This window comes from Arthrobacter sp. GW822-FHT05G07, assembly GCF_058799755.1.
This window is the reverse complement of sequence record NZ_JBXALT010000014.1, coordinates 1-55,749: the sequence shown is the minus strand read 5'-3', so window position 1 is coordinate 55,749 and position 55,749 is coordinate 1. Positions and strand designations below refer to the sequence as shown.

The following is a 55,749-nucleotide window of genomic DNA, read 5'->3' as shown; positions in this document are numbered from 1 at the left end:
CACTTGGCTGCGTTGGAGCGTGGATCGGATGCCGCCGCTTGGGAGTGTCCTTCGTGGCGTTCCTGGACGCGGTATCCCCTGGCGTCCTCTTTGCACAGGCTCTGGGCCGGTGGGGGAACTGGTTCAACAACGAGCTCTACGGGGATCCGACAACGCTTCCGTGGAAACTTCAGATTCACCGCATGGACCCCGCGACCGCTGCTGCAGCAACGGATCCCTCCGGAGCGCCCATCGTGCTGGGGTACTTTCAACCAACGTTCCTCTATGAGTCGCTGTGGTGCCTGTTGGTCGGTTTGGTCATCTTGGCCGTTGATTCGCGCAAGAGGCTCGGTGCCGGAAGCGTGTTCGCTCTGTACGTGGCAGGCTACTCGGCAGGACGTTTCGCCTTCGAACTGATGCGTTCCGATTACGCCAACCTGATCCTGGGCCTGCGGGTGAACACCTGGGTCGCGGGCCTGCTGGTCCTGGCCGGCGCGGCAGCCTTCGCAAAGTTGTATCGGAGGGACCGATCAACGGCCAAACCCGGTGCTCACCGAACAGCCGGACCCGGCGGCGCAACGGGCTCCCGGAACCCGTTAGGTTCGGGGCCACCGGAGTCCCGCACCTAAAGCAGGGCACTGGCCGGAACGCCACCGGCCGAGCTATGTGGCTCTGTTTCGTTGTTTGTTCAGGGATTTCTCTCAGGTGGCTCTTATCCCTCCGGTGGGACACTCGGTCCTAACGGGAAGGAGAAGTCATGGACAGGGCAGTGAATTCACGGGTCCGGGCGCTGGGTGCGGTGCGGCGGTGGACAGTGACGGCCATGGTAGTGGCAGGACTGGCGACCGCCGGTATCGGAGCCGGGCTAAGTTCCGTGCAGACCTCCTCCGCGGCCGATGCGGTGAGGGGTCAACAAAGCCCGCCTGCACCCGTTGCACCGGCGGACCCTGGAGGGTCGTTCGGGAGCGTCCCACCGGCACGGAACGCTCCGGCCGGTACCCTCCCGCATACCACCACCAGGGCCTCCTAGCCATGGAATCGGTCCAGGCCACCTGGTTCCGCGCCCTCGGCACGACGGCCGGGGTCCATGCGACGGAGCCCGGAATCCTTGACGAAGCAGTGGACACGGCACAGCAGTGGCTTGAGCGGCTGGATCGGGCCGCCTCGCGGTTCCGCGTCGATTCGGAGCTTCAGGCGATCAACACCTGCTCGGCCCGTGAACCGGTAACAGTTTCCCTGAGCCCGCTGCTCGGTGAGGTCCTTGACGCTGCCCTTCTCACGGCGGCCCTGACCGGCGGGCTGGTGGATCCCACCATCGGGGCTGCCCTGCTCCATGCCGGTTACAACGATGATCTGGCCGTGGTCCAGAACCGGACCGGATGGACGATGGTTGGTGAGCCTGAACCGGCACCGGGCTGGCGACAGATCAGCTACACCCCCGAAACGAAGGTACTGGCCATTCCCGCCGGCACACTGCTGGACTTTGGATCCAGCGCCAAGGCCTATGCCGCCGACCGTATTGCGGGCCTGCTGGCAGGGACCCTGCCCGGTGGTTTCCTAATCGATTTGGGCGGGGATATTGCCGTAGCCGGCAGCGCCCCGGCGGGCGGCTGGCAGGTCGGGATCGAGGATGAAGGACGCCGAATCGGCCAGGTCATTACGCTCTTTAACCAGGCACTGGCGACCTCATCGACCCGACACAGGGCGTGGGCCAGCGGGTTCGGAACCGCGCACCACATCATCGACCCGCAGACAGGGGCTCCGGCGGAGCGGATCTGGGCCCAAGTGACCTGCCTGGGTGCGACCGCACTGGAAGCAAACGCAGCGTCCACCGCGGCGGTCATCATGGGTCTGGAAGCTCCGGCGGAGCGGATCTGGGCCCAAGTGACCTGCCTGGGTGCGACCGCACTGGAAGCAAACGCAGCGTCCACCGCGGCGGTCATCATGGGTCTGGAAGCTCCGACGTGGCTGCGCGCACACGGCATAGACGCCCGTTTGCACGGCATGGACGGCTCGACCGTGATCACCGGGAACTGGCCCTCGGACCATCATGTTTCCGGGGCCCGCTGATGCCTGCGCTCAGCGAAGCCTTCTGGTTCCTTTCCCGAGCCAGCGGGATCACCGCCTCAGTCTTGGTGACGGCGACCTTCATCCTCGGAGTGATGACTTCAGGCCGGCGCCGCCCTGAAGGTATCGGCAGCACCGTCGTGACCGGCGTTCACCGCAATCTGGCCTTGGGGCTGCCGCTCTTTCTGCTACTCCATGTCATCACCGCAGTGGCCGACGGCTACGTCGATATCGGATGGGCCGCAGTCCTCTTGCCCTTTACCGCCGGGTACGAGCGGGCGTGGATCGGGCTCGGCACCATCGCATTCGACCTTCTGTTGACCGTGACCCTGACCTCTGTGCTGCGCCATCGCCTACCGGAACGGTGGTGGAAGCCGGTCCATGCCCTGACCTATGTGCTGTGGCCGGCTGCGATCGTGCACGGCCTCATGATGGGCACCGGGAGCGCCTGGATCCTGGGAGCCGTGGGCCTGACATGCCTGGTCGCCGGGACGGCGGCCATCGCCTACCGGCTGATCAGCCGACAGCCCGACGAAACCCGCCGCAGCGCCATTGGGAGGCAACCATGGCGGTGAACCTGCGGACACTGGAAGCTGCCGGCCTGACAGGGCGCGGCGGTGCCGCGGTCAGCACGGCACTCAAAATCGATGCCGCACGGCAGAACAAGGCCGGACTGATCGTTAATGCCTGCGACGGGGAAATCGGTGCCCTGAAAGACGCACATGTTATCCGGCACCATCTGGCATGGGTCCGGTACGGGGCCGCTTTGACCGGCCTGAGGCGCGTGACCTACGCAGCCCACGCCGGAACAGAGACCGAGGAGCGCCTGCGGGCCGCCGGTATCCCCGTGCTGCCGGTACCGGCCCGGTATGTCGCCTCCGAGGCCAGCGCGCTGGTGTCGCTGCATCACGGTGGCCGCGCCCGCCCGATGACCAAACGCCAGCGCCTGATCGAGGGCGGACGCACCCCGGAAGGGAAAAGAACCCGACCCATGTTGGTCCTGAACGCCGAAACCGTGCTGCGGGTCGCCCAGATCGAGGTTTTCGGCCCCGCATGGTTCCGTTCCTTCGGCACACCGGCCGAGCCCGGCCCGCGACTGGTCGCCATCAACGGCGCGGTCCGTGCGCCAGGGGTCTACGAAACCGGAACCGGCCCGTCCCTCAGCCAGATCCTCGCGTTGGCCGGAGGCCCGCTCCCCGGCGTTCTTGCCATGAACATCGGCGGGCTCAGCGGCGCCTGGATCGACGCATCCCGGATCGACTCCCTGCACTACAGCACCACCTCCCTGGCCACAGCCGGCACCATCCCCGGGCCCGGGGTCATGCACCTGCTCGACCGCTCCCCTTGCCCGCTTGCCACCGTCGCGGACATGCTCGACTACGCTGCCGGGGAATCCGCCGGACAATGTGGGCCCTGCATGTTCGGACTCCCCGCAGCAGCCCAAGGCTTCGCTGAACTGGCCGCAGGCACCGGAGGACCGGGCGCTACAGCTGCCCTGCGGCAACAGCTGGGATTACTCACCGGCAGAGGGGCCTGCCACTTCCCTGACGGAATCGCCGCGTTCACCAGCTCCGCACTGGAGGTCTTCAACGATCACCTGAGCGCCCACACGGCAGGCTACTGCCCCGGCCAGAAGATTCGGGGCCGGCGATGATGATTCGTTTCCGCACCCCGGCTGTCCCGGAGCACCCGGTTCTGGCCGTAGACCGGGCCGCCTGCACCGGGCATGGCGTGTGCGCGACCTTGCTCCCGGAACACGTCACGCTCGATGGCTGGGGTTACCCGATCATGCACGGACCCGTCCACCCGGTCCACGCGGAACTGGCCTTGCGGTATTGCCCTGCACGGGCACTGTATTGGCGGAACAGGGACGCCTGAGGATCCTGACGCCGGCCCCGGAAGGCACCAGCCGTCAGGTCGTCGACCTTGCTCAGGGCGGCACAAGCCGCTGCCACACCGGCTGGTCTCCCGGCGTCCGTCGTACTCTATTTTCCCGCCCCGGAGACATCCGTGGCGGAGCGGCGCCGGCGCAGATGCCATAAAAGAAGGCCCGCAAGAACGATCACCGCCGTGACCAGCGCTGTTCCTTGACCGGCCAGCCGGGCAATGCTCTGGTAGGAGTTACCGGCCAGGAACCCCAGCATGACGGCACCGGCTCCCCAGACGAGCCCGCCAGCTGCATTGAAGGTCAGGAATCGCAGGTAGGGCATGCGCGCCATCCCGGCCAAGGCGGGCATCACGGCGCGAAAGAATGCCGTGAAGCGGCCAATGAACACTGCCGTCCCGCCCCTGCGCCGCAGCAGATCCTGGGCTTTGGTCACCTGCCGTTGCTTGCGGGCAACCATCCGAAGGCGCATGATTCCCGGGCCACAGAACCGTCCTACCTCGTAACCGACAGTATCGCCGGTGATTGCCGCAGCGACGACCAGAAAGATCACCAGGCTCAACGGAAGCCGCCCGTGGCTTGCCAGGACCCCGCCGAGAATAGCTGCTGTTTCCCCCGGGATCACGAAGCCCAGGAAGAAGGCGTCCTCGGCGAAGACCAGAGCGAAAATCAACAGCGCCGCCAGCACCGGGCTGATGTTCAGAATGCTGTCGACAAACTGGGACACCGCATGCCCCTTTCTCGTGATTTCCCCGGCTTGGTTCACACCCCGGGAAGGGTCTGATCTTCCCATTACATGGCTGCCCTGCTGCCGGTACACCCCGTTGCCCGCCGGCACCACCATTGTGAAGGTCCCCTATAGAGCTTTCCATCGCCAAGACGCTTCGCAGGCGGGACCCGATGCGCTACTGCCCTCGTGGACACAGCCGTGCACTACGGCCAGGTACAGCCGCGCCCGTCCGCTTCCGGGTTTGCTGGGGCTGTGTTCAGGCTCGGGGCTGTACGGGGTCGAGCGTGGCGGTAAGACTCTGCTCGTGGCTGTCCCGGATGAGGGTTACGATAACGGAGGCGCCGGCGGGTTGTTCGTGCAATGCCGCGGTAAGTTCGGCGGTGTCCTGGACCGGGTGGTTGTTGATTCCTGTGATGACGTCGTCCTTTCGGATGCCTGCTTTTTCTGCTGCGGAGCCGGTGGTGACGTCGGTGACCGCGGCACCACGGGAGAACCCGGAGCTCTTGGCCGCGGCGTCTGTGGTGGCTTTAATGCCGAGCTGACCATGGGTTGCCGTTCCGGAGGCGATGATCTCCTGGGCGATCCTCTTGGCAGCATTGATCGGGATGGCAAAGCCGATTCCGACGTTGCCTGCCTGGGTGCCGGTCTTGCCGGTGGAAGGGGATGCGATGGCGACGTTCACGCCGATGACCTCGCCCCGGGCGTTGACCAGGGCCCCGCCGGAGTTGCCCGGGTTGATGGCCGCGTCGGTTTGGATTACTTCCAGGGCGGGGTTGCCGGACGCTTGTGAGGGGCTTTTTGTGGAGTTTCCCGGGCCGGTTTGAGCGGGAGGCGGTGCCGCGTTGATGGTTCTGTTCAGGGCTGCGACGATTCCTTTCGTCACTGTCCCGGACAGGCCCAGCGGCGTTCCGATCGCGATGGCGGTGTCGCCGACATTGATTTGTGACGAGTCCGCCAAGACTGCCGGGGCCAGGGAGGACGCTTCGATGCGGATCACGGCGAGATCCGCGAGCGGGTCGGCGCCTACCAGTGTCCCGGTGTAGACGTGATTGTCGTTGCTGCGTACTTGGATGGCCGGGGTGCTTGTCGCGCCGTCCAGGCTGATCACATGCGCGTTCGTGAGAATGTCGCCCTTGGTGTCGAGGACGATCCCTGACCCGATGCCGCGGGTGGTCCCTGAGCTGACGGCGAGGGTGACGACGCTCGGTGTGGCTTTCCGGGCTGCCGTGGCGACGGTACCGCTGGTGCCGGTGTTGTTCACCACTACCCGTGATGTTCCCGGCGAGGCGGACACCCCGGCCGGGGCCGGGCCGTCCAACAGGGCGTCCGCGCCGGCTGCGACCGTGCCGCCGACGAGGGCGGCAATGACCAGGGAGGCGGCGAAGATGGGTGCGCCGCAACGCCGGTTCCTGCCGGCGGATCCGGGGGCCGGGGTAGTGGGTGGCCGAACGTTTGTGACCGGTGCCGGTGGCAGGGAAGGATCGGCGTGGGCGGCGTCATCCCACGGGATGGATCCTGGACCTGGGTACGCCCACGGGTCCTGGCCGTCGGGCCCTGGCTGAGCCGGATGAGACCCACGCCAACGTGGGCCAGCGGAATCTGGGGTGTGTGTCATCAAGTCCGTCCCTGTGAGCTGTGATGGGAGATTCTGCAATGGGAAGCGGGGTGCGACCCCGCCCAGTGAAGCCGGGCGGGGCCGGAATGGGCCACGGGCGTTGCCTCAGATTTTGGGCTGTTCATCCTCCGGAGGCCTGGCGCGGTTCATCAGGTGTTCCAGCAGTGCCGCTTCGGGCCGGTCGGGGTTTCGGGAGATACAGGCCTCCAGCTGTTTCCGGCTCCATTCGGTCCCGGCCGTGGTGTCGGCCAGGAGTTCATCGATAAGTTCGCGGGCCTGCTCCCGCAGTGTCTTTGCCGGGGCCCCGGGGTGGAGGAGGGAACCGGGGCTGGCCCGGCCCCGGTTCCCTCGCCCAAATCGTTCGGTTTCATCATTTCCCTGGCCTGGGGCTTTACTTGGTGCCTGGGGAGCTGGTGTCCGGTGTTTCGGCGGTCTCGGTTTCGGTAGTGTTTTCGGCACCCTTCTGGCCGTTCTCCTGCGCTTCGGCCGTTTCTGTGGCAAGGACGGTGGCGTTGCCGGCGTCGATCTTTACCTCATGCACGGCACCGGTGCTGTCTTTGACCGTCACTTCGTAGACCAGGGATCCGTTTTCGTCGCCGAGGTGGGAAGCGGTGGCAGTGGAGCCGGGCAGGGACGCCGCGGCGGCCGTTTCAGCGGCCTTTGCATCGATGGTTGCCAGGGCGGTCAGGTTCGCGGACTCTTGGGCGTCGGATTGCTCCCCTGCCGTTTCGGGGACGGTGATGGAGCCTTTGAGCTGTGGTTCCTGCTGGCCGCCGTCGGAGGTCTCACCATCGGCCGTGCTGCCGGTGGCCGGTGAGGTGACCGGAGGCGGTGGTGTGGTGCTGGCGTTGGCTGCTGAAAGCCCGACGACAGCGGTGCCGCCAACCAGTGCCAAGCCGGCAAGTGCGCCGATGAGGGTCTTGCGTTTGCGTGAGGTGTTGTCCATGACCGTGCCTTTCGAAGAGTATGTGTCAACGCCGCCCGGGTCCGGGTGGTTTCTTCGGCGCCTATAGCCAGTGTCGACCCCGGGCCCTTAGAGGACGCTGAGTAGTCCTGAGAGTTCCCGGCAGCACGAAAAATGCGGTGCAACAGAGAAGGAAGCGCGGCCGGTGCGGTAGGAGCGGCCGTGACGACAAGGCCCTACCGGCTCAGCGGGGGTCTGGTGCGTCACCGGCCCGCCATGCAGCCGCCGGTTGTTGTTCCGGCCGGGCCGGTCTTGTTTTGGTGAACCGGGTCTGTCCGTTATCGGCCGGTGCCGGACGGGGGGTCAAAGGACAAAGGCGAAGACGAGGCCGAGAATGGCGAGTGCTTCGGTCAGGGCAAGTCCGAGGAAGGCGATGGGTTGAAGGACTTTCTGTGCTTCGGGCTGGCGGGCCACGCCGTTGATATAGGCGGCGAACACGAGCCCGACGCCGATGCCGCCGCCGATGGCGGATAGGCCGTAGCCGACGAGGTTGAGGCTGCCTTTCATGGTTCTTCCTTTCAGTGCACGTTTCCGGAGGTGGGTTTAGCGGTTAGGGTGGCGGGCCGGGCCTTGTGTTCCCGGCCGGGTCCGTGCGCTGGTTTATACCGGGGTTGCCGGGTGGTGTGGTTGCGGCCCGGGAGGGTGTCCGGGGGTTCAGGGTCAGTCTGTTTTTTCTCCGGTGCCTTGGGCTTTGGTGGCTGTTCCTTGGACTGGGGCGTAGCCGCTGGCGGCGGCTTCGATGCTGATGTTCACTTCGTTGGTGGAGCTGCGGTAGAGGCTGTATTTGTTTTCCGGGTAGTGTCCGGGGCCGGTGCCGTTGTCGAAGTAGATGGTGGCGGCTTGCCCGGGGGTGAGGGTGAGGCCGTCAAGTTTCTGGTAGTAGGACTCCGTGGCGCCGGTGGTGGTGTCTTTCATGGTGTAGTAGACCTCCAGCCCGGTCATGGGGGTGGTGGTGGTGTTGGTGAGCGTGAATTGGAGCCGGTCTGCAACGGCTGCTTTGGTGCCGGGATCGATGTTGTTTTCGGCCATGGCGTCCGTGATGTTTAGCCCTGTTTTGGTTCCCGTGGCGGTGATGGGATTGGTGTCCACGGGCAGGACCGTGGGTGCGGAGCTGGTGGCCGAGGGCGCGGCTCCGGGCTGTGCCGGGCCGGTGAGGGTGGCCTGCATGATCAGGACAGCGGCCACCAGTACCGCGACGAAAGCTCCCAGGCTGAGGAGTGTTTTTTTCATGGTCAGGTGACCTTTCTGAGTAGGTTGGTCCGGGTGGCTGCGAGGAAGGATGTTGTCACTGCGGTGATGAAGCCGGCCATGAGCCAGAGGGTGTTGTTGAATGTCCCGTCCCAGATGACGTTGAAGGGCTGCCCGTTGTATTTGTCTTTGATGCCGAGCCAGGCGAAGAGCGGGCGTTCGAATTGTTTGGTCATGGAGGTTTGCTCAATGAGGTCCCGGGCTGTTTCGTATCTGCCGAAATTGGCCATGATGGCCTGTTCATGGGCCTTATCGACCTGCAGACTGGCGAACAGGCCCCCTGGGATTTGGTTGTCCGGGTCCATGGTGTCCCCGATCTGGGGGATCACGAGCACCACGACGAGCCAGATGACCAGTGCCAGGATCAGGCCGGAGGCAGGGGTCCGGGTCATCGCTGCGACGGCGAAGGCCAGCAACGACCACATGGTCAGGTACACGGCGGTATGGGCCGCAGCGACCCCAAGCCTGAGGAAGTCATCGTCTCGCAGGGGTGCGTTGGCCAGCAGCAGCAGGGCGGCCGTGATCACGGCGAAGAGGGCTGCGGTCACTGCTGTCCAGAGGATACCGACGGCCAGGATCTTGCCTCCGGTGAAGGTGTAGCGGCCCAGCGGACGGCTGAAGATCAGCTGCAGGGTCCCGTTGCCTTTTTCCTTCGCCACGAGCCCGTAGCCGAGGATCACGGCGAACAGGCTGCCGACGATCTCCAGATATTCCATGCCGCCCCGGAGCATTTGCAGGGGTGCCAGCTGCGGGGGCGCGGATCCGGCTGTCCCGCCGCTGCTGCGAAGCGCGGCCACGTAGTTGTTGTAGTCATCGATCTTGATCCGGAAGTCCGCTGCTGCGACCAGAACCGAGAGCAAGACAACGGCGGCGAGGAATACGATCAGGGACACGAGGGTGCGGCTTCGGGTGAGGTCTTTGAGTTCCTTCCCGCACAGAATCAGGGATTTAGGCATGGAGTTCGCTCCTGACCCGTTGCCGGTTCGTGGTTAGCAGCACCACACACGCCGCGGCGAGGACGATCGCGAGGATCAGCACCGGAGATGTTACGGATCCTGACGCCCCTTGGTCTTGAAGGATGATCGCGGCGGCGTGCTTGAACTGTTCACCCAATGCCAGTGGGGCGGTGAAGCCGCTGGTGACTGCGAAGAAGCCAGTAGGGGTGACAGCCGGCGCCGGGACCGGGTTCAACAGCGAGACCGGCAGCGCTGCGGTCCCGGCCAGAGGCAGGATGAAGATCACGATGCTCCAAAGCACGATAGGCCCCAGCAGCGCTGAGGTGGTGGAGGATGCGTGCAGACCGCTGAGCATCCCCAGAATGACGAACGGCATCAGGAAAAGCCATGCCAGGGCGTAAAGGCCCACGAGCCGAAGGGATCCATCCCAGCTCGGCACGGCGCCGGTGATGACGGCGAGGCCGGTGAAAGTGAGGACCGCGGCTGCCGCCAACAGGAGGGCGAACAACGCCGCGATACCGGTGAGTTTGGCTCCCAAGTAGGTGGCCGGGCGGATGTTGCGTGAGAGCACCAGATCGGCGGTGCGGGCCCGCCGGTCCCGGGTGGTGGACTGGACGCCGGTGATGATGGCCAGCAGTGCCCCGATAAGCATGATGTAGATGACGTTGTTCCGTGCGTAGTAGAGGGCCGGGAGCCCGTCGAAGGGGTTGTGCGCGGTGGTCAGACCCTGGGCGGCGACCTCCCGGTAGACCTCGCTCACGGTGGCCTTGGCGCTGGAGCCGATGAAGGCCGACGCTGCGGTCATGCCCAGGAACACCGCCAGGACGCCGCGGGGCAGCCGCTCACGTGAGGTTGCGGTGATTTCCTGGCGGAGCGTCACCGCCCAGATGCTCACGGCCGGGCTCCGGCTTCGATGCGCAAATAGATATCTTCCAGCGATTCCTGGTCCGGGAAGGCCTCCAGGGTCGCGGCCACGGAGTTGTGGTAGATCAGGCTGCCCGCGCTGAGGATGCCGATGCTGGTGCAGGTTTTGGTCACTTCGGCCAGCAGGTGGGTGTTCATGAAAATCGTGATCCCGAATTCCCGGTTCAGGGTGATGATGATCTCCCGCAGCTTCGCCACGCCTTGCGGATCAAGACCTGAGGTGGGTTCGTCCAGGAACAGAACCGAGGGGGTGTGCAGGATGGCTTGGGCGATCCCGGCGCGTTGCCGCATTCCCTTGGAAAATGTTCCCAGCCGTTCCCGTTCGTGCCCGGTGAACTCCACGGCCTCCAGCGCCGCTGCCACCATCTGCCGCGGCCGGTCAACACCTGAGAGCCCGGCGAAGAAGAGCAGGTTCTCCTCCAGGGTGAGGTTTCCGTAGAACTGCACGTTTTCGGGCAGGTACCCGATGTTCCGGCGGACCTGGGCTGCTTCTTTGTCGATGTCATATCCACAGATCCGCCCCGAACCCGAGGACGGCGGGAGGAGCGTTGTCAGGATGTTCACCGTCGTGGTTTTGCCGGCTCCGTTATGGCCCAGGAGACCGAAAATCTCGCCCTCGGGGACACGGAGAGTCAAGGGGTTCAGTGCGGTGTCCCTGCCGTACTTCTTGGTCAGCTGCGTGGTTTCGATTGCCATGTCCATGAAGCAACGGTAGGACCGGGCCCCTAAGAGCACCCTGAGAGAACGGCACGGCCAGGGCTCAGGGTGCTCCGGAGTCAAAGCGGCCCAAGGTGTGGGGGGCCGCCGCGAGATGTTCGCGCTCATCATCGATCAACCGTTCCTCACGGTGCAGTTCCTGCGGGAAGCCCTGCGGTATGACCGGATCGGCAGGGCCGGGAGCTATGCTTGCCGGCCCAGGGACCCCCTGCCGGGCCGGTACCGGCCCGGGCGCGGACACCGGGGCCGCGTACGGGGCCCGGTGATGGGGGTGTTCGGCCCCGGCGGCAGCCCCGATTCCAAGGGCCGAGATAATGGCCAGGGTCAACGCGGCGGTCAGAGCTGCACGGAACTTCTTCATACCCCCACCCTTTCGTAGCCTTGCTGAGAAAGGGCTGTGCTTGAGTTGTTCGAACGCTCCGGGTTGACCGATCCTAGGATCATGAACCAGGAAACCTCCGCACCCGCAGCATCCGGGGACACGACGCCCCGGAAACGGTGGGGTATCCGTAAACGCGCCACTGCGACGGCGATGGCCGTTGTTGCGGCGGCCCTGGCGGTGGGGGGCATTATTTTGCTCGTGTTGCTGCAAACTTCGTTGATTGCGGCCACGGAGAGCGCGGCTCGGCAGAAAGCCCAGGATGTGATCACCCAGATCGCTGATCAGGATGTCTCCGAAGCCGCCCAGTATATTGCCTCAACTGCCCATTCGGGCCAGATCGTTCAGATCCTGGACCCGGCCGGGAACGTCTTGGCCGCGTCCGTCCCGGCGGCAACGAAAAAACCGTTGACGGATCTGCGGCCCGGCGCCGGGCAAACCCTGACACGGGACGTCTCCAGCCTGCAAAGCATCGGTGATGAAGATGAATTTCTGATCATCGCCAGCGGCACGCAGGCCGGCACCGGAACCTATACCGTGCTGGTGGCGGCCACCGTGCAGGTTCAGGCGGACACCGTCGCGACGGTGGGGTGGTTCGTGCTTGGAGCCACCCCGGTGCTGCTGGCCGTTGTCGGTGCCGCCGTGTGGATGTTGGTGGGCCGGTCGCTGCGTCAGGTCGAGCGGATCCGCAGCCAGGTCGCGGCGATCAACGCCCAACGCCTGGACGGGCGCGTGGACGTGCCACTGACCGGGGACGAGATCCATGCCTTGGCGATGACGATGAACGAAATGCTTGAACGGCTCGAAGCCTCCGACCGTGAGCAGCGACGGTTCGTCTCCGATGCCAGCCACGAACTGCGCAGCCCCCTGGCGACGCTGGGCGCAGGGGTGGAAATCGCTGCCGCCGACCCCTCCGGGGAGACCTGGAACGGCATGAAGGATGTTCTGGCCGGGGAAACAGCCCGGATGCGTTACCTGGTTGAGGATCTGTTGACCCTGGCTAAAACCAATGACGGGACGTTCACGGTGAAGCCCACCGATGTTGACCTCGATGACGTGATGGACCAGGAGATCAGGAGGCTCCGTTCCACCAGCGGGCACCGGATTACCGCTCATGTGAGCCCTGCCCGGGTGAGCGGTGACGCCAGACGCCTGGGCCAGGTGGTACGCAACGTGCTGGATAACGCCGACCGCCACGCACGTTCCTGCATCACCATCGGGCTCACTGCCGGACCCGCCGGGCCCGTGCTCACCATCGACAATGACGGCCCGCCGATCCCCTTGCCGGAGCGGGAACGGGTCTTTGAGCGTTTTGTCCGGCTCGATGAAAGCCGCTCCAGGGAAAGCGGCGGCAGCGGACTGGGGCTGGCCATTGCCGCAGGAATCATGGCATCACATCACGGCACGGTCCGGGCCACCGAAACACCCGAGGGGAACTGCCGCTTCGAACTCAGATGGCCCCCGCAGCCGACGCTTCCGGACCCGAAACCACACACGCGTCCTGAAGCCCGATAGCCGCCGGAGAACACGGGTGCAGCAGCCCTTGAGCCGGGGTCTGGAAGCGGAACAGGAGAGAACCCAGGATAGGGTGTGCCTGTTCGGGAGCGTTCAGGTCCCCGACACGTTTGCTGTCCTGCCGGGCTGGTCTGCGCTGATCAGATACCCCATGCCCCGGACCGTGGTCAGGGTCTGCACACCGAAAGGCCCGTCAATCTTGCGTCGCAAATACCCTATGTAGACTTCCACGACGTTGTCGCCGCCCTCAAACGCGGGGTCCCAGACGTTGTCCAGAATTTCGGATTTCGACACCACCTGGTCGTGCCGGCGCATCAGGTACTGCAACAGCCCGTATTCCCGTGGGGTGAGCCCGATCAGTTCGCTGCCGCGCCGGACACTGCGGCTGACCGGGTCCAGGGTCAATGTTCCGAGTGTGAGCACCACCGGCCGTTCCGGGGCGCCGCGGCGCATGAGCGCCCGGATCCGGGCGACCAGGACGAGGAAGCTGAAGGGCTTGGTCAGGTAATCATCTGCGCCCAGATCGAAAGCGTCGGTCTGGTCGTATTCACCGTCTTTAGCCGTCAGCATCAGCACCGGGGTCCAGATCTTCCGTTCCCGGATTTCCTTGAGGACGTCATAGCCGTTTTTCAGCGGGAGCATCAGGTCCAGCAGGATCACGTCATAGGGGTTCTCGGTAGCTGCCCACAGCCCACTGACCCCGTCATGGGTGACATCGACGACGAAACCTTCGTTGGTCAGCCCGCGGCGGATGGTCTCAGCCAGCATCTTTTCGTCCTCTACCAGCAGGATTCGCATCTCTGGCTCCTTTCCCTGTTGCAAGGAAGTATCACGGACTCCACCTGAGCCAAACCTGAGGACCAGCCGGGAACGGTTCTCTCAGCATCTTCTCAGGACAGGGCCGTCATGGTGGAAGCAACACCCCTGTACACGTCTAAGAGTCTGGATCATGCCGTGGGCATTACTGCTTCCCCCCATCCGGGGACCTCCCTGGGACTACGGTCCTGGTGGTGGATCCCCGCAGGCATCGTTATTTACGCGGCCGCCATCGCCGCGGGGCTGACGGCCAAATCGTTCGGCCCCTTCACCCCGGAGCTCGGGCTCGACATCGCCTTGAGCCACGGCCGCAACGCGGCCCTGGTCGGGTTGAGCGAACTCATTAACTATGGGATCAGCCCGCCGGGCGCGATCATCCTGCTTTTGATGGTGTGTTCCTGGCTTTTGTGGGGCAAAGGCAGGCCCGTGCAGGCCATGGCGTTCGGGTCGGTCGTTGCCGTCGGATGGCTGAGTTCGACCGTGGGCAAAATCCTCGTCTCCCGCTCCCGGCCACCGGCCGAGGCTGTGACCGCCCTTGTTCCGGAAGCACGGCTCGACAGCTTTCCCTCCGGTCACACCGCCTTTGCCACGGCCCTGGCCCTGGCCTTTGTGATTGTCGTGGCACGCACCCGGGCCCAGAGGATCACCGCTATTGCCCTGGGCGCCGCTGGTGTGGTCCTGGTCGCTTTCTCCCGCCTCTACCTCGGGGTCCATTACCTCAGCGACGTGGCAGGGTCCGTGGCTGTGAGCACCGCAGCGATCCTGGCGTGGCTGCCTCTGTGGCACAATCTGATAGCACCGCGCCTTACCCGGACCGGGCTGATAAGGTCTCTGGAGCGCGGCCGGCCCCAGGATCCATAACCGGCGCTCCGGAGAGGAAAGCCCGTGACAACGCATCTGGAGAACCCGGAGGCAGTACCGCGACCGACGAGTCTTTGGCGCAGGGTCGTGGGAAACGCTGCCGCCGCGCCGGCCAGCATCGTGTGTGTGTTGCTCTTCTGGAGCGCAGGGGCAACGGTTGCCGGGTTCGGGGATGGGTCCCGGGTTCCGCTGGCCGCAACGGCCCGTTTCTTCCCGGACCACTGGTGGGTGTTGTTCAGCTCGGCCTTCTGGGCCCGGAACCTTGCAGGTTACCTGCTGGGCACCGTGCTGCTGCTGACGGTGGGGGTCCTGGTCGAACGACGCATCGGCAGCCGGCGGTTCGCAGCAGCTGCACTGACCGGTCAGGTGTTCGGAGTAGCTGCTGCGACCGGATTCGTAGCAGCCGCAGCAGGGGTGATGGGTGACTGGACCCGGCAGATGAGCGGGCACCTCTTCATGGGACCAACCGCGCTGGTCTGCGCGGCACTAATGGCCTCGACGGCGTCCATGACAACGCTGTGGCGGCGCCGGGTCCGGCTCGTGGTTTTTTCGCTGCTGGTGTTGCTGGCCCTTTACAATGGCGGTTTCGCCGACCTGGTACGGCTTTTCGCCGCGACCGCCGGCGCCCTCGTGGGGCCGGTCCTGTCCGGCCGGAAGCCCCGGACACCGCATCCGGTCAGCTCCCGGCACGAAGGCCGGGTGTTGATTTCCCTGCTGGTCCTCGTCACAGCCATCGGTCCCGTCGTTGCAGGCCTGGCCCCCCACGCCGTGGGGCCCTTGTCCGTGCTGCGGTTTCTGTTCACCAACATCCAGCCCGTTGACCCGCAGACCCTGCAAACCCTCTGCGCGGACCCGGCCCAGGCCAGAGACTGCGCCGCAGCCCAGCTGCAGCTACGGGCCGGGGCCGGTGGAACGTTCATGGCGGTCCTTCCCTCGTTCCTGCTGCTTCTGCTCGCCGATGGACTCCGTCGCGGCCGCCGCTTTGCATGGGCTGCGGCCCTGCTCATCCAAGCGGCACTCTCAGCCATGGCCCTGGCCACCATCATCGGCGTCCTGCAGCCCTCCGCCCCGGACACCGCCGCCACCGAGGGCCTTGCCGCCATGGACGCCGCCGTTTACGGCCATCCCCTCACCCTGGCCCTGCCCCTGCTGGTGCCGGTCCTGCTCTCGGTCCTCCTGCTGAGCCGCCGAAGACTCTTCCCCGTCCACGCCCCGCACGGCACCTACCCGCGCCTGGCGGCCCTGATCGCTGTGCTGGCACTCACCTTGGGATTGGTCTATCTCGGGGCCGGTCTGGCCATGGCCGGGGATTTCACCCCCGCACCCGGGTTGGGTGAACTTCTGGCCGACATCCCGGACCGCTTCCTGCCCCTTGGCTACATGTTCGACCTTTCGCCCGCGTTCGTTCCTCAAAGCACCGCAACGGTGGTTCTGTATGAAGGGGTCGGCATTGTTTTTTGGGCCATCACCGGAGCTGCCTTGCTCAGGACCTTCCTCCGCCCCGCCCACGACCGGCACAGCCGCGACGAAGACCAGGCACGGGCCATCATCAAATCCCACGAAGGCGGGTCGCTGTCCTGGATGACAACCTGGCCCGGCAACAACTACTGGTTCGCCGCCGCCGGCCAAAGCTTCATCGCCTACCGGGTCATCGGCGGCATCGCCCTGACCCTGGGACCCCCGATCGGACCCACCAGCGCACAGGAAGAGGCCTTTGACGAATTCACTGCCCATTGCGCCCTCAACGGCTGGAGCCCTTGCTTCTACTCCGTGCCACAGGAACTGAAGAATCACGCCGCAGCCAGAGGTTGGGCAAGCGTTCAGGTAGCCCAGGAAACCATCCTTGACCTCGAAACCCTGACCTTCAAAGGGAAGAAATTCCAAGGCATCCGCACCGCGATGAACAACGCAGCCAAGGCCGGGGTACGGGCCGAATGGACCAGCTACCCCGCAGCGCCCCTGCCGGTCCAGGCGCAGATCCAGGAAATCTCCGAAGAATGGGTCGCAGACAAAAAAATCCCCGAAATGGGCTTCACCCTTGGCAGCCTCGATGAACTCAACGACCCCGAGGTTCGCTGCCTGATCGCCATCGACAACGCTAAAAAAGTCCATGCCGTGACCTCATGGTTGCCCGTCTACCGCAATGGCATCGTCATCGGCTGGACCCTGGACTTCATCCGCCGGCGCACCACAGGCTTCCGGGCCAGCGCCGAATTCCTCATCGCCTCCGCAGCGATCACCCTCAAAGAGGAAGGCAGCGAATTCATCAGCCTCTCAGGGGCCCCGCTGGCACAACCACCACACAACGACGGCACCACCGACCCGCCACCGGCCCCGACCGGAGTGGACCGGCTCCTTGACCAGCTCGGCACCACCCTCGAACCCATCTACGGGTTCAGGTCACTGCTCGGCTTCAAAGCCAAATTCCAGCCCCGGTACGCGCCCCTGTACATGCTCTACCCCGATCCCGCAGCCTTGCCGGCCATCGGAAACGCTGTCACCCGTGCCTACCTGCCGGATGTGCGCTTCGGGCAAGGGCTCTCCCTCGCCCGGACCCTGCTCCGATCCGTACTGTCCAAGACGCGTAAATCCCCGAAAACCCCGCCACCATCGGTTGGGATCTCCGGAAAAGCAGCCACGCCCGGCCCCTCCGACCCCACCTCCAGGGACGCCACCCGGGCCGGCCGCCATGACGGAACCTGAGAGATCCACAGGAATCTCTCAGGAGCGCCGTCATAGCCTGTCCCCATGGACATCACACGAACCCTTTCCGCCCTCGGAGCCGGTAGCACCCGGACAGGACTACTCCCGGACTGGGCGGACCCCGCCGTCATTCTTCACCAGCCCGCCCTGGCACCCTGGCTCCTGGTCATCATCGGTGGTATCGTCTTCGCCGAATCCGGGCTGCTTGTTGGGTTCTTCCTGCCAGGGGATTCACTCCTGTTCACGGCGGGACTGCTGGTGGCAACGGGGACCCTGAACGTGAACATCCTGGTCCTGGGAATCATCGTATTCGTCTGCGCTTTCGCAGGAGATCAAACCGGGTACCTGATCGGAAAAAGAACAGGACCAGCCCTGTACAGAAAACCAGACGCGAAACTGTTCAAACAAGAACACCTCACCAAAGCCCGCCAGTTCTTCCTCCGCTACGGCGGACGCGCCGTCATCCTCGCCCGGTTCGTACCGGTCGTGCGGACCTTCACGCCCGTCATCGCCGGAGCAGCCAACATGAGCTACCGGACATTCATCCTCTTCAACGCCGTCGGCGCCCTCCTCTGGGGCATGGGAATGACCCTGCTCGGATTCTGGCTCGGCCAGTACGAATGGATCGGCAAAAACATTGACATCATCTTCATCGCCGTAGTGCTCCTATCGGTAATGCCAATGATCATCGAGGTTGTCAAAGCACGCCGCCGCCGTGCGTCGCAAGACACTGACATCAGCCACCCGTAGCGACCCACGAGTTGCCAGGAAACGTACCTGCCCACCCGAGATAACGAGCGGTCGACACTTCCGCGACGACCCAGGAATCTGCCCCTCGTTGGAAGGGATCATTCGGGCTCCGACAGGGATACACTTCGCCCATGCAGGCCCTTGTGCTCATAGCTCTCCCCCTCATGGCGGCAATACTGTGGGTTGGAGCCATTATGGTCATGCTTACCGGACTCGATCGCCAGCGACGGCGCGCGACCTTAAAGAAGGAGGCGACATCTCCGGCCCGGAAGGCGCCGGAACAGGAGCCGTGACCCCGCTGCCGGGGCCAGACAACAGGCGGCGGAACCTATGGCAAATACCAGCCCCCCACGTTCAGTCGGGAAAGTTCTGCTCGTAAACTCCCGGGCCGATCAGGCGTAAAGATCCGCGGGGCGTTGCTTCGCACCAACAAGGCCTGAACTTCCAACCGGGCGCGGACAACGGGCATGCGCCAGAAAGATCAAAATGATCTCCAAGGAAGACATTGACAACATCCTCAGTCACAAAGGCGATGTCCTCGGCTGCGACGGGGCCAGGATCGGCCGCATCCGACGCCTTTTCGTAGACGAGGTGACCGGGGAGCCCAGTTGGATTACCACCGGGGCCTGGCTTGACCCCTGGGAAATCTTTATCCCACTCCAGAGAGCGATCGTCACGGCCTTCAACGTTTTGGTGCCATACACCCGGGAAAAGGTCAGGAACGCGCCACGGGCAGAACCATTCGCATATCTGAGTCGCTGGAAAGAGGACCTGTTGTACGACTATTACGAGGCCCCCAGGCCGGGAACGCCAATGCTCCGCCCGTTTTCGTGAGGATCATCCTCGAACCTACCGAAAACGAAAAGCCAACACCTATAAGCCGCCGCTCATCATTTGGTTTCGACAGGGCCGCACTGGAACGTGACCGAACACTGATGAGTCCAGGCAGCTGTTCCAAGGAATCATTTCCGATGGACACGCCCGTGGCCTTGACGAGGTCCAGTAAAGCTACCGGGCGGCCGTTTTTGTGAGCCCGGACGGCGCGGCCCTGTTCTCTCGCCAGGGCAAGGATTTATCCCGCTACTTCCCCGAGCTGATAAAGGCAGCAGCGTCCCAAATTCCGCCCGGCAGTGTCCTTGATGGGGAGGCCGTGATCTGGGCAGGGGAGCGCCTAGACTTCGACGCCCTACAGAAACGCCTGGTCACTGGCATCAAGGCACTACCGACGCTTGCCAGGGAACGGCCGGCATCGTTCGTCGCGTTCGATCTTTTGGCCGTCGCCGGGCACGACATACGGGAAACACCCCTTGCCGGTCGCCGGGAACTCCTGGAACACCTTGCCGCTGACTGGGTGCCCCCGTTGAATCTCTCGCCCGTGACCAGGGACAGGGAACAAGCCCTTCAGTGGTTTGAAGAGATGCCAGCCGTAGGCGTCGAGGGCTTAATTTTCAATTCCCTGTTGAATTAGCGTGTTGATGCGGTTCAAGAGGGGTGTGAGTGGTGCGAGAATGGCGTATTTTTTGGGTGCCGGCGGGGCGGTCTGTCGAGTCGAAGCGATTGCCGGTCTTGGGCGGTTGGGGTGGCCTGGCGGAGGACGAGGAGCGGGCGGGTGTGCGTCCTGGGACGCCGATCCTGCTGTCGCCGGACTGCCAGGTCGATGGACGGTTGGCCAGTTTCCTGGTCCGTTCATCGTTCGCCCGGCTGGAGCAGGAGACGAAGCGGAACTATGCGACGGACTATTGCATCTTCTTCGACTTCCTGTGGCGTCGAGACAAGAACTGGGATGAGGCAGGCCCCGATGACCTGTGGGATTTCGAGGACTGGCGCACTAGGTCGCTGAGCAACCCGCGGCGGGTCGGTGGTGCCCGTTGGAATCGGGGCCTCGCGGCTTTGGGCCGCTTGTACTCGTGGGCGGTCAAGCAGGGATATGTGTCCGCGAGCCCGATTGAAACGCGGGAGGCGATCGGGCGGCACGGGCAGGCGGTGGAGGTGCCTGCCGCCCGGGCGAAGGATGCGAGGTCCAGTGATGTGCGCTGGCTGACGCCGCGGATGTTCCGGCATTGGGTGGATGTGGGCTTGCGCGGGTTCTCCGCGGATGGTGGGCCGGGCGCGGCGTGGGGCGGGCGTATGGAAGATCGGAATTCGGCTTTCGCCAATCTGTTGTTCTCGTCGGGTTTGCGGCTGACTGAGGCCGCTTCGCTTCTCACCGTCGAGGTCCCGCAGCCCGAGGTAGGACACCGACGGTACTACTCGGGCCGGCTGGCGCCGGTGGTGACGAAGTCAAAGCGTGCCCGCACTTTCTATATGGCAGCACCGGTGGTGGGCGAGATCGAGGCTTACTGCGATGCGGGCCGGGCGAGGGTGATCCGCCGTGCCCAGCGGCAGGGCCGGTATGACGTTCTGCCGCGGATGCGTCTGGTGACGTCGGTTTCCGGGCGCCGGATGAAGGTCCTCCACTGGCGTGATCGCGACGGAATGCTCGGTGAGACGGCCCTGGCCCGGGCAAGTGTCGAAGAGCGGGCACTTCTTTTCACTGAAGGACCCGAGGGGCCTGAACCCCTGTGGCTGTGGCTCAACGAGTCCGGTCTGCCGTTTCAGCCGACATCCTGGGAGGGCGTGTTCCGGACCGCCACGGAACGGTGCGAGAAGACCCTGTCGGGAGAAATGGGTGATGCTCCGTTCTGCACCCCGCACATGTGCCGGCATTCCTTCGCGCTCTACATGCTGGTCGCGCTCCACCACGCGATGGATGTCCGGCTCGGCCTGACACCGAAGGAGCGCCGCGACTTCCGCCTCCTCTACGGGGATCCTTGGCGGATGGTCCAGGACCTTCTCGGTCACGCGGACGTCGAAACCACTCGCCGGATCTATCTGGCCCCGGTCTCCGACCTTCAGCTCCACTCGCTGATCTCCTCGCCTGCGCCTGGTTCGGGGGTCCCGGAGGGCGGGGCGGCCGACGATGTCTCCTGGATTCTCGCCAGGCTCGCAGCCGAAACGGGCGCGATCCAGGACCTGGTTGACGACGAGACTGTCCTGTGAGCGGCCGCGGGCAGCGTGCTGCCCTGCCGCTGGAACCCCACCACCGGCCGGTCCCTCGGCCCCATGATGGGCTGAAGGTCGAGCACCGTGACAGGAAGGGACGGGTGGGCGCGTTCAACTTCGACGAAATCCCGGTGGGCCCGGAGCTGCAGCGTGCCTTTGCCCGGTGGTTCGCCGAGAAATGCGCTCCGGGCGGTGGGTGGGACTCGCTCCCGTCAAGTAAAGCCATGTGGTTCCGCCTTGCCGCATTCGGGCGCTTTTGCGCCGAACAGGACAATCCGCCCCAGCGCCTCGTCGACATCACACCGGCGTTGTGGAACAGGTGGCGGATGCGCCGGCCGGAAGGCATCTACGGCTACTCACAGGTGATTGCACTGGGTGGCTTCCTCAGGAGACACGACGAGCTGAGCGAGGCGACGAGGTCCGCGATGGCCAAGCGACTTCCCCTGGTCACGTCCACGGGAAGGGCGTTGGCCCCGGACGAATTCGAGGAAGTGCGGGCTGCAGCCCGGAAGATGTTCCGCTCCGCCCACCTGAGGATCTGGGCCAACACAGAACATCTACGGCGATGGCGTGAGGGATCCTTCGAGCAGCAAAGCCGCGACTGGATCATTGGAGAGGCCCTTGACTCACTCGCCCGCACCGGATATGTCCCCTATAAGCTTCGCGAAAGCGGGACCAAACGTACTATTCACCGTTACGTCGCCGTCCTCGGCGGAGAGGCCCCGCAGTACACATGGATGCGGCTCTTCCTGAGCCGGTCCGAAGTGTATGCGCTGGCCGTACTGCTCGTGATGGAGTTCGGACTCAACGCGACCGTGGTGTCGGAAATGCGCACGCCGCGGGCCTTGCAGCACGGCGGATCGGACGGATTCCCCATCTACCGGCTGGAGCTGGAGAAGCGGCGGCGGGGAGCCGGCCGCCACTTCGAGACCCGGAATGTCCCGGACACCGGCGCCGACACTCCGGGGCGGCTGATCTCGAAGGCTCTGGAAGCGACTTCTCACGCGCGGGCTTTTGTTACTGCCGCCGACAGCACCCTGGACTTCCTGCTCATCTGGCGGAATTCCCTGCCGGGGCCTAGGAACGCGTCCCCCGTGACACCATTCGGGATCGGCCTGACGAAGAACGCGGCAGACTCCTGGTTCCGGGAAACCGGCCTAACAGGCGCTCCCTTGCAAAGACTGCGGAAGACGGTCAATGTGCTGCACCGCAGGGAGCCCGGCCAGAACAGCCAGGACACCCACGACGCGGTCTACGTCCTCCCCGAGCCCCAGGTGCAGCAGGCATACGTCCCGATCATCGCCGAGGGCGCCGAGAGCGCACTCGCCCAGGCACAGCACACCGTCCTGCGCGCTCAGCTTGCCGACACGGTCCGCCCGGATTCCCAGGAGACCCCCACCGTCGCCTGCTGCGATTACAAGAGCAGTCCATTTAGTCCCCAAGGAATGGGATGTCGGGCCTCGTTTCTGATGTGCACGGCTTGCCCGAACGCGCGGATACACCCGATGCACCATCCCCGCCTGGCATACCTGCACCGCTCGCTGGCCAGCCTGCGTTCTGTCCTGGGCGAAGAGATCTGGGCACCGGACTGGGGCAACCCGTTCACGCGTCTCGAGGACCTCAGACGCAGGCTCGGTGACCAGGTCTGGGCGAACGCCCTGGCCAGCGTGACCTCCACCGACAGAGCAACCATTAGCAGCCTTTTGGAAGGACAGTACGACCTGTGACCCTAGCAATCGAAGAGGCCGCTTCGCGCCCGGCACCTCATGCCCACGCCATCCTGCCCGGTCTGGTCTCCGAAGGCTTCACCGGCCCGGTCCCCCGATACGGGGACCTGTCCTGGAGCCTGAACGCATTGGCGCACGGTCCTGGCGTATCGCGCACGACGATCCACTGGAAGACTGTGCCCGCGGCTTTCCGGGAGGAACTGCGGCACCTGACATGGCTGCTGATCAACACTTCGCTGCCCGCCACCTTCCTGATCGGCAGACACCCCCGGTGGCGGACCACCGTGTCACCCCGACACGTGTATCCCACCGTGGCCGCATGGAGGGCATTCTGCCAATGGCTGGAAGAGAGGGGAAGCTCATCCCTCCGCGACTGCACTCCGGCAGACTTGAAGGCCTACGCCCTCCACCTCGCAATGGACCGGGCAATGTCGCGCAACCCCGTCCAGAAAGTCCTCGCCGCCCTGACACGGCTCTGGGCACTGGACTCCTCGAACCCCTTCCCTGTCGGCCTCTGCGAACCACCATGGCTGACCGAAGGTGCCGATGATTTCCTCCCTGCCGGGTCTTCCATGGGAGAGAACTCGACGGAGCCAATCACTCCCGAAACTATGGGCCCACTGCTGACCTGGGCCTTACGCGTTGTCGACGACTTCGCCGAAGACATCCTCACCGCTGTCCAACGGAAGGAAGAGATGCTCGCCAGAAGCAAGCAGAACCGCGCCACGCCAGAAGGCCGGGCCATGCTAGAGGACTACCTAGGGCGCTTCATCGCCGCCGGCACAGCGCTGCCGAGCCTGGCAGCCGGGAACAGGAGCGGACTCGCCGCAACATACATCGCCTACGTAACGGGTGCGGCGATACACCAGGTCCACCACCAGGTAATCACAGGGCGCTGGCGGGAACGGCTCCTGTCCGCCGATGGTCCTGCTCCGGTTCTCACCGAGCTTTCCGGCACGATCGATGGCCGTCCCTGGAAGGAATTCATCGATTACTCCGAAGTGGGCACACTCAAGACCCACCTGACGACCGCGGCCTACATCGTGGTGTCATACCTGACGGGAATGAGGCCGCGTGAAATCCAAGGACTCGAAAGGGGCTGCTGCCCGGAGCCGGAATCAGGGCGCTACCTGATCCACGGACGCGTTTACAAGACAGCCGTCAACGACGACGGGAACCACGTACCGCAGGGAACCATCCGCGACGTTCCATGGGTGGCCATCCAACCGGTGGTCCGGGCAATCCGAACAGTAGAGAGGATCAACCCCGACGAGTATCTGTTCGGCGGCCTGCCGCCGGACACCATGAATCTGCGCGTCGAGAAGTTCATCGCATGGACTTCGACCATGGCCAGGACCTTGGACCGGCCTCACGAGATGATCCCTGAGGACAGGTATGGCTCGATCGGGGTCTCGCGGTTCCGCCGGACGCTGGCATGGCACATCGCCAGACGCCCCGGCGGGCTCGTCGCACTCGCCGTCCAGTATGGCCACATGCGCACCGCCATGAGTGCCGGCTACGCGTCCCGGAGCCGGAACGGAATGCACGACCTGCTCGACCTGGAAACGGCTCTCGCCGCTGCCGACACCCTCGCCTCGCTCAACGAAGATCTCACGAACGGCACAGGCATCTCGGGCCCGGCGGCACGCAGAGCCATTAACGCCGCCAGGCAGGCCCCCGAATTCGTTGGCGCGATTGTCAACGCGAGGCAGGCCCGCGCCCTTCTGGAAAACCCATCGCTGACCGTCTACGATAATCCGTCCGCGATGCTCATGTGCGTCTACAAACCAGACCGCGCACTCTGCAACAGGATCACCGAACGCGAAGCACCGCGCCTGGACCGCTGTGTCCCCTCCTGCGCGAACATCGCACGAACCGATGATCATGCATACCTGATGCGCCAAGAGGCCGAATCCCTGGAGAAGCAGGTCCAGATGGTACCCGAGCCCCTCGGACACCGGATGGAAGCCCGGGCCCAGCGGCTTCGTCAGGAAGCCGAGCAGCACGAGCGTTCCCGTATCATTTTCGAGGAGACCAGATGAGCCCCGCGCACGACGAACGCTCCCGCATCCAGGCGGCCATGGCACGAATTATTTCCGGTAGACCGGAAAAGTCCAACGGGGCCCTGACCATCGTGGCCCTCGCCACAGAGGCAGACGTACCGCGAAACGCACTCACCCAACGGCACCTCGACCTCAAGAACCTCTTCTACGAGAAGGTTCGAGCGAACGGCGGGACACCAGACAGCGAACGGCGCCTACGGCGGGAGACCGCCAGACTGAAACGCTTGCGGGAGGACGATAAAAAATTGATCCGGCAACTCAAAGCAGACAATGAAACCCTCGTTGGGACCCTTCACCTTGCACAGCTCCAGAATGAAGAACTCCGACGGCGGCTGGCAGAGTCTGGAGGGATCGTCCACGCCATCAGAACGAGTTGAGAAAGAGCGTCCGAAATCAGGAGCCTTACCTCCGTTGGCCCGGTAGTTCAGAAGTTGGATCCTGCTTTGCACATGGGGAAGTCTTGGAGTGTAGCGACCGGACAATTGGGTTGCGTGTCGTGCTGGCGCTCAATGACTCGACTGAGAACTCAACAAGCGGGCTTCCGCCTCTGAATGGAAGCTGATATTCCCCCGCCCCTGTGGCCCATGCTGCCAGCGTGGGTGCGTGCCGGGAAGAGGAGTCATTCAAAACCCGACACGCACGATTAGTTAGCTCCGGCAGCTGAGTCTTTGGATGAATTCGTCTGCCTGGGCCAGGTTTCGGGCGATCTTGCTGCGCTGGTGAAGCGCGCTGTCCAGGAACGTCGCCAGTCTGGCGGACCCTGTGGTGGATGTCCCGTCGGGCGAGTCCAGTAGCTCAAGAATTTCCGCCATTTCCTCGAGAGTGAAGCCCAAGGGCTTCATCTGCTTGATGACCATCAGGCGTTCCAGATCCGCTGAGGAGAACACTCTGAACCCGCCCTCGGTGCGCCCTGTTGCAGGCAGCAACCCGACATCGTCGTAGTGCCTGATGGTGCGCAGGGACAGGCCTGTCCGCTCTGCCAGTTCGCCGATGTGCATGGTGTTGGTGCTACTGGCCTTGGTCGTCATCAGGGCCTCCGTTCTCGGTTTCGCTTAAACTCTACCATCACGTTAGGGTAGAGTTTGGGACGTGGGATGAGACCTTCCGACCTGGTTCCCCACCTCCCTGACGCAGTGCGGCGTCCCCTGATCATTAGCAAACGAAGGCCTCAGAAGCCCGCCTTCTCAACCATGAACGGAGCCAGCAATGGCCGCCACAAAAGCCGAACATCCTCCGGCGTACACCCCTGAGCAACTGCAATCCGTGCGAAGCACCCTGATGTCACCGCGTCGGCTCAAGACTGAAGTCCTCGCCGGCCTGGTCGTGGCGTTGGCGCTGATCCCTGAGGCCATCGCCTTCTCGATTATCGCCGGTGTTGATCCACGCCTGGGACTCTTCGCCTCGTTCACCATGGCCGTGACCATTGCGTTCGTCGGTGGCCGTCCTGCCATGATTTCGGCAGCAACCGGAGCCATCGCCCTGGTCATTGCCCCGCTCGTGAAGTCCCACGGTGTGGACTACTTTATTGCCGCCGTCGTTCTGGCCGGTGTTTTCCAGATCATTCTGGGCCTTTCGGGTGTTGCCAAGCTCATGCGGTTCATCCCGCGCTCGGTCATGGTGGGCTTCGTCAACGCCCTGGCCATCCTGATCTTTATGTCCCAGGTCCCTGAACTGCTGGGCGTTCCTTGGCTGGTGTACCCGCTGGTTATTCTTGGCCTGGCCATCGTCTTTGGCCTGCCCAAACTCACCAAAGCCGTCCCGGCCCCGCTGGTGGCAATCGTGGTCCTGACGCTCATCACCGTCTTCGCATCCGTGGCGGTCCCGACTGTAGGGGACAAGGGCGAGCTGCCTGAATCGCTGCCGATGCTGTTCATCCCCAATGTTCCGTTCACGTTCGAGACCTTCCAGGTTCTCTTCCCGTTCGCCCTGGCCATGGCCTTCGTTGGCCTGCTGGAATCCCTGATGACCGCCAAGCTGGTAGACGACGTCACAGACACCCGCTCCAACAAGACCCGCGAAGCATGGGGCCAGGGTGTGGCGAACATCGTCACCGGATTCACCGGTGGCATGGGCGGCTGCGCAATGATCGGCCAGACCATGATCAACGTCAAGGCTTCCGGTGCCCGCACCCGGATCTCCACCTTCCTGGCCGGAATCTTCCTGCTCATTCTGGTGGTGGTCCTTGGCGACGTCGTCTCAGTGATCCCGATGGCAGCGCTGGTGGCCGTGATGATCTTCGTATCCGTGGCCACGTTTGACTGGCACAGCATCCGTCCCGGAACCCTGAAGATGATGCCGAAGAGCGAAACCACCGTGATGCTCGCCACCGTCGTCGTCACCGTCGCCACCCACAACCTCGCCATCGGCGTAGGCGTAGGCGTGCTGGTTGCCATGGTGATGTTCGCCCGCCGGGTGGCGCACTTCGTCACCGTTGAGCGGACTGTCAAGGCCGTGGACGGCCGGGAAACCGCAACGTACGTGGTGGACGGTGAACTGTTCTTCGCCTCTTCCAACGATCTCTATACGCAGTTCGAATATGCACACGATCCGGCGCATGTGGTGATCGACATGCATGCCTCCCATCTGTGGGATGCCTCCACCATTGCTGCGCTGGATGCCATTACGGAGAAGTACCACGCGCACGGCACGGACGTGAAGATCATCGGCCTCAACGATGCCAGCCTGCTGATGCAGGAACGCCTTGGCGGGAAGCTCGGCGCAGGACACTGACCACTGGTCGGCGCTGGCTTGCCGCCAGCGCCGGCTGCCCGGCACATGTCCCCGGCCCAGAGCACAACAGAAGACATAGGCGGATGATGGAGTTACGGACCCAGAGCTGTTGACCATCCCGGAATATCCACACGCGGCGTCGGCATCGGGGCCGTTTGCTACTGCACTGAAGCTGGAAGGCCTCCCAGCAGTGGCTGCGTCAAGTATTTGTGGCCCCGGGGGGAATGACTGTGGCCCCTTTCCACTAACGCGGAAGAGGCCACCATTGCTTTGTGAGGATCGGTTTCGCGGTACCTGGGATGGAGTCCTTACGGGTTAGTTTGTCGTGAGGACTCTGTAGAGGGCTTGGACGCGGGTTTTGATGTCGTCCCTGACGAGGCGCATGCGTTCCATGCCTTCGATCCCGCGTTCTGAGGGTTCATCGGTTTCCCAGATTTCGAATCGCTTGCCGGCCGGCGGGTCGAGCTTGGCTTCGGTTCCGAGGACGATGACAGTTTCCACGGCGTTTAGGACCTCGTCGGTGACCGGTTTGGGGTATTCCCCGGTGACGTCGATGCCCAATTCCGTCAGCGAGTCCACGGCTTGGCCGTTCAAGGACTCTGCTGGTTTGGTGCCTGCGGAGTAGACGGTGATGCTGTCACCGGCGAGGTCGCGCATGAGCCCGGCGGCGAGTTGCGATTTGCCGCCGTTCTTGCTGCAGACGAAGAGGACCGCGGGGTGTTCGGTTGCCATTAGAGTGCTGCTTCTTTCGTGAGGGAGGCGACCAGATCCTTGACCCGGTCGTGGATCTGGTCGCGGATGTCTCGGACGGTTTCCAGGGACTGGCCTGCGGGGTCGGTGAGGTCCCAGTCTTCGTAGCGTTTGCCGGGGTAGATCGGGCAGGAGTCACCGCAGCCCATGGTGATGACGACGTCGGAAGCCCTAACGACATCATCGGTGAGTGGTTTGGGGTATTCCTTGCCCAGGTCCAAACCCATTTCTGACATCACGGTGACGACCGTCTGGTCCAGTTCGGATGCAGGCAGGGACCCGGCCGAGCGGACCCGGATCCTGCCTTTGGCTTCGACGTTGAGCAGCGCCGCGGCCATTTGCGACCGGCCGGCGTTCTGCACGCAGACGAACAACACTTCGGCCACGTCGGAGACGATGGCGCCCTTGGATTTTGCCAGTGCATGGAGCCTGTCGTTGGCAAAGTGCTCGGTGGTGGCGGGCAGGTAGGCGCTGATCTTGGCAGTCCTGGCCAGGGCGGTGTAGGACTCGAAGACGTAGCGTTCGACGGTTTCGGCGGCGAAGGTTCCGGCGTAGCGGTCGGCGAGGCGGTTGCTGATACGGTGCAGGACTTCGGTGTTGTCCCGCAGTCCCAGCGTTGGTTCCTGGTGGTCGGTCATGGCAGTACTCCTTGAGGTGGGTCCGGCTCGATGATGACTGTCGCGATGAGTGGTTAGTTTTCGCCGGAGCGGCCGTGTGCGAGCCCGGTCGGGAAGCCGACGAACGCCGGTTCCGGTGCAGCGCAGCAACCACCCTGGTCCTCGGGCTCTTGTGTGGTGGCTGCTGCGGGGACGTCGCAGCTGGTGCCGGCGTCGCTGGAGCAAACGCCGGTTTCGGGCAGTTCGAGGTGGACGGTGTCCGCGGCCTGCTGGTCACCGGCGAGGGCTGCGGCGACGGAACGGACTTGCTCGTAGCCGGTAGCGAGCAGGAAGGTCGGTGCCCGGCCGTAGGACTTCATTCCGACGATGTAGAAGTCTTTTTCGGGGTGGGCCAGAACCTTCGCGCCGTGCGCTGGGACGGTGCCGCAGGAGTGGAATTCAGGGTCGATCAACGGGCCGAGTTCGGTGGGCGCTTCAACGGCAGGGTCCAGGTCCAGGCGCAGTTCCCGCAGGATCTCCAGGTCCGGGCGGAAGCCGGTGCAAGGGACGATGACGTCAGCCTCGATGGTTCGTCCATCGACGGCTTCGACGCTCACGTGGGAGTCGAGGTTTTTCAGGGCAGCGATCCCGAAACCGGTGTGCAGCTCGATGGTCCCGGCTTCGACCAAGCGACGGAGGCGGGAGCCGAGCTGGCCACGCGCCGGGAGCCCGTCAGCGTCCCCACCGCCGTAGACCTTCTCCGCGGACGCGCCACGGACAGCCCAGAGGATGCGGGTGCCGGGTTCTTCCTTGGCCAGGTCGGCGAGATTGATCAGGGTGTTCGCTGCAGAGTGACCGGCCCCGACGACGAGGGCGCGGCGGCTGGCGAAAGCGACGCGGTCGCGGCCAACAACGTCGGGCAGGGGCGATGAGATCCGGTCATTGGCCGTGGTCTCGCCGATGGCGGGCAGGCCAGAGGTGCCGAGCGGGTTGCGGGTGGACCAGGTGCCGGAGGCGTCGATGACGGCGGCCACGGTCTGGTCCCGTGTTTCTCCGCCGTCGTGCTCGACCCGGACAACGAACGGGGTGGTGTCTCGGTCCCATACGTGGGTCTTATCCATACCTTGCCGGGTCACGGCGATGACACGTGCACCGGTCTGGAGCCGGGAAGCAATCTGCGCGGTGGCGGCCAGCGGGGTGAGGTAGTTGTCGATGAGTTCGCCGCCGTAGGGCAAGGCGGTGGGGCGGGGTGATTCCCAGCCGGTGGCTTCGAGTAGACGGACGGCGGCGTCGTCGAGGTTGAAACGCCATGGGGAGAACAGCCGGATGTGGCGCCATTGTTCGATCGCGGCGCCGGCGGTGTGGCCGGCTTCGAAGATGACCGGTTCGAGTCCGCGTTCGAGCAGGTGGGCTGCGGTGGCCAGTCCTACCGGGCCTGCGCCGATCACTGCGATGGGAAGGTTCTTCAGTGAATCCATGCTGTCCTCTTGTTTCATCCGTTGGTGTAGCGGTTCGGTCAGGGTGCCTGCCGGTCCTTGTGGGGCCGGCAGGCCGGGACGGTGCTGTTCAGCAGCAGTCCAGATCGTCCTCGTCGCAGCAGCCCGTGTCGGTGCAGCATCCGGTGTCCATCCAGTTCACCCCCTCCCGTGTCCGATTGGTTAGGCGTGGGTTGGTTCTTCGACCAGGGCCGTGGCGATGCTGTCGGCATCATCCAGGGCGGCAAGGAACCGTTCGGCATCCAATGCGGCCGCGCAGCCGGTTCCCGCGGCGGTGATGGCCTGGCGGTACCGGTGGTCGACGGCGTCTCCGCAGGCGAAAACGCCGGGGAGGTTGGTGACCGTGGTGGGTGAGTCGACCTTGATGTAGCCCTCGTCGTCCAGGTCGACCTGTCCGGTGACCAGTTCGGTGCGGGGCAGGTGGCCGATGGCGACGAAGATGCCGGTGGCGGCCTGTTCACGGGTTTCACCGGTGCGGGTGTCAGTCAGGGTCACGCCGGTGACTTTGCTGTCGCCGTGGATCTTGGTGATGGCGGAGTTCCACGCGAAGTTGATCTTGGGGTTGTCCTTGGCGCGCTGGGCCATGATTCGTGAGGCACGGAGTTCGTCCTTGCGGACCACGACGGTGACGGTCTTGGCGAAGCGGGTCAGGAAGGAGGCTTCCTCCATGGCGGAGTCGCCGCCGCCGACGACGATGATGTCCTGCTCACGGAAGAAGAACCCGTCGCAGGTGGCGCACCAGGAGACTCCGTGGCCGCTGAGTTTCTTCTCTTCCGGCAGCCCGAGTTCCTTGTAGGCCGAGCCGGTGGCGAGGATGACCGCCGGTGCTTCGTGGGTCTGGCCCGCACCGGTGATTACGCGCTTGAGGTGACCCTTCAGATTGACCTCGGTGACGTCGTCGAACACAATCTTCGCGCCGAACTTCTCGGCCTGTTCCTGGAGCCCGTCCATCAATTCCGGGCCCTGAACGCCGCCGGGGAAGCCGGGGAAGTTCTCCACTTCGGTGGTGTTCATCAGCGCGCCGCCGGCAGTGACCGAACCGGCCAGAACCAGCGGATTCAGGCCTGCGCGTGCAGCATAGATAGCTGCGGTGTAGCCGGCGGGGCCGGAGCCGATGATGATCAGCTGTTCGCTGTGGACGTCGGTACTGGCGTCGGTGCTCACGAAAGTCTCTCCTGGTGCTCGAAAATGGTGGGTTACTTGGCGGCCGGGACCAACGAGGCGATCAGGCCCTCGATGCGGGACTTGATTTCATCGCGGATCGGGCGGACGGCCTCGACGCCCTGGCCGGCAGGGTCTTCAAGGACCCAGTCTTCGTAGCGCTTGCCGGGGAAGTACGGGCATTCGTCGCCGCAGCCCATAGTGATCACGACGTCGGATTCCTTCACGGCCTCGGTGGTAAGAACCTTGGGGATCTCGGCGGACATGTCGATGCCGAGCTCGGCCATGGCCTCGACGGCGGCGGGGTTGACCTTGTCAGCGGGCTGCGAACCGGCGGAACGAACCTCGATCTCACCCTTGCCAAGGGTGGTCAAGAACGCTGCAGCCATCTGGGAACGCCCGGCGTTGTGGACGCATACGAACAGGACGGAAGGCTTCTTGGTGGTTTCGGTGCTCATGGAGTCTCCTGGATCAATTGATTGCTCTGGTTGGGATAGAGGCCGACCAATGCCGAGATGAAGGATATTGAGATTCATCGATGCTTTGAGTATCGACCTATATATTGACGGTTGTCAATATTCGAAAAACTTGGGGCTAGGCTGCCCGCAGGCGGGGCGCCAGGTCGTGGACGCGGAGTGAAATGTCGGCAAATGCATCCTCGAACGCTTCCGCGCTGTTGAGACGCAGTGGATCCGGCACTGACCAGTGGATGCCGCGAAGTCCCGGGAGTTCTTCGTGGGCGTTGTCACAGACGGTGACCACGAGGTCTTCACTGTGTGCCACTTGGTCGATCAGGCGGGGCGACGAGCTGCTGAGGTCGAGGCCATTGCGGAGCGCTACGTCAAGAGCCCCCTGGGCTACGCGGTCGGCGGGGTGGGTTCCGGCCGACGTTGACGGGATGTCGCTTACCTGTCGCCACAGCGCAGCTGCCAGCTGGGACCTGGCGCTGTTGCGGGTACAAACAAATAGAATCCGGCGGGCATCGTGTTCCCGACCAGGGGCCAAGCCCTCCAGTGCCGAGGGGGCCAATCGGACATAGCTGCGCCGCTTGTCGGCTTCCGAGCGCCGCCGTACAGCCAGCCCGGCATCCTCCAAGGTGCGCAGGTGGTGTGACAGCAGGTTTGCGGGCATTCCCAATTCCGACTGCAGTTCCTTGGGTGACAGGTCCCCCAGGGTCAGAAGGTCCACGATGCGTAACCGTGCGGGGTCGGCCAGGGCCGCATACTTGGCGACCCTGGGCTGAAGCCGGGAGATTTGTTCAGTATTCATTGATTCAATCATGACTGAACTAAATCGTTCGGTCAATGCGGCCGCCTAAACGGTGGCGGTGGCTTCGTTGCGGAAGAACCGTTTCCGTGCCCAAAGTGCTGCGTAGACCAGTGCAACGAGGGCAGGAACTTCGATCAATGGGCCCACGACGCCGGCGAGGGCTTGCCCGGACGTGACCCCGAAGGTGCCGATCGCAACAGCGATCGCGAGCTCGAAGTTGTTGCCGGCGGCAGTGAAAGCCAGTGTTGTGGTCTTGGCATATCCCAGATTCAGCAGTCGGCCAAGGACCATGCCGATGCCGAAAACTACGAGGAAGTAGACAAGGAGCGGCACTGCGATGCGGACCACGTCCAGCGGTCGCGACGTGATCGTGCCACCTTGAAGAGCAAAGAGGAGGGTAATAGTGAAGAGGAGTCCGTAAAGAGCCCAGGGCCCGAGCTTCGGCAGGAGCTTGTTCTCGTACCAGTCCCGGCCCTTGGCTTTCTCGCCGATGGCGCGGGTGAGGAACCCTGCCAGCAAGGGGATGCCCAGGAAGATCAGGACCGAGAGAGTGATGGCCCAGAAGGAGAAGTCCGCGCTTGTCGTGGGTAATCCCAGGAGTGACGGCAGCCACTGAAGGTAGAACCAGCCCAACGCAGCGAAGGCGAACACCTGGAAGACGGAGTTGATGAACACCAGAACGGCCGCTGATTCGCGGTCCCCGCAGGCCAGATCGTTCCAGATCATCACCATTGCGATGCAGCGGGCCAAGCCCACAATGATCAGGCCGGTCCGGTATTCAGGTAGGTCCGGGATGAAGATCCATGCCAATGCGAACATGAATGCCGGCGCTAGGACCCAATTGATCACCAGCGAGGTAATCATCAGCTTCCGATCGGCCAGCACGCGGTGCGCCTGGTCGTAGCGGACCTTGGCGAGGACCGGGTACATCATCACCAGCAGGCCAATAGCGATCGGCAGTGATACCTCCCCGACTTTTACGGCCTCCAGCGCGATGTTCAACCCCGGAATCAAGCTCCCAAGAAGCAGGCCCAGGGCCATGGCGGCAATGATCCACACAGGCAGAAACCGGTCGAGGGTGGAAAGTTTGCCGACGACGGCGGCATCGTCCCGACGAAGGGATGGTGTATCTGTCCGGGTGCTCACGGGTCTCCTGTGAATCTCGGCGTTAAATTGATGATGATCGATATGAAGTATTCCCAGCCATATCGATGGTTGTCAATTTTTGTGCATAATGGGAGACATGAACACTCTGCAAACTCTTGAACCCGCAGTCGACGCCTCCTGTTGCGTACCCGCAGGAACACCGGCATTGACTGCAGAACAAGCACAGCAGAAGGCCTTGGTTTTCAAAGCGCTGGCAGATCCCAACCGGCTGCGGCTGCTCTCCATCGTCAAGGCCGAAGCCTCCGGTGAATCCTGCGTCTGCGATCTCACCGAACCTCTGGACCTCGGCCAGCCCACCGTGTCCCATCACCTGAAGATCCTGGTCGACGCCGGACTGTTGCACCGCGAAAAGCGCGGCACGTGGGCTTACTACTCGTTGATTCCCGGAGCGCTGGACGACGTTGCCGGGATCCTCGCGGCCCTATGAGGGCAGGGTTTGGATGCGGCCAATGCGGCCGACGACTGGCCCGCCGTGCAGCGGATCTTACAGGAAGGCATCGACACGGGGCAGGCCGCGTTCGAATCGAGCGCTCCCGTCTGGGAGTCTTTCAACGAGTCCTGGCTGCAGGCGCAACGGCTAGTTGCCCAAACAACCCTTCATCTGACCCGGCGGGTGATCGCCAGCAAAACCCTGGCCGACTTCGCGGCCCGGGGGACCGTCCGTCGGAGCCGCGGCTGGATCGCCATCCAGACCTCGCGGCCCTTCGCGCGGCCGCCGTCAGCAGCAGCCCGGTAATCATCAGATCTCACCGAGGCCGTGTGGTCCTGTGGCACCGTCATACCGAACCTGAGTGACTTGACGTAGTCCATCAGCGTGACGCCATTCGGGATGCGGCCGCCCGGATAGATTCAACACGTTGAACTTGACAGGGAAAGTGAAGGCCGCCGGGCAGTCATACCAACCCGGCGTTAGACAGTGGTGGAAGGTCAAAAGGCGCGAGACGCTAGACGTGGTGTGCGCCGCCGTCATCGGCCCCATGGCCCGCCCTGAGTACGTCGTGGCCGGCCTGCCAGTGAAAGGCCGGCTGCGGATCGTTGGCCGCTCCAGCGCCCTTACAGCGGCAGCTGCCCGGGCGCTCGCCGCGCAGCTGCGCGAGCCTATCGGCCCGCACCCGTGGCCCGAGGTTATTACGGAAACGACGCTGAACAGATTCAGTAAGGACAAGGGAACGGTGCACCTGACGCGGGTGGAGCCGATCGTCGTTGAGGTCTCCGCCGATGTGGCGTGGTCCGGTAGCGCCTTCCGGCACGCTCTCAGATTTGTTCGGCCCCGGCCCGAGCTGGACCCCGGCGACGTCGCTCCTCCCGCCCGGTAGGGCCGGTCTAGGCTGGAACGTATGGACGGTTTGAAGAGGCTTTTCCGGCGGCACTCAGCACCCAAGGCCACCCCCGTTGCTGCCCCGGCTCCAGAGGCAGATCAGCCCTTGTCACCCGAGGCCCTGGAGGAGCTGACTCGCGCATGGGCTGACCTGGAGGCAGCAGCCAAGGAAGCGGGCGTGAACAGCCTCCAGGCGTGTTCTCGATCCGGCACGCCGTGGCAGAACAACCCTGCCGCTGTCAGGAAAATTGCCGAAATAATCCGCAGCACTTCCGAGTCTGCAGCGGATAAGCCGACCATCTAACCATCGGTTCTTCCCCTGAGGGGCAAATAAGTCAGACCCAACAGTTAGGTTGGCGTCGCGTTAGTTACCGATGAGGGGGAAACCAGTGACTGTGTCTGATTTTGATGAGTTGTTCGTGAAGGAAATCCCTGACTACACCGATGTAGAGGGTCTTTCTACGGATGGGTACACGGTGATCAGGGTGGTGACCGGCCCGTTGAGTGTGCCGGTTCTCCGGAAGAGGGTTTTGGACCGGATTGAGTGCTTGGACACGCTCCTTGAAAAGGAAGAGGCCGGAGGTCAACCAGCCGGGCTCGCCGTAGACGACTACAGCACGATGAATCCTTCTTCCGGGATCTTCGGCGCCGCCTTGCTGGAGACTATGGCTGCCCTGATCGAGGGGGGAGCAGAGGCTTATCTTGTGGACGAAGGGTGGCGCCCGGAAGTAAAGGTCGATGGGGTGTCTTTCCAACCGGGACTTGCCGAGGGCGCTGACGGCCCGGAAACGCACCTCACCTTCTTCGCCGACAAGGCACGTGTACGCGCCATCGTTGAATCAGGAAAACTCGACACTAACAAACTGGAAATTAAGATCACCCATCCTGTTAGCCATATCCCATGGATAACAGAGGACCATATAGAAGAGATTTTTCGGGCAAGGGTGGGCCATCTGATTATGGAGGCTGCTATTGAGCCCATTAGACGTAGTGCAGAGGAAAGGCGCAGTGCAGAGGAAAGGCTATGACCTGAGACTGAAGGAACGACCGGCCAGCAGGGCTTCCGCGCAGCATGCTAGAGGCGTTCCGAAGGGGACGTACAGTAGAACTCAGCAAGGGGGATAGTTAGGACTTGAAGGGCTATAGGAAGCTCAAGATCGTGGCAATAACCGTGCTGGGCCTCCTGGTCGTGGCGCTGGTCTACCTGCTGGTGACAACGGAATGGATGGCGCCTTCAGCGCTGACGGTCAACTGCGCGGTCGTCTTGGGGGTGCTGGCCAAATTTCTGACGTTTTGGCTGAATGTGTCTAAGTACGCGGAAAAGCCGGAGCGGCTGCCCATGGCGACTCCCCGCTTGATCACGATCGTCTGCATGGTGTTCGTGCTCGCTCTGGCCCCCGGCGTCTGGACAGGAGTCCTTTGGGCTTTCAACATGAGCGGTGGTAGCTGGAGTCCATTGGTGGTCTTCTGTTTCGTCGTTGCCCTGCTCGGGTCACTCTGCGTCCTGTACGAGTTGTTGTTGTGCCTCTACTACCTGGTCTGGCCGTGGGGAAAACACGGCCGTCAGGTAACCCCTGACATGGCCAGCGTCTGAGGGGCAGTCGGTTCCTTGCCTTGGGAGGCGTTTAGAAGCTTCGCAGTTGCCTTTGACTGCCGCAGCAGCGATTGGGAATGCGGCCGAGTAGCAGCAATGGAACGGGCAGAATCCGATTGGAACCCGGAACTGACGCCACGAAACTACGACGTGGGCACGACCCGGCGAAACAGGTAAATGCCCATGACTTCGCCCTCCAGCTGGCCCTCGGTGCCCTGAAACAGGCCGGGAGTAGTGGATGAGTCTGTTTGCAGGAAAACATATCCGGCATGCTCCAGCCTCCATCCGACAGCCTCAATCTGGCCTAGAAGACCTCCGGGCGCAGCGCCTGGGAAGACTTTGCTGTTGCGGACTTGACTTACAGGAAGCTCCAGCTGAAAAAAGCCGTCTCCAGTCCGGTGAGCTGCCTCGGCCCTGCCCATTGGGCTGGCCGCGTACGCAGTTTGATCTTTCAGAGCCTTTTCGGCCTGTTTCTGTTCCTCTGACTTGCCCCACACCATCGGATGCCTCCTGCCTTGATGGAAGGATTATCCGCCCCCATTGAACGGCGGGAAACACCACCCTGACCAAAGAATGTCCCGCCGGTAAATGGGGGACAAATCCGGCGGGACTGCCTCACCGTATCAGCCGATTTTGACGGTTCCTGGGTAGGGCCGATCGGAGGCGACTCAATAGCGGCGCCAAATCTCCTGAGCAGCTACGTCCGGTTTGGCCCTTCTGCTGCGCCTTTAGAGCTTAGGAGGCTTTAGAGACGCTGGGAGGCGCAATGAAGAAGATCGTCATCTGTTCGAGTCAGGCTGGCCGTACGAGTGAGGAATGCGTGATGTATGAGGCCGTGCGTGCGGGTTATTCGGAGGACCTTCCGGCAGCGGACCGGGATCGGCTGCTTGAAGAGGCCAGCTGGCGTCTCGAAGACTCCTACCCGCTGGAGGGCTGAGTGGTGGCCCACAGCATGCGGCCCCATCGGCAAAGGCGTACTCCGAAACCTCGCTGGATCCGTCGGGCCACTGCGTTCCATCTGAAGCGCCGGCAGACGTGGCGGGATGTCATGTTTGTGCCGCAACTTAATCTTCTGACGACGTCGGGAGCGTTGTTTACTACTTCTGGTTCCATGCTGTTCGGTGCTGCTCTGTCTATGTCTTGGTGGGAGGTCATCGGCGGAACGGGAATGTTCTTGACGGTGCCGGGCTTTCTGCTGGGATGCTTCGCATTTCCCATCCCTGACCGAAGTGTCGCAAGCACCCGTGGACCACGGACGTTGCAGCGGCTGGAGCCTGACGAATTCGACGGCCTTTCCCGACAGGAACTCTTGGCCTACAGAAACAATTTCGGGCTCACGGAAGGCCGTGACAGTTACGAGGTAATGGAGGCCTATAGGGCATTGCGGAGACGGCATCAAAAGGCTGAGATGGTGGCCCGTGCGCTGGGGCTGACTTACAAAGCCGTTCAAGAACCTTCCATCGATGAGTTGCAAGAGTATTTCCGTGCGCATCATAGGCACGCTGCCCTCAAGAAGCGCTGGTTGGCCTACGAGTTGGATCCGGTTCTCCAGGCGCAGATGCCGGCGATGACAGATCCGACCCACCCAGTGACTGCCAGCATGATTCGATCGATGAAGGCGGCCGACCAGGCTGCGCAGAATCCGGGCGATGCCGCGGCCTACATGGCTGCCACCAACAACTTCGAAGAAGCCCTGATGGACGCTGAACTTCAGGCTCGTGAGAGCGATAGCCAGGTCAGCGATAGGGAAGTTTCTGACGGAGTGAGTGATGTTGAATAACTCGAACCGCGACCCCGGACTTCCAAAGGTCGAGGACCAGCCTGGTCTACCCCTCGCTGTGGGGATGGTGGCACTGGTCCTGGTGGGTGTGGATCTCATTGGTTCTTGGGTGACGAGCGGAGCCTGTGTGGGGCGCAAAAAAGAAAGGGCCGTCAAAATTCTTGGCGGTCCTTTTGCTTGTCTGTGACTCTTCATCTGGGTGGGTGCGGAGGTGCGGGGCGGCAGAGCCGCCCGCCGCCCCAACTGGCTAGGCCGTCGAACTGCAGTGGCGGTTCCAGGTCTCCAGGATGCCGTCCGCTGCGGTGAACTGCTCGGGTGCATCCGTTTCATCGCCGTTGTGGCTGTTTCCCACGATTACGAGGTCTCCATTTACGGTGTCCCAGCGGTGGATGCTCTGGGCTTCATGCAGGAGAACCGTCGCCCTCATGTTCATGGGCAGTTGCTTGATTTTGCCTTCCTCATCGAGGTAGGCGTGCCATTGCCCGTCTGTGCCGGCAACCGGGCCGCCTGGGACTCCTTCGATGTAACCGCCAACCAGTTCCTGGAATACGGACAGGCTTGGTTCGATCTGCTCGATCCGGACCGGAGCTGACTGGTCGGCCGGGATGATTACTGCGGTGATGGTGGTGGACATTCTCACTCCTTTAACTCGATCTGACATATATAAATTAACATGTGGGTGTGACATTTTCAAATGAGGTCGAGAGTGTCGGTGCGGTCAGGGAGTGGGGGTTACGTCCTCGTTCACGGTTCGCCCTTTTCGTGGTTGCTGACCCGGTACGGCAGCCCGTCCACGACGTAGCGGGGCAGGTCCAGGGCTTTGCCGTTGGTCTTTGATTTCTTGGTGACCTTGATCCGGTCACCGTGCAGCTCCCATAGCCCGCATTCATCCGGGATTTCCTCGGGCAGCAGGAGCCCGGCGGGGGTGGCGTACACGAAACGGCGAGTGTGCGCCTGCCATGTACGGCGCTTCTCGGGGGTTTCGCGTTTGAAATCGGCCCGGCTGACCTTGATTTCATTGGCGGTGTAGCCGTTTGAGTCGCGCATGAGCGCATCAATTTGGCGTAACGTCCTGGACTTTTCGGGGTTCCAGCCCGCGGGCAGCTCGGCGGCAACCGCGAGCCCTTTTCGCTCGATGAAGGGGAGGTGGCAATGGCCGGTTGGCCCGTTCAGGAGATGGCGTCGCTGGATCGACATTTCGGTTTCGTCGATGATTCCCAGCTCCCGGACAATGGCCGCCTGCGGGTGGGTCCGTCGTATGGCGGCGAGAATTTCGGCCGCCGTGCACCCCTGCCCGTTCACCTTCTGGCCTTTGCAGCTGGGGGTGCTTCTTCGATGGCCAGCATCGGCACCCATTCCCCCAAGGCGAGCTTTACCGGCTCCGTGAGGGCGATGAGCCCTTCGAGGAGTCTGGTGATTCGCTTGTATTGGGCATTGCGTTGTTCGGCGGTGGTTGAGGAGTCCTGGATAACGGCCAGGGCGGTTCTGGCGTCTTTCAAACGCTTGCGTTCTTCGGCGGTGTAGGTAGACCATCGGACTTTCTCTGCGCGGGCTACGGCGGCTTTGAAGCTCACGTCCAGGTGGGCGGCGGCTTCGCTGAATGCTTTGGCTTCGTCCACCGTGGGTGCATCGCCCAGGGCGCGGTTGAGTTCCTGAACTGTGCGCATTTCCCGGATGTAGGTTCCGACCAGAGGCTCGGACACGTCAGTCATCATCGGGTAGTCGATCTGCTTGGCGAGATCCGTCTCGTAGCTGGCTGACTCCAGCACAACCGCGTTGAGCGTCTTCCGTGCCGCTGCGGTCAGATCCCTGGCGAAGCGTTTCGCTGATCGCCTCCGCGTCCATGCGGGGGCTACGTAGTGGACAACGCACCAGAGAAGCAACGCGACGGCAAGACCGATAGCCACGATCATCAGGGCGCCGGGAAGCCAGGAAAAGTCGACCGCGGCTGCTTTGGGTGCTGGCGTCGCCGGCGTTGGTGTTGGTGGCGTCGGTACCGGTGAGTTTGATGGCTCCACGGCACGGCCGCGTGTCTGGGGTGATGGCAGCAAGGCGCTCAGCAATACCGGCATTCCGATGATAACGAGCCCGCTCGAAAGACACCCAATGAAGGCGCCTAACTCCCTCCTTAGTCCCTTGAAAAAGGCGGCAAACAGGAACACAGCTCCCAGCAAATATGTGAACCACTGGAGGGAGTGGATGATGTCTGCGATGTGTTCCAGCTCGTTCACTGTTTGTCTCTTCCTGCGTTCCTGGCACGTGTGTCTTCGGCGCTTTTGGTTGCCGTGGATGTCTCTCGGGCGGTGGTTGTTTCCGCGGGGCCCGAGGTGACGGTGGTGAGGTGGTCGCGTAGTGCTGTTGCGGCTTTTTCGGCTGCGTCTGTCGGGGTGGTGAAGCCGCCGGCTTCCTGGAGGGCGGTCCATCCGGTTGAGGTTTCTTGTTGGAGGGAAAACCTATAGGTGGGGTCGCTGTTCCAGGGGTTGCTGTTGTGCGGGGTGTCCCATTCGGTTTCGATGTCCAGGCGGAGGGTGGGGGCTGCATGGGTGCACATGGCCGGCTACTTTCCGGTGCCTTGGATGTCGAGGATGTTCTTGTCCCTAAAGGTGATTTCCTGACCATGATTCAGGTGCTCGGTGAGGAGGAAGGGGACGTTTCGGAGGTTGCCGTGGAGAGTGTCTCCGTGGCGGCTTGTGATGCGTACCCACATCCGTTCGGTCTGGTTGGCGTGGATGAATCCGATGCGGACGGTGTCGCCGGTATTGGTGGCGTGGCGGATCTTGCGGGTGGGGATCTCGAAGGCATCTGGGTGCTTGTGTTGGGCTGCGACGGCGTCCAGGAGTTTGACCGTGGTTCGTGCTGCGGGCTGGTTGGTGGTTTTCATGGGTTCTGTTCCTTTCGCTGTGGGTTGTTAGGTGGGGTGGTGGGCTCCCTTGAGGGGTATAAGCAGTTCGTCTGTGAGGACGTCTGCTGTGAGGTACAGGGGTGCTCCTGGTTCGATGTGGCTTAGGGCTTTGGCGATGTTGGCGTGGAGCCATTCCCACGTGATGGCTTGAGTTGCGGGGGGCGTTGGAGGGTCGGGTGGAGGGGCTGGGTTTGTTTCGGTGGTCACGGGATTCCTCCTGTCGTGGTGGTGTGTCCGAGGTCGAGTTCCAGTTGACCCGGCAGGACTGTTGAGGTGTCGTCCTGGTCCGTTGTTGGTACATCTGGCCACCGGATGGCGGAGTCGATCGTGGCAGCAAATGGGCCTGGCTGTTTCTGAGGCTTAGGCAAGGGACAGTCCTCCCTGGTTGGCGGGAGTTGTTGCTGCGCTGGTGGCTGGTCGGCCGAAGATGTTGTCTTGGAGTTCCTGCCTTCGTGTAGCCGGGATGGTGGGGTCGTTTTCGAGGTGGAGGGTCAGGTGTGCCAGCAGCGCTGACATGCTGATGTGTTCCAGGGCGGTGGCGTATTCCAGTTTGTGGAGTGTCACGGCGAAAGTCCGGAAGTACAGTCCTGCCCAGACGGCGCCGCCATCGCTTTTGAGGAGCTTGGCGACGGTCTCACCCAGCCCGGTCTTCAGTGCCTGGTTGATGTCGGTTTCCCCGCATTGGGCCTCAGCGACGTTGGAGGCCGCGGCTTGGGCTCCGGAGGTCACCAGGTCAGCCAGCAGATCCGGGGCGATGTGGCATGAATCCCCCGCGCGGGCTGGTGTATCGGATGCCCTGACCAGGCGAACTTCAGGGGCCAGGCGTCCGATAACTACTTCGTGGCCCGCTTTGGCCGAACGGATGTATCCGGCAAGGTTCCTTCGGAAGGCCTTTACAGGCACGATGCCCGGGGCTGTGGCTGGGATTGCGGTCATGATGTCGGTACCTCCTGATAGGTGATGGTGATTTTGTCGCCGTTCTCGGCGGTGAAACTGACGCTCATGCCCTCGCGGACGAATTTCCTGCCCATAGTCCGGAGCCGCGCAATCCGTTCCTGAAGAGCCTCTTCAGGCGTCAGGAAACGGTCGTAATGGACATACTCGGATTCGATCTTCATCGTTGCTTTATGCTTGGCCCCGGTGATGGTGGTCATGAGAGTTCCTTCCTGATTACTTGCAGTTACTGAGGATCTGTTTCGCCGCGGAATGCTCGGCCGCGGTCATCCAGAGCCCGTACTTGGTCTTGATGTGCACCGTCTTGGCCGCGTACGTGCACCGATACGCCTTGTTCGGCGGCAACCACGTGGCCAGGTCACCGGCACCCTTCTGACTATTGGCCGGCCCGTCAGTAGCGATGAGATTCTCAGGATCATTAGCGAAGGCCATACGCTTCTGCGCGTCCCACCCCTGGGCACCCTTCTGCCACGAATCAGCCAACGCCACGACGTGATCAATCTGCACCGCATCGGAATCAGGCCCACGACGGAACTCGATAACCTTCCCCGTGTAAGGGTCAGCCAACTTCCCGGCCTCAACCACGCACTTACTGCCGACCCTGAAAACCACCTCGGTCAGATCCCGACGCAGGATGTCATCCCGGGTCCGGCACCCATTCCGATCAACGTCCTCCCAGCTGGGACCGAACTGATCCCGGCTGTACCCGGTCTTAGGCGCCCGGCCCTTGACCGGAATAGCCTCCAGCTGGACCAACGCCGCCTCAGACGGCACACCGTCCGCTGTAGGAGCCGTCACCGCGAGGTCCTGGCCAAGAACACCGCACCCAGCGACCAAGGCCAGGACAACCCCAGCAGAGGCCGCCCAGAGCCCCTTCCGGATGCTCCGACGACGGGTAACTTGCTTGCTCATGATGTTGTCCTCTCTTGGCCTTCTACCAGCAAAAGGTGCACGCTTACGCAGATTCCGGACGAACCCGATGCCCGGAGATTTCCCGATAAGAGATCGTGTCCGTCCAGGACCCTCCAACCATGGAAGGAACGGAAACCGACTTCGGGTTGACCCGGCGAACCTCAAACCACGTCCCCCGGAAAAGAACCTGATCGCCCACCGAAACCGACTTGGGGCCGTAGTCAGTCACCAACCCCAGGGCGATCTGTTCCTCGCGGATCCCGGACCAGTACGCGATCTGATCCTCAACCTCGGACAGCTGAGCTTGAAGCCGTTCCGCGCGCTCGCCGGTTGCTGCTGCTGTTTCTTCGGTGTGGCGCACTCCGTTGGAGATGAAGAGCGTTCGGGTTTGTCCGGAGATCCGGCGCTGGATACGTCGTTGATCGGCTTTGAGCTTCTCGATCCGGTTGGCGACGGTAGTGGGAGAGTTCCTGCGGTCCGTTGCTTTGGCCGCTTCCTGGGCGCGGCGCTCTGTCTCCTCTGCGGCGTGCAGGGCCTCGACTGCTTTGCTGTCGGCGGCGTGGACACGTCGGAGGATTCGGCGGTGGCCTGGTGCGCTGTAGTGGTCGACCAGGATGGGTTGTCCCATGGGCGGGAGGAGCTGGCCAAGCTGTCGGGCGTGGTCGCTGGCCGCTTGGTAGGCGTCTTGGCGGCGCTCTGCTTTGGCTTCAAGGGCTTCTGCGCGGCCGTGGGCGCGTTCAGCCTTGGATTGTTCGACCTCGACCGTGGGGCGCGGAGTGTCATCAATATCGACGGTTGTTGGGTGGCCGGCTGCTTCAAGTTCCGCTGCGGTGCGGTCGATGATGTGTTGTTTGGCTGCCTTGTCCCGGCTTTGGGGGACGTACCAGGTTCCGAGGTTCCGGGACCAGCGCCAGCCGCAGGCCTTGAGGATCAAGTTGGTTCCGTCGCCTTTGGCGGTTCCGTCGATCAGGGTGCCGGCTTCGCGTGTGTGGGTGATGGCAGGCATGGGAGGTCCTTTCTCTCGTGGAAGTTTTGGGCGGGTGGCCCGGTGGGGGTTTTCGGGCCACCCTGTGGGCCCGGGCGCAGGGGGGAGCGCCCGGGGGCTTTGGGTCAGATGGTGGCGATCTCGAAGTCGAACGGCATGTTCTCGGTGGAGTAGATGTCCGTGCCGTCGGATCCGCTGGTCGATTCCCATCCGCTGAGCGTTGTCTCGCCGTCGAGGTGAAGGGCTGTGACGATGAGGCCGATTTCAAAGACCTCGAATGCGCGGTATGTGTCGCTGCCCGCGGCGCGGGGCGCTTCGCACCAGGCTTCAAGCAGCTGCCTCGCCTGGTCCCGTGTGAGACTCCAGTGCGGTTCGCCGTAGGTCTCGCATTCCGTCACCTTCTCGATGACGACGGGCGAGGGAAGTGGGCATCCTGTGAAAGAAATGGACGGCATGGGGGTCTCCTAGGCAATGCATTAACTCGGTCTGACATATATAAATATAATCCAAGCGCTTGCCCAAGCGCAACCCTCATCGGCAATCGGAGACAGAAGGGATGCTCGCGCCAGCATGTATTGCGCATTACAAGCTGATATATTCGTTTAATGTATTGCGCAATACATCGTTGTCAGCTCGGTTGCCTGTCCATCCCCTCTGAGGAGCCCTTATGCCCTTCCCTACATTTGCCCCGGTTGATGGAACCCAGAGTCCGCCGGTGGAGCTGACCAGGCAGCAGATTGCAACTCGTCTTGGACTGCACAGGGCGGGCGTGGAGAAAATAATCAACGCCGGGATGCTTGAGCATCCGTTTATGGCCAGCGAAGTAGATGCCTTGGCCAATCGTCAGCGGCTTCGCGTCGTTGACGGAGAGCTGACAGTGCTCAGGACGGATGCGTGGGCAGCTGCTGATCCGACTGAGAAGCCTGTGCGCAAGTACATCGGTTTCCATACGACACTTTCCAATGGCGAGCTGGAGGCGACGAGTCTGAGGTGGTGGCGATCGACGGTTGAGACCGTCCTGGGAAATGAACTCTTCGCCGTCACGGTTGCAACGTTCCCGGTAGCCCTATACCGAATCACGGGAAACCATGACCCAATCATTCGCGATGGGGAGAAACACCAGCGTCACCACTATGAAGGCCAGCTCTTGGCTCGTGTTCACCCGGGAATGAAGATCCGCCTGGAGGCCGACATCCCTGAGCACTTGAAGAACCCGACAAGGCAAGTCATGGAAAGCCGGATTGTCGTCAGTAGCGGAGGGCCGATTGGATATCTGAAACCAGGAATCTCCGTGAGTGAGCTAATCCAGACCGTGCAAAGGCGCCGAAAGCTGAGTATCGCTCAGATCGCTGAACAGCTTGACCAGTCACCACAAATGGTCGAGAAAGCTCTCAACGGCAAAGCCGTCTATGAATCTTGGAGAAAGCCCCTCACTGACCTGCTGGGAACATGAAATGCTGATTAGCATCAGGACGGTGCTTTGCTAGATTGTCCCAGGTTCTTAGGAAGTGAGACTGCCTGGGGAATTCGGTCAGATCTTCATCATCGAACATCACTCCGCAGGCTGCTGGAGGCCTCGGGTCCCTCGTATCGCCATCCACGTCATGAGTCGCACTTCGTGTGGTTCGATGTCGGGTAGCGGCTCACGCGGCGGGGGCGCTGTGATGCCAGCCTCATCGAGGACTTCAGAAACCAGGCGGATTCGTTCCTCGTCGGTTCGCCCTTGATTGAGGGCTCCGCGTACTTGCCGGGAAACTTTGGCAGTTGGGACGCTGCGCAGACGGTTGGCCAGTGCGATTTGTGCTTCCCGTCCCAAGTATCCACCTCGGTGGAGGACGATCGTGTACGCGTCCCTGAACGAAAGCGGGAGGTCCGGCTGGAAGGCGTTGGGGTCGGTCATTTGCTTCCACGTGAAGTAGACGCTGTCACAAGCGACCTTCCAGGCATCGAAGGCCTTGTCGTAGACCTCGGTGGGCAGCCAACGATCGGCGGTAGCGTTCCGCGGGTCTGCCACTCGGAGGGAGAGGAGTGTGTCTGACGAGACAATTGGAGCGCCATCCTCGGCGTACTTGACGGACCAGTCGTCGTTTGTGGGGACGAACCGGAACCACGGCTTGGTGCTCTTGCCGATCTTGACGCAGAACACGTAGCCGTTGCCCTGTACAACCGGATTCACGAATCCGCTGCCCGAGCCGTAAGGGAGGTTGAGGACGTCGGTGTTCAGTACTGGTTCCATGTCGAAAGCACCGTAGAGGCGTCGGCGGTACTCCTCACCTGAGAGCGAGGCACTGGACCCACCCGCGTCGAGCAGCTTCTCGAACTCGTCAACCACTTGGTCGTCAGCAAGGTTGACTTCGTGGCCAGGCCCTCTTCCGGGCAGAACTTCACCCGCGCCGACGGCGGCGTCGGCAAGGGCGAGCTTCGACACAAGCCGGGCTTCCAACTCAAGCAGCGCATCGAGGCGCTCCGCAGGGAAGAACAGACCGAGGTGCACATAGTCGTGCTTGGACCCGATGCGGTCGACGCGGCCGTGGCGCTGCACGATACGCATCGGGTTCCACGGCAGGTCATAGTTGATCATTTGGCCTGCCTGCTGGAGGTTCACACCTTCGGCCAGCACGTCAGTGGTGAAGAGAATATCGAACTCGTCCTTTGCCGTCGGTTCACCGGCGGCGTTTCGCGGTCCAGCAGTCTGCGGAGCAAATGCCGCAATGGTCGAGGCACGTCCGCCTTGGTCGACACCACCGCTTGCGCCGCGTTCGTGCGCCTTAGCGTAGGTGCCCATCATAGGAGGGGCAACTCTGTCCTTGTAGTCGGCCAGGGGCGAACCTGGCGGAGCAGCGTTTATGGCCTTAACCACCGCGTCATGGACAGGGATGATCGTGTCCGTGAAAGCTGAGAACACGATCACCTTGCGACGATCAGCATGCGAGAGGCCACGTGGGTCAACCCGCTGTGCCTCCTTGGCGATCTCGGTGAGCTCTTCGATAAGCTTCTCCGCTTTGGGCTCTGACCCGTCAATCACGACTTTGGCTAGATCACGTAGCTCGCGTAGTAGGACGATGTCGGACCTAATGTCGGTCTCGAGTTCGGAGAGGTGGTAGCCGTCGACAGATTCGATCTGCGTGTCCTTGTCGAACCCTGCAACGAAATCATCGAGGTCGTCGGAGTCTGACGACACCCAATCATTAAGCGCTTCGCCCTTGAGGACGAATCCTTGGCCGAGGGCTTCAAGGAACGCCTCATGGGAGTTGATCATGTTCTCCAGCGAAGCGTGCAATGCCTGCGGACTGGACTCCAGCCGCTTGAGCAGCCCTGCGCGGAGTAGGCCGGTGTTGGTGATTTGGTATTCCTGCAGGTCGTGGTCGACCGTGTACATGCTCGATAGGTAGCGGGCGAGCATGAGCCGCTTTGGGTCGCGGCTGCGTTCCTCCCACGCTCGGGGTGCGTGGGGATTGGTTGGGTCATCGAGCGAGTAGACCATCGCGTCGATGAGCGCGAGGCCATCTGCGTCGAGGGCGTAGTTGATACGACGTACTTTCGGCTGCGGGAACTTTATGGTTGTGGGCTTCCCGTCAGGGCCGATGATCAGTTCATTGACGTAGTGCTCCTTGATGAACTTCCGCGTACGCCGAACGGCAACCTGGTCCATCAAGTCGAAGAGGTGCTCCGGAGTTAGGTTCGCGGGGTCGACTGCCTGTGCCTGCTTGATGTACTCCCGAATGCTAGGTATGCCCAGGGCCGCGAATCGGGCATCGTCGCGGATGAAGTACCTGATGAGCGTTTCGAGGTCCGTCAGCGAGTTGTTAACTGGAGTCGCCGTCAAGAGCACGACCTTTTTGGGACTACCTGCGGTGATGACACGGTCTACAGCACCGGACCGCTGGGCACCCGAATTACGGAGGTTGTGGGCCTCATCGATAACGACGAGCGAGTAGTCCTCAATCTCCTGCAAGAACGCGTCGACCGGACCTTTCTCGGGATCAAGCCGATTGCGCACTTCCTCGTAAGAGTAGACCTTCACCCACCGACTGAAGTCGTGGGTAACAAGGAACGGTTCCCACATCGATATTTTCAGTGCTGCTGGGGCGACGATGAGCACGCGCTGCCGGTTGATGTTGGCCGTGCGGTAGATCACCTCACCGGCGAGGAAAGTCTTGCCAAGACCCACCTCGTCGGCGACGAGCACGCCGCCATGCTCATCGAGCAGCCGCTCCATACGCGCCACACCGTCGGCCTGGAAACGGGTCAGGTTCAGACCGGTCCGTACGTTCGGATTTTCCTCGGCATCGAGATGTTCACCGTAGAGCTCCCAGAGCATGCGCAGGTAGACCAACCACGGCGTGTGCGGCTCCCATAGACGGCCGTACAGCTCAGCCAAATCGTAGGGGTCGCTAATCTTCCAGAATTGCTCGAACCACTCACCGACCTTGGCCGCCGAACTTGTACCGCCGCCCGTTCCAAGGTTGAGCTCCGCGTTGTGCGCGAGCCCGGCGTAGGTCATGTTCGATGATCCGGCGATCGCGGCCGGAGCGGCGCCGTCCTCGACGAGATAGGTCTTGCCGTGCAAGAAGCCGCCTGAGTATCGGCGTACCTCGATCTTTGCCGAACCCTCGGGATCAACGCTGCGAAGCCACTCGACCATACGTTTGGCTTCGGCGGTCGGTACACGTGCAAAGCCCATAGTGTCTCGCTCGGCCTCAAGCCAGGCTTGGTGGTGTTGAACCGCGGCGTCCCGGCGTGAGTCTTGATCCGAGTCTCCGGACGCGATCGCTCGCACTGCCGCGGCGTCTGGCTCCGCACCCAAGAGGAGCCGCACCCGTGGCGCCGTTTCCAACTCGTCGGCAAGCAGCGCGAACCCGGCAGGGTTGATGTACGCCGTTGCGATCGCGATGGGCGGAGGAGTGACCTTGTTCTCCCGCAGGAGGCGGAAGAGTTCGTTGACCTTGTCGGCCACGGTAACAGCCACCTCGCTGGACGAGTGGTTGGTTGCGAAATCAGGAAGCTGTGTCATGCCTTGCCCTTCCATGCCCGATAGTGCTTCAGGACCATGTCGAGCCGGGTCTCATAGGTCCAGCCACGGTGGAAGGTGGAATAGACGTGCTCGACCTGATCTTCGTTCAACCCGTATAGGAGGCAGACGAGGGCATCGAGTTCTGCGATAAGGTCGTCCTTCTCAGAGGGAGTTTCTACTGATTCAACTGGCACACCCACTTCTGCTGCCCAATCCGCATACCGGTCGTCGCGGGCGGCGAGCCGTCCTGCAATTTCGACAACCCGTTTTGCGTTAACCGAGTCGGGGTCGTACACAGGGACCGGCAGAGTATTCAGCAACTCGAAGGTCAGGTGCAGCTCTACCCAGCGGCGCGCGCTCCAGTCAAACGGGATGCTTGACATGACACCGAGAAGGAACGCTTCGGCTTTCTCGTCTCCCTGGCGCCTTACCAAGATCGGTGACTGGTGGACGGCAGCGGTGCCCGGCGGAAGAAGGCTCGGGATCGTGGTTCGCGTGTCGGTTGCTCGCGCGATGTCTCGGAAAGCGATCCGTGCCGAGTCCATTGGAAGCGTGTTCGGCGCGAACTTGAGGCCGTTGTATGCCGACCGGGAGTTTTTCACGGATCCAGCGAGCTTGTTCGCGAGATGCGGACGAAGCACCTTGGGATCACCGTAGGCGAAAGGCGTCCCCGCATCGGGGTCCCACAGGTTGTAGCTCGCACCCGCTACTACGGGGATCCGGCCTCGGGGTGCCTCGGTATCAAACTCCATGACACGACGGTCACCGCTTGCGTTCATGTCCCCTTGTATTGGACGGAACTCCCAGCCCAGGCGTACCGAGTCGAAGCGGGCACTCTGCTTCATCTGACGAAAGACCTGAGCAGAAGCACTGTCAGGGATCAGTGGGAAGGCTGCGGTATTCGACCACGAGAGGAACTCGTCGCTCAGAACTTCGGCAAGTTCTGATGCTCCAGCCAGGAACGTTTTCTCCGAAGCGAATGGCCCCGTCCAACAGACCGCCCGATCGCCGCCCTTGGCAACGACAGATAGTCCGATTGTGTAGCGGGGTTCCATGTCGAAGGCCCAGCGGCCGGCGTTCTCAATGAAGCATACGTCCGCGAATGACCCTTCATTCATGACAGTTCGTCGCCAGTTCGCTAGCGCCGAGCCTGAGAATGCACCGCGCGGCAGCACTATCCCTGATCGCCCACCGACGCTGAGGAGTTGCCAGTTGCGCCAAGCGAATGCCTGATATAGGTCGAGGTGGGCGGCTCCGAGTCCGAGATACGGTCCTGATGAGACTGCGTCGGCCATTACGCGTGTACGGATGATCTCGGCTTCGTACTGAGCTTCAAGATCCGGGCGACTTTCGCGGAATGCGGATAGGGCGGCGTCTCGCTGTCTTGTTGGCATTGACCGGAGCCGGGGCAGTCGCAGTCCCCACCACTGGTGTTCCTCGACGTGCAACTTTTCCCAAGGCGGGTTGCCGAGGAGTGCATCGAATCCGGGGCGGTCCCGAAGGAACACCTCGGGAAATAGAAAAGGCATGTGAGCCGGCTGCAACCTTTCTGCTGCTTCGGCCACCTCCTGCAGATCCAGAACACGATGCAGCGAGTCCTCGTCGAGTATCGCCCCGGGGTGAATTTTGCCAATGCGTGCAGCTACGGCGGCGTCGAAGATTCGGCGGGCGGTGTCCGCTGCCGATCGTGCCTCGGCCAGCAAACGGGAACCCTCTTCAATCTCGGCTTTGTTGGCTTCGCTTGCGTTTGCGACGTCAATGAGGAGGGTCTTCGCGGAGGCCAAGTTGTCGAGGATGATGTCATCAAAGATCGTCGCGGCACCCACGTCACGCCCAGGTTGCAACGCGTCCAACGCCTCTTCGATTGTGCCGATCCCGGTGAGGCTGTTCGCATTGACAAGCCCGTGATCGAGGTTGCTCATCGGCAGGCCGGGCACGAAGGTGTGAATCCAGAGTGCGAGGCGGGCGAGTTCGACGGCCATAGGGTTGATGTCAAGACCGTAAACGCAGCGTCGGGCGACCTGACGGCGAAGGAGCCCGACCTCGTCCACTTCGCTCTTAGCGACTTCGTCGGAACCGAGTGCCTCCTTAGCGACGCCCGCGAGGCGGAGGAGCTCTTCGGTGACCCCTGGTACTGCGTGCTCGGTGAGGAAGGTGCGCATGAGGGCTTCTATCTTGTCCACCGCTGCGACCAGGAAGTGGCCTGAGCCCATCGCAAGGTCTGCGACACGGAAGTCGAAGAACTCACGGGCGGCCGCGGCTGCGTCGCCCTTGGCGAGATAGTTGGCGATCTTTCCCAGATGCGCGGTGAGTGCGGGAACGATTGAGCGCTCGATAAGGTGGTCCACCACGACCTTGGGTGTGAAATAGGAGCCCGTTGCTTTCCGCTCGCCCGAGGCAGTATGGAAGTACACTGAGCCGCTTGGCGCCCAGATTTGATCGCCCTTCTTGGCTGGAACCCATGCGCCGCTAGTGTCAACCGTGAGGTCCTCTTCTGCCAGCGAGAGCGAGCTCTCCAAGAGGCCTTCGTAGATCGTCCCGAACTCTCGAACGCTGAGAGTGCGGAAGTCGACCGGGCCGAGTACGCCGTCGGCGCTCACGTCGATGAGCAGGCTTTTCAGCGCCGGACCAAGGACATTGTCAGGAAGCTCGATCTTCTTGATCAGCGCACCCTCCGAGGAACGCTCCGGATCAGTGGAGAAGAGCCCACCGTTGTAGGAGGGCACCTGCCACTGCGGGTTGCCGTGGTCGATCGCGTTCCACACCTGAACTAGATCGAGCCATATCGTAGAGGCGTCCCCGAACTCCTCTGTGTCAGAGTCGAGCAGGCGCCGGGCGTTTGCCTTAAGGCTGTTGGCATCAAAACCTTCATTACGGCCAGAGGGCAGCAACCCACGGTCCTCGGCGTAGGCCTGGAAGAGCAGCCGAAACAGGATGCGAAGGGTTACCCGGTAGGCGGTCGAGAGACCGTCGGCGTCGAGCTTCACGCCCGCGTGCTTCTCAAGTCGTTGCGCGACCTCGACGGCGACAGGCGGGACGACCTTGTCATAAATGCGCTCACGAAGACGCGCTCCCAGCTCGGTGGCATAACGTGCGCTGTCGCACAGTAGCTCATCGGTGGTGTTGTCCGCTGTGAGCGCCCTGGCGGAGAAAATCAAGGGAAGAAGAGCGGCGTATGAGGAGTCGATGGTCGACAGGTCGACCTCGAAGTAGGTGTCGGCTTGTCCCTTCGAACCCACTCCCACACCGTCGCGTCCTGGGTACAGGCGGATCTGGTCCTTACGCAGGACAACCAGCCACTGGACTTCTTGGCGGGACGCCACCGCGAGGCCAAAAGCGACCGGCGAGAGCTGGAACCGCTGGGTTTTGGTATCGAACTGCTCCGTATCGTCGAGCAGCACAGCGACAGCGCGTGGCGAGCGTCCGTCGATCGAGAGCAGCAGCGTACGGTTTGGGCCGACCTGAGTCTTGAAACCGAGCGCCTCGATGAGTTGCTTCTTGCGCAGACTGAGTAACGGTATGGCCTGTTTGCCGAGTTCATCCCAATCGGGGCGCTTCGGGACGTTGCCCATAATGTGGTGCGTCGCAAACAGGCCGCTGTTGGTGAATCCCGGGACGCCGGTCGAGTCGCTCGCCTTGCGGAAGCCCGCGAACCGTTCCGTCGCGGCAAGGACGTCAGGCTCAGAGAGGACGGACTGAAGTTGACGCTCTGCCTGTTCGACAGGGAGCGTAATCGACTGCGCTTGCGGGTCGGGGCCGAGCATGATCACCGCACCGTCGTGGACGACCGCGACCACGAGCTGAATCTGTGTCTTGCCCTTGCGCGCCGTGAATAGGTCACGCAGGGCCTGGCGGGTCGGCGCGATCACGGCCGTACCGACTGCCACCTGAAATCCACCGAGGCCAAACGGGTCGGGACCCAGGTAAACCTTCTGCGGGATAATATCTACCGGCTGGCTAGCGTCGCTCCACGTGACAACGCGATCGGCATTCAGACGCACGTTGTATCTCCCCCGCACCTTCCGTTGATCATCCTCAATAAACCCCTTTCGAAGGTCATCAGACGGAAGCAGTTTCGTCGCCTCGTTCACCCCCACCAGGGCTCGCTCTCCGGCAACCTTTGGCCCATTCGAACGCGTCTAAACCAAGAATGTCAGACAACGACGGAATTCCGAGACCTTTTGGACGTGTCTGCGATGAGGAAAGGCGGTACCAACAGGAGCTGCCGGCCTTCGCATTGTCCTTGGTCAGAGCTGACGCGGCTGGCGACATCGCGCCAACACTGGTGTCCAGTTCCTAGGGGCTGGACACGGCCGTCGGTGGTCTTCGTGAGTTGGGCCCGCAGCGTGTTCACCGGCACGTCGCCACTGTGTAGGTGTCCTCGCGACTGGCGGTAAGGGGCCCAAAGGGTTAGGCCGTTGGTGAGGTCGTGGGCAGTTGTTCGGAGGCTTGGATAGCCAGGGCTGCGGCTGCGCGGAGGGCGTCAGCGTGGATGCCGGCGGTAGCTTCGTGGCTGAGTGTCTGGTGTTCCTCGGCAAGGCTGGAGAGGGCTGTGGCGAGGTTCGTAAGGGACCGGCCGATGTTGTAGGCGTTGAGGGCAAATTCGTTCTCTTTGGGGGAGCCCTGCATTCGCCGGCGTTTGGCTGCGCTCGCGGTTTTGCGGGTGGCGGATTCGGTTTCGAGGGTTTCGTAGTGGAGGTTGCTGTACCGGGGCATTGGTGGCCTTCCTGGTTGTCCCTGGTCAAGGTATCAGGGTGTCCCCCGCGGGTTGCGCGGGGGACTTGGTGGCTAGTTTTGGCGGTATGCCTTGCTGGGGTTTTTGGCCCATGGGGAGAGGACTGCCGTGGTGCAGACTTCCAGCAGGAGGTTTGAGAGCCGGTGTTCGGGGTTCTCGGCTAGTCCGGCTTCGAGGTACTGGACGGCTGCGGTTCCCCTGCCTTTGTGCCATTCAAAGGCTCCTAGCAGGGCCAGTGGTTCTGCCCTGAGGTGGCCGGTGGCGAGCACGAGGAGGTCTTTGAGGATGGTTTGGGCTTTGTCGATCCGGCCCCATTCGGGTTCGGTGTTGGTGGCGCCCATGCAGCGGAGTCCGACTTTTTCGGGGTTCGATGGTTCCGGCAGGTCGCTGCTGATCATGGTGGCCATGGCTACGTCTCGCAGGGTGTGGTTCTTTAGGGTGGCCAGTAGGGCGATCTCTGTTTTTGTGGTGATTTTTTGGCCGTTCAGCACTGCGTCCCAGAGTTTAATGACTCCTTCCCCTCCGGTGGTTGTCGTTCCAGCAAGCACAAGGGCCTGTGTAACGGCCTCGATGGTTTCCTCATACTCAGAGGACATGAAGTCCGCTTCGGGGATCTCCACGGAGCAATCAGGGGTGATGTTGCGACCGGAGAACATTGCATCCAAAGCCATCGGGCTGGCTTTGACTTCATCCGTGGTGAAGAGCTCCCCGGTCGTGTAGCTGCGGACCTTGTCAGGGGATACCCAAAAAACCGTCTGGCAATCGGGCAGGTGGGCCATGAGTGCTAGAGCAACATCAAGGTGCGGGAACTGCCCACCTTTGAAGGGTTCGGCCGTGTAGATGGCAGCCACCGTCTTTGCTGGCTCGGCGTTGTCGACCAACTCCGCAATGTGAAGAGCTGCGCCATCTGGATGAGTGACAGCAGGGGCGAGATCCGCACGGAGCACGGCACTGGCGGTGCTGTCAGCAGTAATGGTGAGGACAGCAATGGATTCGGAAGGCCAGAAGCCAAGAGCGGCCGGAATGTAGGCGAGAAGGTCTTGGGAAGTGGAGATGGAGAGAGGGGACATGGGCTACCTTTCGAAGTAACTCGATCTGACATATATAAGTCTATCGGCAGGCCTACTCTCATATCAACCAAAAACATCACAAAATGGTAACGAATTGCCATATAAGGAAAAACCAAAAAGGGACATTTAGGGTTGTGGCAATCCCTCTTTCAGTCCCAATCAGGAGCAGCAAAAACCATCAGCCAGCCCAAAGCCAGGCAGGCCCTGAAAAGCCCCTGGATGCTTGTATTAGAGCCAAATAGAGACAAATCAGAGCCCACCCGCAGAGCTACACGGTGCGCAGCACCGTGACCCCTTCAGCCCTGCCTGTCCGGCCTGCCGGACAGTCTGGGGCAAATCCGCGCAGCGGATTTCCCCTGCGGGGCAGGAAATCCG

At 62.6% G+C, this 55,749-nt stretch carries 58 protein-coding genes and 1 pseudogene (1 of these 59 only partly in view); 26 read left to right on the top strand and 33 right to left on the bottom strand.

Annotated elements, in window-relative coordinates:
- The 6 genes from lgt to AC1RJY_RS21250 form a co-directional block, all read left to right on the top strand.
- Positions 1–608, top strand: the 3' portion of a protein-coding gene (lgt, locus tag AC1RJY_RS21275; protein ID WP_498603334.1) for a prolipoprotein diacylglyceryl transferase. The gene continues 328 nt to the left of window position 1, outside the view; 608 of the gene's 936 nt are visible here — the last part of the coding sequence; its start codon lies beyond the left edge, outside the window; it ends in the stop codon at positions 606–608.
- Positions 609–736: 128 nt separating this feature from the next.
- Entirely contained in the window at positions 737–1,009 is a 273-nt protein-coding gene (locus tag AC1RJY_RS21270; protein WP_498603331.1) for a hypothetical protein, read from the top strand.
- A gap of 2 nt (positions 1,010–1,011) precedes the next feature.
- Positions 1,012–2,049 (top strand): FAD:protein FMN transferase, encoded by a 1,038-nt coding sequence (locus AC1RJY_RS21265; RefSeq protein WP_498603329.1) that lies wholly within the window; start codon positions 1,012–1,014, stop codon positions 2,047–2,049.
- Complete coding sequence (locus tag AC1RJY_RS21260) at positions 2,049–2,621, top strand: ferric reductase-like transmembrane domain-containing protein (RefSeq protein ID WP_498603326.1); 573 nt, start codon at positions 2,049–2,051, stop codon at positions 2,619–2,621. The genes AC1RJY_RS21265 and AC1RJY_RS21260 overlap by 1 nt, the downstream gene beginning before the upstream one ends.
- The gene (locus AC1RJY_RS21255) at positions 2,612–3,700 is read left to right on the top strand and encodes an NADH-ubiquinone oxidoreductase-F iron-sulfur binding region domain-containing protein (protein WP_498603324.1); all 1,089 of its coding nucleotides are present in this window, start codon (positions 2,612–2,614) and stop codon (positions 3,698–3,700) included. The genes AC1RJY_RS21260 and AC1RJY_RS21255 overlap by 10 nt, the downstream gene beginning before the upstream one ends.
- A complete protein-coding gene (locus tag AC1RJY_RS21250; protein ID WP_498603320.1) occupies positions 3,697–3,924 on the top strand; it encodes a ferredoxin in 228 nt (75 codons plus the stop codon). Before AC1RJY_RS21255 ends, AC1RJY_RS21250 begins: the two co-directional genes overlap by 4 nt.
- A 107-nt stretch (positions 3,925–4,031) precedes the next feature.
- On the opposite strand, the gene AC1RJY_RS21245 is transcribed toward AC1RJY_RS21250, so the two are convergent.
- The 9 genes from AC1RJY_RS21245 to AC1RJY_RS21205 form a co-directional block, all read right to left on the bottom strand.
- Positions 4,032–4,658 carry a DedA family protein gene (locus AC1RJY_RS21245; RefSeq protein WP_498603317.1) on the bottom strand — a complete coding sequence of 209 codons (627 nt, stop codon included), beginning with the start codon at positions 4,656–4,658 and terminating at the stop codon, positions 4,032–4,034.
- Positions 4,659–4,917: 259 nt separating this feature from the next.
- The gene (locus tag AC1RJY_RS21240) at positions 4,918–6,276 is read right to left on the bottom strand and encodes a S1C family serine protease (RefSeq protein WP_498603315.1); all 1,359 of its coding nucleotides are present in this window, start codon (positions 6,274–6,276) and stop codon (positions 4,918–4,920) included.
- Positions 6,277–6,667: 391 nt separating this feature from the next.
- Positions 6,668–7,222: a PepSY domain-containing protein gene (locus AC1RJY_RS21235; protein WP_498603313.1), complete on the bottom strand. Its 555-nt coding sequence runs from the start codon at positions 7,220–7,222 to the stop codon at positions 6,668–6,670.
- 321 nt (positions 7,223–7,543) lie between these two features.
- Positions 7,544–7,747 carry an ATP synthase F0 subunit C gene (gene atpE, locus AC1RJY_RS21230; protein ID WP_021471926.1) on the bottom strand — a complete coding sequence of 68 codons (204 nt, stop codon included), beginning with the start codon at positions 7,745–7,747 and terminating at the stop codon, positions 7,544–7,546.
- A gap of 153 nt (positions 7,748–7,900) precedes the next feature.
- The gene (locus AC1RJY_RS21225; RefSeq protein ID WP_498603311.1) at positions 7,901–8,470 is read right to left on the bottom strand and encodes a hypothetical protein; all 570 of its coding nucleotides are present in this window, start codon (positions 8,468–8,470) and stop codon (positions 7,901–7,903) included.
- A gap of 2 nt (positions 8,471–8,472) precedes the next feature.
- Positions 8,473–9,444 carry an ABC transporter permease gene (locus AC1RJY_RS21220; RefSeq protein WP_498603309.1) on the bottom strand — a complete coding sequence of 324 codons (972 nt, stop codon included), beginning with the start codon at positions 9,442–9,444 and terminating at the stop codon, positions 8,473–8,475.
- Positions 9,437–10,339 (bottom strand): ABC transporter permease, encoded by a 903-nt coding sequence (locus tag AC1RJY_RS21215; RefSeq protein WP_498603307.1) that lies wholly within the window; start codon positions 10,337–10,339, stop codon positions 9,437–9,439. The genes AC1RJY_RS21220 and AC1RJY_RS21215 overlap by 8 nt, the downstream gene beginning before the upstream one ends.
- A complete protein-coding gene (locus tag AC1RJY_RS21210; protein WP_498603305.1) occupies positions 10,336–11,070 on the bottom strand; it encodes an ABC transporter ATP-binding protein in 735 nt (244 codons plus the stop codon). Before AC1RJY_RS21210 ends, AC1RJY_RS21215 begins: the two co-directional genes overlap by 4 nt.
- A 58-nt stretch (positions 11,071–11,128) precedes the next feature.
- Complete coding sequence (locus AC1RJY_RS21205; RefSeq protein WP_498603303.1) at positions 11,129–11,446, bottom strand: hypothetical protein; 318 nt, start codon at positions 11,444–11,446, stop codon at positions 11,129–11,131.
- Between the two features lie 81 nt (positions 11,447–11,527).
- On the opposite strand from AC1RJY_RS21205, the gene AC1RJY_RS21200 reads away from it, so the two are divergent.
- A complete protein-coding gene (locus AC1RJY_RS21200; RefSeq protein ID WP_498603299.1) occupies positions 11,528–12,979 on the top strand; it encodes a sensor histidine kinase in 1,452 nt (483 codons plus the stop codon).
- Positions 12,980–13,072: 93 nt separating this feature from the next.
- On the opposite strand, the gene AC1RJY_RS21195 is transcribed toward AC1RJY_RS21200, so the two are convergent.
- The gene (locus tag AC1RJY_RS21195; RefSeq protein WP_498603296.1) at positions 13,073–13,777 is read right to left on the bottom strand and encodes a response regulator transcription factor; all 705 of its coding nucleotides are present in this window, start codon (positions 13,775–13,777) and stop codon (positions 13,073–13,075) included.
- Positions 13,778–13,885: 108 nt separating this feature from the next.
- On the opposite strand from AC1RJY_RS21195, the gene AC1RJY_RS21190 reads away from it, so the two are divergent.
- The 9 genes and pseudogenes from AC1RJY_RS21190 (at position 13,886) to AC1RJY_RS21150 (ending at position 25,318) form a co-directional block, all read left to right on the top strand.
- The gene (locus tag AC1RJY_RS21190) at positions 13,886–14,656 is read left to right on the top strand and encodes a phosphatase PAP2 family protein (RefSeq protein ID WP_498603293.1); all 771 of its coding nucleotides are present in this window, start codon (positions 13,886–13,888) and stop codon (positions 14,654–14,656) included.
- 24 nt (positions 14,657–14,680) lie between these two features.
- Positions 14,681–17,359, top strand: a complete 2,679-nt coding sequence (locus AC1RJY_RS21185; RefSeq protein WP_498603290.1) for a phosphatidylglycerol lysyltransferase domain-containing protein — start codon at positions 14,681–14,683, stop codon at positions 17,357–17,359.
- 45 nt (positions 17,360–17,404) lie between these two features.
- Positions 17,405–18,109, top strand: coding sequence for a DedA family protein (locus tag AC1RJY_RS21180; RefSeq protein WP_498603287.1), 705 nt, complete (start codon positions 17,405–17,407; stop codon positions 18,107–18,109).
- Positions 18,110–18,595: 486 nt separating this feature from the next.
- Positions 18,596–18,943, top strand: coding sequence for a PRC-barrel domain-containing protein (locus tag AC1RJY_RS21175; RefSeq protein WP_498603284.1), 348 nt, complete (start codon positions 18,596–18,598; stop codon positions 18,941–18,943).
- A gap of 190 nt (positions 18,944–19,133) precedes the next feature.
- Positions 19,134–19,577 (top strand): annotated as a pseudogene (locus AC1RJY_RS21170) (ATP-dependent DNA ligase); the annotation flags it as partial.
- 29 nt (positions 19,578–19,606) lie between these two features.
- Positions 19,607–21,148: a site-specific integrase gene (locus AC1RJY_RS21165; RefSeq protein WP_498603281.1), complete on the top strand. Its 1,542-nt coding sequence runs from the start codon at positions 19,607–19,609 to the stop codon at positions 21,146–21,148.
- Between the two features lie 104 nt (positions 21,149–21,252).
- Entirely contained in the window at positions 21,253–22,878 is a 1,626-nt protein-coding gene (locus AC1RJY_RS21160) for a hypothetical protein (RefSeq protein ID WP_079941737.1), read from the top strand.
- Positions 22,875–24,920, top strand: a complete 2,046-nt coding sequence (locus AC1RJY_RS21155) for a site-specific integrase (RefSeq protein WP_079941738.1) — start codon at positions 22,875–22,877, stop codon at positions 24,918–24,920. Before AC1RJY_RS21160 ends, AC1RJY_RS21155 begins: the two co-directional genes overlap by 4 nt.
- On the top strand, positions 24,917–25,318 hold the full coding sequence (locus AC1RJY_RS21150; RefSeq protein WP_071416474.1) for a hypothetical protein: 402 nt from the start codon (positions 24,917–24,919) through the stop codon (positions 25,316–25,318). The genes AC1RJY_RS21155 and AC1RJY_RS21150 overlap by 4 nt, the downstream gene beginning before the upstream one ends.
- A 270-nt stretch (positions 25,319–25,588) precedes the next feature.
- Here AC1RJY_RS21150 and AC1RJY_RS21145 read toward each other — a convergent pair whose 3' ends face one another.
- Positions 25,589–25,969 (bottom strand): MerR family transcriptional regulator, encoded by a 381-nt coding sequence (locus AC1RJY_RS21145; RefSeq protein WP_071416473.1) that lies wholly within the window; start codon positions 25,967–25,969, stop codon positions 25,589–25,591.
- Between the two features lie 178 nt (positions 25,970–26,147).
- Between AC1RJY_RS21145 and AC1RJY_RS21140 the strand changes: the two genes are divergently transcribed.
- A complete protein-coding gene (locus AC1RJY_RS21140) occupies positions 26,148–27,671 on the top strand; it encodes a SulP family inorganic anion transporter (RefSeq protein WP_071416472.1) in 1,524 nt (507 codons plus the stop codon).
- A gap of 315 nt (positions 27,672–27,986) precedes the next feature.
- Here AC1RJY_RS21140 and AC1RJY_RS21135 read toward each other — a convergent pair whose 3' ends face one another.
- The 7 genes from AC1RJY_RS21135 to arsB all read right to left on the bottom strand — a co-directional run bounded on the left by AC1RJY_RS21135 (position 27,987) and on the right by arsB (position 34,089).
- Positions 27,987–28,403, bottom strand: coding sequence for an arsenate-mycothiol transferase ArsC (locus tag AC1RJY_RS21135; RefSeq protein ID WP_071416471.1), 417 nt, complete (start codon positions 28,401–28,403; stop codon positions 27,987–27,989).
- On the bottom strand, positions 28,403–29,059 hold the full coding sequence (locus tag AC1RJY_RS21130; protein ID WP_071416470.1) for an arsenate reductase ArsC: 657 nt from the start codon (positions 29,057–29,059) through the stop codon (positions 28,403–28,405). The genes AC1RJY_RS21135 and AC1RJY_RS21130 overlap by 1 nt, the downstream gene beginning before the upstream one ends.
- 53 nt (positions 29,060–29,112) lie before the next feature.
- Positions 29,113–30,495 (bottom strand): FAD-dependent oxidoreductase, encoded by a 1,383-nt coding sequence (locus AC1RJY_RS21125; RefSeq protein ID WP_079941745.1) that lies wholly within the window; start codon positions 30,493–30,495, stop codon positions 29,113–29,115.
- Positions 30,496–30,675: 180 nt separating this feature from the next.
- Positions 30,676–31,677, bottom strand: a complete 1,002-nt coding sequence (trxB, locus tag AC1RJY_RS21120) for a thioredoxin-disulfide reductase (protein ID WP_079941746.1) — start codon at positions 31,675–31,677, stop codon at positions 30,676–30,678.
- Between the two features lie 32 nt (positions 31,678–31,709).
- Positions 31,710–32,132 carry an arsenate reductase ArsC gene (locus tag AC1RJY_RS21115; protein ID WP_079941747.1) on the bottom strand — a complete coding sequence of 141 codons (423 nt, stop codon included), beginning with the start codon at positions 32,130–32,132 and terminating at the stop codon, positions 31,710–31,712.
- A 136-nt stretch (positions 32,133–32,268) separates the two neighbouring features.
- Positions 32,269–32,943, bottom strand: coding sequence for a metalloregulator ArsR/SmtB family transcription factor (locus tag AC1RJY_RS21110; RefSeq protein ID WP_071416466.1), 675 nt, complete (start codon positions 32,941–32,943; stop codon positions 32,269–32,271).
- A gap of 45 nt (positions 32,944–32,988) precedes the next feature.
- Positions 32,989–34,089: an ACR3 family arsenite efflux transporter gene (arsB, locus tag AC1RJY_RS21105; protein WP_071416465.1), complete on the bottom strand. Its 1,101-nt coding sequence runs from the start codon at positions 34,087–34,089 to the stop codon at positions 32,989–32,991.
- Positions 34,090–34,186: 97 nt separating this feature from the next.
- On the opposite strand from arsB, the gene AC1RJY_RS21100 reads away from it, so the two are divergent.
- The 8 genes from AC1RJY_RS21100 (at position 34,187) to AC1RJY_RS21065 (ending at position 38,802) form a co-directional block, all read left to right on the top strand.
- Positions 34,187–34,537, top strand: coding sequence for an ArsR/SmtB family transcription factor (locus AC1RJY_RS21100; RefSeq protein ID WP_071416464.1), 351 nt, complete (start codon positions 34,187–34,189; stop codon positions 34,535–34,537).
- Positions 34,538–34,582: 45 nt separating this feature from the next.
- Positions 34,583–34,846 carry a hypothetical protein gene (locus tag AC1RJY_RS21095; RefSeq protein ID WP_498603265.1) on the top strand — a complete coding sequence of 88 codons (264 nt, stop codon included), beginning with the start codon at positions 34,583–34,585 and terminating at the stop codon, positions 34,844–34,846.
- 127 nt (positions 34,847–34,973) lie between these two features.
- Positions 34,974–35,426 (top strand): hypothetical protein, encoded by a 453-nt coding sequence (locus AC1RJY_RS21090; RefSeq protein ID WP_498603261.1) that lies wholly within the window; start codon positions 34,974–34,976, stop codon positions 35,424–35,426.
- Positions 35,427–35,447: 21 nt separating this feature from the next.
- Positions 35,448–35,732, top strand: coding sequence for a hypothetical protein (locus AC1RJY_RS21085; protein WP_498603258.1), 285 nt, complete (start codon positions 35,448–35,450; stop codon positions 35,730–35,732).
- 91 nt (positions 35,733–35,823) lie between these two features.
- Positions 35,824–36,456 (top strand): hypothetical protein, encoded by a 633-nt coding sequence (locus AC1RJY_RS21080; RefSeq protein WP_498603256.1) that lies wholly within the window; start codon positions 35,824–35,826, stop codon positions 36,454–36,456.
- Positions 36,457–36,587: 131 nt separating this feature from the next.
- On the top strand, positions 36,588–37,022 hold the full coding sequence (locus AC1RJY_RS21075; protein WP_498603254.1) for a hypothetical protein: 435 nt from the start codon (positions 36,588–36,590) through the stop codon (positions 37,020–37,022).
- Between the two features lie 766 nt (positions 37,023–37,788).
- Complete coding sequence (locus AC1RJY_RS21070; protein WP_498603251.1) at positions 37,789–37,959, top strand: hypothetical protein; 171 nt, start codon at positions 37,789–37,791, stop codon at positions 37,957–37,959.
- Positions 37,960–38,070: 111 nt separating this feature from the next.
- Complete coding sequence (locus tag AC1RJY_RS21065; RefSeq protein ID WP_498603249.1) at positions 38,071–38,802, top strand: hypothetical protein; 732 nt, start codon at positions 38,071–38,073, stop codon at positions 38,800–38,802.
- Between the two features lie 247 nt (positions 38,803–39,049).
- On the opposite strand, the gene AC1RJY_RS21060 is transcribed toward AC1RJY_RS21065, so the two are convergent.
- From AC1RJY_RS21060 to AC1RJY_RS21010, 11 genes are all read right to left on the bottom strand, one after another.
- Positions 39,050–39,436, bottom strand: a complete 387-nt coding sequence (locus AC1RJY_RS21060) for a DUF3846 domain-containing protein (protein WP_498603246.1) — start codon at positions 39,434–39,436, stop codon at positions 39,050–39,052.
- A 110-nt stretch (positions 39,437–39,546) separates the two neighbouring features.
- Entirely contained in the window at positions 39,547–40,104 is a 558-nt protein-coding gene (locus AC1RJY_RS21055; protein WP_498603243.1) for a hypothetical protein, read from the bottom strand.
- The gene (locus tag AC1RJY_RS21050; protein WP_498603242.1) at positions 40,101–41,033 is read right to left on the bottom strand and encodes a hypothetical protein; all 933 of its coding nucleotides are present in this window, start codon (positions 41,031–41,033) and stop codon (positions 40,101–40,103) included. The genes AC1RJY_RS21055 and AC1RJY_RS21050 overlap by 4 nt, the downstream gene beginning before the upstream one ends.
- Complete coding sequence (locus tag AC1RJY_RS21045; protein WP_498603240.1) at positions 41,030–41,353, bottom strand: hypothetical protein; 324 nt, start codon at positions 41,351–41,353, stop codon at positions 41,030–41,032. The genes AC1RJY_RS21050 and AC1RJY_RS21045 overlap by 4 nt, the downstream gene beginning before the upstream one ends.
- A 6-nt stretch (positions 41,354–41,359) precedes the next feature.
- Positions 41,360–41,683, bottom strand: coding sequence for a hypothetical protein (locus AC1RJY_RS21040; protein WP_498603237.1), 324 nt, complete (start codon positions 41,681–41,683; stop codon positions 41,360–41,362).
- A 27-nt stretch (positions 41,684–41,710) separates the two neighbouring features.
- Positions 41,711–41,911 carry a hypothetical protein gene (locus AC1RJY_RS21035; protein ID WP_498603236.1) on the bottom strand — a complete coding sequence of 67 codons (201 nt, stop codon included), beginning with the start codon at positions 41,909–41,911 and terminating at the stop codon, positions 41,711–41,713.
- A gap of 153 nt (positions 41,912–42,064) precedes the next feature.
- Entirely contained in the window at positions 42,065–42,640 is a 576-nt protein-coding gene (locus AC1RJY_RS21030; protein WP_498603234.1) for a hypothetical protein, read from the bottom strand.
- Positions 42,637–42,858 (bottom strand): hypothetical protein, encoded by a 222-nt coding sequence (locus tag AC1RJY_RS21025; RefSeq protein WP_498603232.1) that lies wholly within the window; start codon positions 42,856–42,858, stop codon positions 42,637–42,639. The genes AC1RJY_RS21030 and AC1RJY_RS21025 overlap by 4 nt, the downstream gene beginning before the upstream one ends.
- 16 nt (positions 42,859–42,874) lie before the next feature.
- The gene (locus AC1RJY_RS21020) at positions 42,875–43,570 is read right to left on the bottom strand and encodes an HNH endonuclease family protein (protein ID WP_498603230.1); all 696 of its coding nucleotides are present in this window, start codon (positions 43,568–43,570) and stop codon (positions 42,875–42,877) included.
- 43 nt (positions 43,571–43,613) lie between these two features.
- Positions 43,614–44,576, bottom strand: a complete 963-nt coding sequence (locus tag AC1RJY_RS21015; RefSeq protein ID WP_498603228.1) for a DUF3560 domain-containing protein — start codon at positions 44,574–44,576, stop codon at positions 43,614–43,616.
- Positions 44,577–44,680: 104 nt separating this feature from the next.
- Positions 44,681–45,010 (bottom strand): hypothetical protein, encoded by a 330-nt coding sequence (locus AC1RJY_RS21010; protein ID WP_498603227.1) that lies wholly within the window; start codon positions 45,008–45,010, stop codon positions 44,681–44,683.
- A 260-nt stretch (positions 45,011–45,270) separates the two neighbouring features.
- Between AC1RJY_RS21010 and AC1RJY_RS21005 the strand changes: the two genes are divergently transcribed.
- Positions 45,271–46,008, top strand: a complete 738-nt coding sequence (locus AC1RJY_RS21005; protein WP_498603225.1) for a hypothetical protein — start codon at positions 45,271–45,273, stop codon at positions 46,006–46,008.
- A 99-nt stretch (positions 46,009–46,107) separates the two neighbouring features.
- Here the strand turns inward: AC1RJY_RS21005 and AC1RJY_RS21000 are convergent, their stop codons facing one another.
- The 4 genes from AC1RJY_RS21000 to AC1RJY_RS20985 form a co-directional block, all read right to left on the bottom strand.
- The gene (locus tag AC1RJY_RS21000) at positions 46,108–49,569 is read right to left on the bottom strand and encodes a helicase-related protein (protein WP_498603223.1); all 3,462 of its coding nucleotides are present in this window, start codon (positions 49,567–49,569) and stop codon (positions 46,108–46,110) included.
- On the bottom strand, positions 49,566–53,666 hold the full coding sequence (locus AC1RJY_RS20995; RefSeq protein ID WP_498603221.1) for an Eco57I restriction-modification methylase domain-containing protein: 4,101 nt from the start codon (positions 53,664–53,666) through the stop codon (positions 49,566–49,568). The genes AC1RJY_RS21000 and AC1RJY_RS20995 overlap by 4 nt, the downstream gene beginning before the upstream one ends.
- Positions 53,667–53,979: 313 nt before the next feature.
- Positions 53,980–54,285 (bottom strand): hypothetical protein, encoded by a 306-nt coding sequence (locus AC1RJY_RS20990; protein ID WP_498603218.1) that lies wholly within the window; start codon positions 54,283–54,285, stop codon positions 53,980–53,982.
- A 72-nt stretch (positions 54,286–54,357) separates the two neighbouring features.
- A complete protein-coding gene (locus AC1RJY_RS20985) occupies positions 54,358–55,374 on the bottom strand; it encodes a DUF4192 family protein (RefSeq protein ID WP_498603217.1) in 1,017 nt (338 codons plus the stop codon).
- Positions 55,375–55,749: the final 375 nt, after the last annotated feature.

Excerpts from the sequence above, each read along its gene's own strand:
- AC1RJY_RS21270 (WP_498603331.1), top strand. The coding sequence starts at position 737 with ATGGACAGGGCAGTGAATTCACGGGTCCGGGCGCTGGGTGCGGTGCGG.
- AC1RJY_RS21265 (WP_498603329.1), top strand. The coding sequence starts at position 1,012 with ATGGAATCGGTCCAGGCCACCTGGTTCCGCGCCCTCGGCACGACGGCC.
- AC1RJY_RS21260 (WP_498603326.1), top strand. The coding sequence starts at position 2,049 with ATGCCTGCGCTCAGCGAAGCCTTCTGGTTCCTTTCCCGAGCCAGCGGG.
- AC1RJY_RS21255 (WP_498603324.1), top strand. The coding sequence starts at position 2,612 with ATGGCGGTGAACCTGCGGACACTGGAAGCTGCCGGCCTGACAGGGCGC.
- AC1RJY_RS21250 (WP_498603320.1), top strand. The coding sequence starts at position 3,697 with ATGATGATTCGTTTCCGCACCCCGGCTGTCCCGGAGCACCCGGTTCTG.
- AC1RJY_RS21240 (WP_498603315.1), bottom strand. The coding sequence starts at position 6,276 with ATGACACACACCCCAGATTCCGCTGGCCCACGTTGGCGTGGGTCTCAT.
- AC1RJY_RS21235 (WP_498603313.1), bottom strand. The coding sequence starts at position 7,222 with ATGGACAACACCTCACGCAAACGCAAGACCCTCATCGGCGCACTTGCC.
- atpE (WP_021471926.1), bottom strand. The coding sequence starts at position 7,747 with ATGAAAGGCAGCCTCAACCTCGTCGGCTACGGCCTATCCGCCATCGGC.
- AC1RJY_RS21225 (WP_498603311.1), bottom strand. The coding sequence starts at position 8,470 with ATGAAAAAAACACTCCTCAGCCTGGGAGCTTTCGTCGCGGTACTGGTG.
- AC1RJY_RS21220 (WP_498603309.1), bottom strand. The coding sequence starts at position 9,444 with ATGCCTAAATCCCTGATTCTGTGCGGGAAGGAACTCAAAGACCTCACC.
- AC1RJY_RS21210 (WP_498603305.1), bottom strand. The coding sequence starts at position 11,070 with ATGGACATGGCAATCGAAACCACGCAGCTGACCAAGAAGTACGGCAGG.
- AC1RJY_RS21205 (WP_498603303.1), bottom strand. The coding sequence starts at position 11,446 with ATGAAGAAGTTCCGTGCAGCTCTGACCGCCGCGTTGACCCTGGCCATT.
- AC1RJY_RS21200 (WP_498603299.1), top strand. The coding sequence starts at position 11,528 with ATGAACCAGGAAACCTCCGCACCCGCAGCATCCGGGGACACGACGCCC.
- AC1RJY_RS21195 (WP_498603296.1), bottom strand. The coding sequence starts at position 13,777 with ATGCGAATCCTGCTGGTAGAGGACGAAAAGATGCTGGCTGAGACCATC.
- AC1RJY_RS21190 (WP_498603293.1), top strand. The coding sequence starts at position 13,886 with ATGGTGGAAGCAACACCCCTGTACACGTCTAAGAGTCTGGATCATGCC.
- AC1RJY_RS21180 (WP_498603287.1), top strand. The coding sequence starts at position 17,405 with ATGGACATCACACGAACCCTTTCCGCCCTCGGAGCCGGTAGCACCCGG.
- AC1RJY_RS21175 (WP_498603284.1), top strand. The coding sequence starts at position 18,596 with ATGATCTCCAAGGAAGACATTGACAACATCCTCAGTCACAAAGGCGAT.
- AC1RJY_RS21150 (WP_071416474.1), top strand. The coding sequence starts at position 24,917 with ATGAGCCCCGCGCACGACGAACGCTCCCGCATCCAGGCGGCCATGGCA.
- AC1RJY_RS21145 (WP_071416473.1), bottom strand. The coding sequence starts at position 25,969 with ATGACGACCAAGGCCAGTAGCACCAACACCATGCACATCGGCGAACTG.
- AC1RJY_RS21140 (WP_071416472.1), top strand. The coding sequence starts at position 26,148 with ATGGCCGCCACAAAAGCCGAACATCCTCCGGCGTACACCCCTGAGCAA.
- AC1RJY_RS21135 (WP_071416471.1), bottom strand. The coding sequence starts at position 28,403 with ATGGCAACCGAACACCCCGCGGTCCTCTTCGTCTGCAGCAAGAACGGC.
- AC1RJY_RS21130 (WP_071416470.1), bottom strand. The coding sequence starts at position 29,059 with ATGACCGACCACCAGGAACCAACGCTGGGACTGCGGGACAACACCGAA.
- AC1RJY_RS21125 (WP_079941745.1), bottom strand. The coding sequence starts at position 30,495 with ATGGATTCACTGAAGAACCTTCCCATCGCAGTGATCGGCGCAGGCCCG.
- AC1RJY_RS21115 (WP_079941747.1), bottom strand. The coding sequence starts at position 32,132 with ATGAGCACCGAAACCACCAAGAAGCCTTCCGTCCTGTTCGTATGCGTC.
- AC1RJY_RS21110 (WP_071416466.1), bottom strand. The coding sequence starts at position 32,943 with ATGAATACTGAACAAATCTCCCGGCTTCAGCCCAGGGTCGCCAAGTAT.
- AC1RJY_RS21100 (WP_071416464.1), top strand. The coding sequence starts at position 34,187 with ATGAACACTCTGCAAACTCTTGAACCCGCAGTCGACGCCTCCTGTTGC.
- AC1RJY_RS21085 (WP_498603258.1), top strand. The coding sequence starts at position 35,448 with ATGGACGGTTTGAAGAGGCTTTTCCGGCGGCACTCAGCACCCAAGGCC.
- AC1RJY_RS21070 (WP_498603251.1), top strand. The coding sequence starts at position 37,789 with ATGAAGAAGATCGTCATCTGTTCGAGTCAGGCTGGCCGTACGAGTGAG.
- AC1RJY_RS21065 (WP_498603249.1), top strand. The coding sequence starts at position 38,071 with ATGTTTGTGCCGCAACTTAATCTTCTGACGACGTCGGGAGCGTTGTTT.
- AC1RJY_RS21060 (WP_498603246.1), bottom strand. The coding sequence starts at position 39,436 with ATGTCCACCACCATCACCGCAGTAATCATCCCGGCCGACCAGTCAGCT.
- AC1RJY_RS21045 (WP_498603240.1), bottom strand. The coding sequence starts at position 41,353 with ATGTGCACCCATGCAGCCCCCACCCTCCGCCTGGACATCGAAACCGAA.
- AC1RJY_RS21040 (WP_498603237.1), bottom strand. The coding sequence starts at position 41,683 with ATGAAAACCACCAACCAGCCCGCAGCACGAACCACGGTCAAACTCCTG.
- AC1RJY_RS21030 (WP_498603234.1), bottom strand. The coding sequence starts at position 42,640 with ATGACCGCAATCCCAGCCACAGCCCCGGGCATCGTGCCTGTAAAGGCC.
- AC1RJY_RS21025 (WP_498603232.1), bottom strand. The coding sequence starts at position 42,858 with ATGACCACCATCACCGGGGCCAAGCATAAAGCAACGATGAAGATCGAA.
- AC1RJY_RS21020 (WP_498603230.1), bottom strand. The coding sequence starts at position 43,570 with ATGAGCAAGCAAGTTACCCGTCGTCGGAGCATCCGGAAGGGGCTCTGG.
- AC1RJY_RS21015 (WP_498603228.1), bottom strand. The coding sequence starts at position 44,576 with ATGCCTGCCATCACCCACACACGCGAAGCCGGCACCCTGATCGACGGA.
- AC1RJY_RS21010 (WP_498603227.1), bottom strand. The coding sequence starts at position 45,010 with ATGCCGTCCATTTCTTTCACAGGATGCCCACTTCCCTCGCCCGTCGTC.
- AC1RJY_RS21000 (WP_498603223.1), bottom strand. The coding sequence starts at position 49,569 with ATGACACAGCTTCCTGATTTCGCAACCAACCACTCGTCCAGCGAGGTG.
- AC1RJY_RS20990 (WP_498603218.1), bottom strand. The coding sequence starts at position 54,285 with ATGCCCCGGTACAGCAACCTCCACTACGAAACCCTCGAAACCGAATCC.
- AC1RJY_RS20985 (WP_498603217.1), bottom strand. The coding sequence starts at position 55,374 with ATGTCCCCTCTCTCCATCTCCACTTCCCAAGACCTTCTCGCCTACATT.